44 protein-coding genes (1 of these 44 only partly in view) are annotated in these 57671 nt (G+C 42.4%); 28 read left to right on the forward strand and 16 right to left on the reverse strand.

From position 1 onward, the window contains the following. Nucleotides 1–49: 49 nt before the first annotated feature. The 5 genes from G337_RS0119755 to G337_RS0119775 all read right to left on the reverse strand — a co-directional run bounded on the left by G337_RS0119755 (nucleotide 50) and on the right by G337_RS0119775 (nucleotide 2940). Complete coding sequence (locus G337_RS0119755) at nucleotides 50–292, reverse strand: hypothetical protein (RefSeq protein WP_157619410.1); 243 nt, start codon at nucleotides 290–292, stop codon at nucleotides 50–52. 136 nt (nucleotides 293–428) lie between these two features. Further along, complete coding sequence (locus tag G337_RS0119760; protein WP_028865367.1) at nucleotides 429–713, reverse strand: hypothetical protein; 285 nt, start codon at nucleotides 711–713, stop codon at nucleotides 429–431. Nucleotides 714–813: 100 nt separating this feature from the next. Beyond that, nucleotides 814–1395: a hypothetical protein gene (locus G337_RS0119765; RefSeq protein ID WP_028865368.1), complete on the reverse strand. Its 582-nt coding sequence runs from the start codon at nucleotides 1393–1395 to the stop codon at nucleotides 814–816. 125 nt (nucleotides 1396–1520) lie between these two features. Then, nucleotides 1521–2423, reverse strand: a complete 903-nt coding sequence (locus tag G337_RS0119770; protein WP_169719647.1) for a hypothetical protein — start codon at nucleotides 2421–2423, stop codon at nucleotides 1521–1523. Further along, nucleotides 2413–2940, reverse strand: a complete 528-nt coding sequence (locus G337_RS0119775) for a TerB family tellurite resistance protein (RefSeq protein WP_028865370.1) — start codon at nucleotides 2938–2940, stop codon at nucleotides 2413–2415. Before G337_RS0119775 ends, G337_RS0119770 begins: the two co-directional genes overlap by 11 nt. Nucleotides 2941–3559: 619 nt before the next feature. Between G337_RS0119775 and G337_RS0119780 the strand changes: the two genes are divergently transcribed. The 3 genes from G337_RS0119780 to G337_RS0119790 all read left to right on the forward strand — a co-directional run bounded on the left by G337_RS0119780 (nucleotide 3560) and on the right by G337_RS0119790 (nucleotide 6765). Further along, complete coding sequence (locus tag G337_RS0119780) at nucleotides 3560–5002, forward strand: SIR2 family protein (protein ID WP_028865371.1); 1443 nt, start codon at nucleotides 3560–3562, stop codon at nucleotides 5000–5002. Between the two features lie 13 nt (nucleotides 5003–5015). Next, nucleotides 5016–5456, forward strand: coding sequence for a TIR domain-containing protein (locus G337_RS0119785; protein ID WP_028865372.1), 441 nt, complete (start codon nucleotides 5016–5018; stop codon nucleotides 5454–5456). A gap of 169 nt (nucleotides 5457–5625) precedes the next feature. Then, nucleotides 5626–6765: a TIR domain-containing protein gene (locus tag G337_RS0119790; protein WP_028865373.1), complete on the forward strand. Its 1140-nt coding sequence runs from the start codon at nucleotides 5626–5628 to the stop codon at nucleotides 6763–6765. A gap of 413 nt (nucleotides 6766–7178) precedes the next feature. Here G337_RS0119790 and yiaY read toward each other — a convergent pair whose 3' ends face one another. Then, complete coding sequence (gene yiaY / locus G337_RS0119795; protein ID WP_028865374.1) at nucleotides 7179–8327, reverse strand: L-threonine dehydrogenase; 1149 nt, start codon at nucleotides 8325–8327, stop codon at nucleotides 7179–7181. Nucleotides 8328–9715: 1388 nt separating this feature from the next. On the opposite strand from yiaY, the gene G337_RS0119805 reads away from it, so the two are divergent. The 4 genes from G337_RS0119805 (at nucleotide 9716) to G337_RS0119820 (ending at nucleotide 14720) form a co-directional block, all read left to right on the forward strand. Then, nucleotides 9716–11779: a bifunctional 2',3'-cyclic-nucleotide 2'-phosphodiesterase/3'-nucleotidase gene (locus tag G337_RS0119805; protein ID WP_028865375.1), complete on the forward strand. Its 2064-nt coding sequence runs from the start codon at nucleotides 9716–9718 to the stop codon at nucleotides 11777–11779. A 161-nt stretch (nucleotides 11780–11940) separates the two neighbouring features. After that, complete coding sequence (locus tag G337_RS0119810) at nucleotides 11941–12717, forward strand: substrate-binding periplasmic protein (protein WP_028865376.1); 777 nt, start codon at nucleotides 11941–11943, stop codon at nucleotides 12715–12717. A gap of 103 nt (nucleotides 12718–12820) precedes the next feature. Then, nucleotides 12821–13735 (forward strand): M14 family metallopeptidase, encoded by a 915-nt coding sequence (locus G337_RS0119815; RefSeq protein ID WP_028865377.1) that lies wholly within the window; start codon nucleotides 12821–12823, stop codon nucleotides 13733–13735. Nucleotides 13736–13880: 145 nt separating this feature from the next. Beyond that, a complete protein-coding gene (locus G337_RS0119820; protein ID WP_084605525.1) occupies nucleotides 13881–14720 on the forward strand; it encodes a substrate-binding periplasmic protein in 840 nt (279 codons plus the stop codon). Between the two features lie 87 nt (nucleotides 14721–14807). On the opposite strand, the gene G337_RS26910 is transcribed toward G337_RS0119820, so the two are convergent. Beyond that, the gene (locus G337_RS26910; protein ID WP_051303438.1) at nucleotides 14808–16229 is read right to left on the reverse strand and encodes a transporter substrate-binding domain-containing diguanylate cyclase; all 1422 of its coding nucleotides are present in this window, start codon (nucleotides 16227–16229) and stop codon (nucleotides 14808–14810) included. Between the two features lie 291 nt (nucleotides 16230–16520). Between G337_RS26910 and G337_RS0119830 the strand changes: the two genes are divergently transcribed. Then, nucleotides 16521–18638 (forward strand): methyl-accepting chemotaxis protein, encoded by a 2118-nt coding sequence (locus tag G337_RS0119830; protein WP_028865379.1) that lies wholly within the window; start codon nucleotides 16521–16523, stop codon nucleotides 18636–18638. Nucleotides 18639–18777: 139 nt separating this feature from the next. Next, nucleotides 18778–19377, forward strand: a complete 600-nt coding sequence (locus tag G337_RS0119835) for a protein disulfide-isomerase (RefSeq protein WP_028865380.1) — start codon at nucleotides 18778–18780, stop codon at nucleotides 19375–19377. 79 nt (nucleotides 19378–19456) lie between these two features. Here G337_RS0119835 and G337_RS0119840 read toward each other — a convergent pair whose 3' ends face one another. Further along, entirely contained in the window at nucleotides 19457–19876 is a 420-nt protein-coding gene (locus G337_RS0119840; protein ID WP_028865381.1) for a VOC family protein, read from the reverse strand. A gap of 446 nt (nucleotides 19877–20322) precedes the next feature. On the opposite strand from G337_RS0119840, the gene radD reads away from it, so the two are divergent. From radD to G337_RS0119855, 3 genes are all read left to right on the forward strand, one after another. Beyond that, nucleotides 20323–22068, forward strand: coding sequence for a DNA repair helicase RadD (radD, locus tag G337_RS0119845; protein ID WP_028865382.1), 1746 nt, complete (start codon nucleotides 20323–20325; stop codon nucleotides 22066–22068). A 188-nt stretch (nucleotides 22069–22256) separates the two neighbouring features. Then, nucleotides 22257–22808: a MarC family protein gene (locus tag G337_RS0119850; RefSeq protein WP_028865383.1), complete on the forward strand. Its 552-nt coding sequence runs from the start codon at nucleotides 22257–22259 to the stop codon at nucleotides 22806–22808. Nucleotides 22809–22894: 86 nt separating this feature from the next. Further along, a complete protein-coding gene (locus tag G337_RS0119855; RefSeq protein ID WP_028865384.1) occupies nucleotides 22895–23338 on the forward strand; it encodes a hypothetical protein in 444 nt (147 codons plus the stop codon). Here G337_RS0119855 and G337_RS28770 read toward each other — a convergent pair. Next, nucleotides 23335–23475, reverse strand: a complete 141-nt coding sequence (locus G337_RS28770; RefSeq protein ID WP_157619416.1) for a hypothetical protein — start codon at nucleotides 23473–23475, stop codon at nucleotides 23335–23337. The genes G337_RS0119855 and G337_RS28770 overlap by 4 nt on opposite strands. A 216-nt stretch (nucleotides 23476–23691) precedes the next feature. Between G337_RS28770 and G337_RS0119860 the strand changes: the two genes are divergently transcribed. The 6 genes from G337_RS0119860 to G337_RS0119885 all read left to right on the forward strand — a co-directional run bounded on the left by G337_RS0119860 (nucleotide 23692) and on the right by G337_RS0119885 (nucleotide 29208). Then, nucleotides 23692–24642 (forward strand): SphA family protein, encoded by a 951-nt coding sequence (locus G337_RS0119860; RefSeq protein ID WP_028865385.1) that lies wholly within the window; start codon nucleotides 23692–23694, stop codon nucleotides 24640–24642. A gap of 401 nt (nucleotides 24643–25043) precedes the next feature. Beyond that, a complete protein-coding gene (locus G337_RS0119865; protein ID WP_028865386.1) occupies nucleotides 25044–25388 on the forward strand; it encodes a DUF5329 family protein in 345 nt (114 codons plus the stop codon). Nucleotides 25389–25680: 292 nt separating this feature from the next. Continuing rightward, nucleotides 25681–26004: a hypothetical protein gene (locus G337_RS26915; protein WP_037028233.1), complete on the forward strand. Its 324-nt coding sequence runs from the start codon at nucleotides 25681–25683 to the stop codon at nucleotides 26002–26004. Nucleotides 26005–26008: 4 nt separating this feature from the next. Further along, complete coding sequence (locus G337_RS0119875) at nucleotides 26009–27232, forward strand: HlyD family secretion protein (protein ID WP_028865387.1); 1224 nt, start codon at nucleotides 26009–26011, stop codon at nucleotides 27230–27232. 123 nt (nucleotides 27233–27355) lie between these two features. Further along, nucleotides 27356–28390 (forward strand): AraC family transcriptional regulator, encoded by a 1035-nt coding sequence (locus G337_RS0119880; protein WP_028865388.1) that lies wholly within the window; start codon nucleotides 27356–27358, stop codon nucleotides 28388–28390. A 503-nt stretch (nucleotides 28391–28893) separates the two neighbouring features. After that, a complete protein-coding gene (locus G337_RS0119885) occupies nucleotides 28894–29208 on the forward strand; it encodes a hypothetical protein (RefSeq protein WP_028865389.1) in 315 nt (104 codons plus the stop codon). A gap of 60 nt (nucleotides 29209–29268) precedes the next feature. Here G337_RS0119885 and G337_RS26920 read toward each other — a convergent pair whose 3' ends face one another. From G337_RS26920 to G337_RS0119905, 4 genes are all read right to left on the reverse strand, one after another. After that, the gene (locus tag G337_RS26920) at nucleotides 29269–30816 is read right to left on the reverse strand and encodes a phospholipase D family protein (protein ID WP_051303440.1); all 1548 of its coding nucleotides are present in this window, start codon (nucleotides 30814–30816) and stop codon (nucleotides 29269–29271) included. Nucleotides 30817–31007: 191 nt separating this feature from the next. Next, complete coding sequence (locus tag G337_RS0119895) at nucleotides 31008–33335, reverse strand: fatty acid cis/trans isomerase (protein WP_028865390.1); 2328 nt, start codon at nucleotides 33333–33335, stop codon at nucleotides 31008–31010. 164 nt (nucleotides 33336–33499) lie between these two features. Beyond that, nucleotides 33500–34108, reverse strand: coding sequence for a LysE family translocator (locus G337_RS0119900; RefSeq protein ID WP_028865391.1), 609 nt, complete (start codon nucleotides 34106–34108; stop codon nucleotides 33500–33502). Nucleotides 34109–34188: 80 nt separating this feature from the next. Continuing rightward, entirely contained in the window at nucleotides 34189–35124 is a 936-nt protein-coding gene (locus G337_RS0119905; protein WP_028865392.1) for a LysR family transcriptional regulator, read from the reverse strand. A gap of 172 nt (nucleotides 35125–35296) precedes the next feature. Here G337_RS0119905 and G337_RS0119910 point away from each other — a divergent pair, with 172 nt between their 5' ends. The 3 genes from G337_RS0119910 (at nucleotide 35297) to G337_RS0119920 (ending at nucleotide 44522) form a co-directional block, all read left to right on the forward strand. Further along, a complete protein-coding gene (locus G337_RS0119910) occupies nucleotides 35297–35962 on the forward strand; it encodes an SDR family NAD(P)-dependent oxidoreductase (protein WP_028865393.1) in 666 nt (221 codons plus the stop codon). A gap of 283 nt (nucleotides 35963–36245) precedes the next feature. Beyond that, nucleotides 36246–43454 carry a PAS domain S-box protein gene (locus G337_RS27960; protein WP_169719648.1) on the forward strand — a complete coding sequence of 2403 codons (7209 nt, stop codon included), beginning with the start codon at nucleotides 36246–36248 and terminating at the stop codon, nucleotides 43452–43454. A 45-nt stretch (nucleotides 43455–43499) separates the two neighbouring features. Continuing rightward, nucleotides 43500–44522 (forward strand): response regulator, encoded by a 1023-nt coding sequence (locus G337_RS0119920; protein WP_028865394.1) that lies wholly within the window; start codon nucleotides 43500–43502, stop codon nucleotides 44520–44522. A 243-nt stretch (nucleotides 44523–44765) separates the two neighbouring features. Here G337_RS0119920 and glgC read toward each other — a convergent pair whose 3' ends face one another. After that, nucleotides 44766–46037 carry a glucose-1-phosphate adenylyltransferase gene (gene glgC / locus G337_RS0119925; protein ID WP_028865395.1) on the reverse strand — a complete coding sequence of 424 codons (1272 nt, stop codon included), beginning with the start codon at nucleotides 46035–46037 and terminating at the stop codon, nucleotides 44766–44768. A 538-nt stretch (nucleotides 46038–46575) separates the two neighbouring features. On the opposite strand from glgC, the gene G337_RS0119935 reads away from it, so the two are divergent. The 5 genes from G337_RS0119935 to G337_RS0119955 are packed head-to-tail and all read left to right on the forward strand — an operon-like array spanning nucleotide 46576 to nucleotide 52260. Continuing rightward, complete coding sequence (locus G337_RS0119935; RefSeq protein WP_028865396.1) at nucleotides 46576–47721, forward strand: efflux RND transporter periplasmic adaptor subunit; 1146 nt, start codon at nucleotides 46576–46578, stop codon at nucleotides 47719–47721. After that, complete coding sequence (locus G337_RS0119940; RefSeq protein WP_084605531.1) at nucleotides 47714–49024, forward strand: TolC family protein; 1311 nt, start codon at nucleotides 47714–47716, stop codon at nucleotides 49022–49024. The genes G337_RS0119935 and G337_RS0119940 overlap by 8 nt, the downstream gene beginning before the upstream one ends. 5 nt (nucleotides 49025–49029) lie before the next feature. Further along, the gene (locus tag G337_RS0119945; RefSeq protein ID WP_245597689.1) at nucleotides 49030–50238 is read left to right on the forward strand and encodes an ABC transporter permease; all 1209 of its coding nucleotides are present in this window, start codon (nucleotides 49030–49032) and stop codon (nucleotides 50236–50238) included. A 1-nt stretch (nucleotide 50239) separates the two neighbouring features. Further along, nucleotides 50240–51520 carry an ABC transporter permease gene (locus tag G337_RS0119950; RefSeq protein WP_028865399.1) on the forward strand — a complete coding sequence of 427 codons (1281 nt, stop codon included), beginning with the start codon at nucleotides 50240–50242 and terminating at the stop codon, nucleotides 51518–51520. Between the two features lie 17 nt (nucleotides 51521–51537). Further along, on the forward strand, nucleotides 51538–52260 hold the full coding sequence (locus G337_RS0119955; protein WP_425414446.1) for an ABC transporter ATP-binding protein: 723 nt from the start codon (nucleotides 51538–51540) through the stop codon (nucleotides 52258–52260). 111 nt (nucleotides 52261–52371) lie between these two features. Here the strand turns inward: G337_RS0119955 and G337_RS0119960 are convergent, their stop codons facing one another. Beyond that, a complete protein-coding gene (locus tag G337_RS0119960) occupies nucleotides 52372–52809 on the reverse strand; it encodes a universal stress protein (protein ID WP_028865401.1) in 438 nt (145 codons plus the stop codon). Nucleotides 52810–53452: 643 nt separating this feature from the next. Between G337_RS0119960 and G337_RS0119970 the strand changes: the two genes are divergently transcribed. After that, nucleotides 53453–55945, forward strand: a complete 2493-nt coding sequence (locus G337_RS0119970; protein WP_028865403.1) for an ATP-dependent Clp protease ATP-binding subunit — start codon at nucleotides 53453–53455, stop codon at nucleotides 55943–55945. 217 nt (nucleotides 55946–56162) lie between these two features. On the opposite strand, the gene G337_RS0119980 is transcribed toward G337_RS0119970, so the two are convergent. Then, nucleotides 56163–56603, reverse strand: coding sequence for a universal stress protein (locus tag G337_RS0119980; RefSeq protein WP_028865404.1), 441 nt, complete (start codon nucleotides 56601–56603; stop codon nucleotides 56163–56165). 427 nt (nucleotides 56604–57030) lie between these two features. Here G337_RS0119980 and G337_RS0119985 point away from each other — a divergent pair, with 427 nt between their 5' ends. Next, nucleotides 57031–57671: the 5' portion of a hydantoinase B/oxoprolinase family protein gene (locus tag G337_RS0119985; protein ID WP_028865405.1), read on the forward strand. The gene runs 2974 nt beyond the window's last position; 641 of the gene's 3615 nt are visible here — the first part of the coding sequence; its start codon is at nucleotides 57031–57033; its stop codon lies off the right edge, out of view.

Below are 57671 nucleotides of genomic sequence, written 5' to 3' on the forward strand. Positions count from 1 at the left end.
AACAGCCTGCTGTAATTTTTCCCGCTTAAGTGCCTTGTTGGTGCTTTTGTTAACAACCACCGCCATCACCACCACAGTCGCCGCCAGACGAACCACCACTATCTCCACCCGTACCATCAATACCACTACCTTTTGTAATACCGAGTTTTAGCAGTACCTTTACTAAAACAATTAATACTAAACCTGTGAAAAATAACGGAGCAAATAGACTTTGAAAAATACCACCAGACCTTACATCGGTAAGGCTCCACGATATAGCCATCAAGATAAGTATAGTAACCCAGGTTTTCATATTTTGTCTTAGCTCCCAAGCTGCTTTATGTGGAGTGAACCTAACCGCCATTTAAAATTGCAAATTAAAGTTGGTTATAATCACGAAGCGATAACCAGCTGTAATTTGTCTGCTTGAAAATTTTTGTTATGAGGCCTTACAAATCAATTCCAATATCACCATCAGAACCTCTAACTATTCGGCCTAATAGGCGAATCATGTAAGCCATAGTTCTAAATGGTAAATCGACTACGTATTCCAGTAAGTCATACCATACACTCTCTGACTCTTTATCCTTTGGCCAGATATAATGAATTAAAATGTAGCCAACTAAAGCAAATACTAAAACAATCCAGTCAAAGCCGTTAGCAAATAAATCGAAAACTAGATAAGTGCTAATAAAGAAAATAACTACAGCTAAAAATACTCGAAATTCATTCATCCTGAACAGCCTCGTGATACGGGAGCAAGTCTTGCGTTTTGTTTTTTAGAGCAAAAGACAAAACTTGATCCCGTAATTGTTTTAACAACTTGTTCGGAATTTAATTCAAAAATGTCTGCTGATTACTATCGTTCTTATATGCAAGTTCAACTTGAGCAATTTTCTCATCAGCTTCCTGTTGAGAAATAACATTTTGCTTGGCTAACCAATTAAATTTATGTACCTCATCTTCTAATTCGTTTTCTAAATTAATTTCGCCATACCACTTAAGTAGCTGAGCTTTTTTTCTTTCTTTAATTTCAGAAATTATTTCATCATGTTTTTTATCGTTAATTATAAAAATACGGCCTTGTTCAGTTTTATAAACTGAATACTTAACTTTAGTGAAAGCAAACCAAACTAAACAAATTAACCCAATAAATAACCAAAATGCTGTACCAGACAATGATAAGTCACTGTAGATTGCAGTCCCAATTCTATAACAGCCAAGCAAACACCATACAACCCCAACATTCCTTAGCCATTCATTTTGTTCAATAGAGATCGAAGATTTATCAGGGAAATCAGCATAATTAAGGTCGAAATCATCAGAGCCTGAGTTGTCTTTAAAGGCAAAATTGAAGTGATTATCGCTGAATGTGAAAGTATGAAGGTTTGATAGTTTTTTTTGTTTAATTTCCATAGGGTATTCCAAATTATTCCTTTAAAACTGATACCAACGCCGCATTAAGCGGACTAAAATTTGGGGTTGTAATGTGTAGCGAAACGAAACCTAACCCACTGTTTTAGTTCCGTTTAAGTGCCTTATTATATTTTATTAGTACTCTCTGAAAAACTACTAATAATTACAGCCCCTTTAGGATAAGGGGTTACAAATGCCCCCTTTTTAGTAAAGAAAGCTACATATTTTTCAGTGTGAGCGACTAAAAGCCCCTCATATATTATTGCTCCTGAATCACTTCTTAAAACTTTACAATTACTCCAAAAATCTCCTTCTTTGATATAGCAACCATGCTGAAGGAATTTAGTTCTCTTTTCTTCAGTGAGTTCAATACTTTTGTAATAAGCCGCCATTGGAAGAACTAGCCAAAAAATAGATAAAAGCATCAATATATATAGAACAGATAAAAGACCATATGAAGCTAAACCCGCAACTCCAATGGCTTTAGTAAAGTCATTGTTACTCCAATGTAGAAGTGATAATAGTTTTCTTAGTTTTACAAACCATTTTTTTATTTTAAATTTTAATGTTTTTTTTGATAATTTAATTAATGAATAAATGAGTATTACCAATACAAATAAAACAAGAGCTGTGACATAGAGATTGGGCAGATAAAACAAAAATTTAAAAAGTTCCATTATCAAAGTAGTTAAAGCCATTAGATAAAATGCAACTGCGTAGTATGCATTGATATAAGCATCTTGAGCAGGAATTGCAAAAAGATCTGCGTTTATCCCGTAAACGGATAGTTGACCTTGATAGTAGTTAACTCCCATTAAGTATGCGGCAGGAGCAATGACTCCAAGCATTGCAATTAAAGAGCCAATCCTATTAATTCCTGATGTATTCTGAATGCTACTTTTCACACTTTCCCTCAAAAATATAGCGCGCCTGTTAAGGCGCAAAATATTGTTGGCTAAACTTGAGCGCAACGAAAATAGCCAACTGTATTTTGTCGCACTTTTACGGCTTGTTCGTTTACCAACCACTACTTTTAGACTTTTGGCATGCTTTTTTTATTTTAGAAATTAATTTTTGTTGTTCAGCTGAACGGCTGCCTTCAACTTTTGCAACTTCATCAATTAAGTCGCAAATAGACTTAAGCTGCTCTGGTGAGATTTTGTCAAAGCAGCGCTCAATTACCTTGCCGGGCTTTTCAAAAACTTCGTTTGTCTGTGATAATAAATGTACACTGGACTTCAATAGATCCCGTGCATCTTGAGAAGATAAATGGAATTCACTTTCAAATAGAGAGATTATTTTATCTTTTTGTTCTTTGCTAATGTCGCCATCAACTTTTGCAATGGAAACCATATAAAGGGCGGCGGCATCCATCGGCGAATCTAATTTAAATGCGGGAGTTAAATCATGTTCATTACGGTATGTTTTTCTCCGATGCCAAGTGAAGGGGTTCAACCAGCCAATATCAATACCGTTTTCTCTTAATCGGTTTAATAAAACAAGAATTGTAACAATAGAGCCTAAAAGCCCTAATATGATATGCATAATGAATCCTTTCAAATGTAAACTAACATCTTATTTAGACGGAACAATTCCGTGCTTCCACAATAAAGACGGCCAATAAAATATTTATAAAAGAAATGGAGTTTACATTTCTTTGTTCTTTTCATCAAATACATATTTTTTAATAGGATTTATCTATTGCAGAAAGGCGGAAGAATTCCGTATTTGTGGTGAAAACACGGAACTTACAGCTGGATTGCAAATTTGTGATTTTTAAAACAGGTTATACATAAATAGCCGTTTTCTCTTATGTAAATAACGGCTTCATTTCTGAATCAGCATGAACCTCTCAAAAATAACGCTTAATCAGTCTGCAATGTATTTTCATCAGCTTAACTTGTTATCTCGCCCTTTGTTCTTTGCATCTTTATTATATTTCAATGATATATATGTAATAGGGTGTAATATTTTTTTATATATAAAGGAGTATTATCCGTACTTAATATAATGATTTAAAAGAGTATAGGGTTTGGCGTGGTGTGCTTTTGTCTCTTATAGCAAAAGGCAGGACTTGAGCCCGTAATTTTTAATGGTTTAAAAGGGGATAAGGTCTGGATGTCCGGGCTTTTTTTGCCTCGAATATAAAAATAAGGATGTTTAAGTGGCCTTCACACACGAAATTGAAATATTTATCCGTAATTATGTAAAAGATCTTAATGAAGGAACCGCTTCAATTTTTGCTGGGGCTGGATTATCTATACCCGCTGGATTTGTCAACTGGTCAGAATTGATGGAAGAAATTGCCCATGATCTAAGGTTAGCAGTTGATCGTGAGACGGATCTAGTCTCTCTTGCTCAATTTCATGTAAATGAAAATGGAACAAGATCCACAATAAATAGAAAAATTATTGAAGAGTTTACAGAAAATGCAGAAGAAACTTTGAATCATAATATTATTGCTAGGTTACCTATATCATCTGTATGGACAACTAATTATGACGGGTTAATTGAGCAAGCATTTGCGAAAGAAAATAAAGTAACAGATATAAAACATACAAATAAACAGCTACTTAGTAATAAACCTAAGAGGGATGTTGTTATTTATAAAATGCATGGTGATGCAAATCATTCATCTGATGCAATATTAACTAAAGAAGATTATGAACAATATCATCAAACACATGAGCCATTTGTAAATACATTAACAGGTGAATTGACAACTAAAACATTTCTTTTTATTGGCTTCAGTTTTACAGATCCTAATTTGGACTACGTTTTAAGCCGGCTAAATTTTAGATTTTCTGATGATAAAAAACAGCATTACTGCCTAGTAAAAAAGCATTGCTTACATGACTTACAAAACCCCGATCAGGCTACCTTAGAATATAATGAGAGAAAGCAACTACTAGTTATTAACGATTTAAAAAGGTATGGAATTAAGTCCTTAATTCTTGATGATTATAAAGATATCACAGCAATTCTCGAAGAAATTGAGAGCAGGTATAAAAAGAAAACAATATTCATTTCTGGAAGTGCAGAAACTTACGAACCGTATGACAAAAATGAAGCACTTGGATTTATACATGTGTTATCAAAGAAAATTATTGAACAAAATTTTCGTATTGTAAATGGTTTTGGGTGGGGGGTTGGTAGTTCTGTTATTAATGGTGCATTAGAAGCAATAAATGATAAGCCTTTAAAGTTTTCAGAATCACAATTAGTGCTCAAGCCATTTCCACAATTTGAATCTGGTGAGAAGAAATTGCCTGAACTATGGGAAGAGTATCGGGAAAAAATGATTTCATTAAGTGGAATATCAATATTTTTGTTTGGAAATAAACTTGTAAATAATGAAGTGGTTGATGCCATTGGACTTATCCGAGAATTTGAAATATCTAAAGCAATGGGAAACCTTTGTATTCCAATTGGCTCTACTGGCTATGCGACTAAAATAATATCTGATTTAATCCTTAATTCACCTGAAAAATATTTTGAAAATAGCAAAGTTGCAGTACCTCTCATAGAAAAATTAGCCGATTCAAATATCCCGTTACCTGAAAAGGTAGATGTAGTCATTGAGTTATTAAATAAAATAGTACAATAAAGGAGTTAAAATTATGGCAAGGCAGGTATTTTTTAGTTTTAAATATGAAGACGTTTCAAGGGCTATGATTGTAAGGAATAGCTGGGTAACTCAAGGTAAACAAGCCGCTGGATTTATAGATGCGGCTGATTTTGAAGAAGTAAAAAGAAAAGGCGATACAGCCATCAAAAACTGGATAGATAAGCAACTAGAAGGTACTTCTGTAACTGTCGTCTTAGTAGGTGAAAAAACTTGTAGTAGTCGCTGGGTAAAATATGAAATTGAAAAGAGTATAGAGCGAGGTAACGGTCTATTGGGGATTGATATAAGTAAAATTAAAGACTTTCAAGGTAAGACTGCGTCACGGTGTGGTGAAATTCCAAATGGCTATGACTTCTATCTTTGGAATAATGGGAATGGTTATAAAAATATGGGGGACTGGATTGAAAAAGCAGCAAAAGATGTTGGTAGATAGCACCAGTACATAATATATAAAACATAATAAATTGCTACACATGAATTCGATACCATCGTCTCTGATCAATACGTTATGCGCCAGTTCAGAATCACCAATTTTGTTTATTACTTTCGACTTCAAGGAAGGCTATCTCTGATTACTGAAGAAATAGCTTTTGGGGGGCTTTATGGCTGGAATGATGAAAAGAAAATTTAATAATGAAACTGGGAAGTACATGAATAATTTTACCTCTCAATTGAATAAAGTTGTAGAGGCATTACCAAGTGAGTATGACAAACAAGTATTGCTCGATTTGTATAAACAATTTTATCCTAACCAATGGAGTGAACTTATTGGGCGGTATGAATACTACAGGGCAAAAGATGAACAATTGGTTAGTGTTGGTAAAAAAAGGCGATACTATCATAAAAGCCCTATTAACTTCTTTTATAGCTTGGCTAAAGTAAAGCTAATTTGCTCAGATGGCTATAGGTTGAAGCATAAAAATAACTATATAGAAGAAAATAGGGTTCAAGCTGTAAATTATTTAAAGGCAAAGATACAAAAGCCTAAGTGTATCCCCGTGGGTCTACAATTTACAGATCCATATCACTTAGATATTTTTATATCGGCTTATAACAGGCATGGTTCCACGCAGAATGAAAAGATTGAAATAGTTAATGAATTGAAGAAATTTAAAACTAAAGAAACGATCATTTTTTTTCAGAAAATTAATGATGCAGAAAGAAACACTCAAATACGAAATATGGCATTTGAGCACTTGCAGTCCATTGGTGCTTATGTTCAAAAGAGGAGGGGCTTTAAAGGTAAAAAAAAAGATTATTATCACAGTACTGATAAGTTTATTGTAACTCCTGCAGATTTGGCTGATAGGTTAAAGTGTGGTGGAATTCAGTCTAAGAAAGAGTTTGATGTATTTATCTCTCATAGTTACAAAGATAATAAATTAGTCAATGAAGTGATGGTTGAACTTAATAAACATGGCCTAAGTATTTATTGTGATTGGACTAGTGATAACGATTTTCTAAGACGAAATTTAGCCAGTGAATATACAGAAATAGTATTAAAGGCACGGTTAAGCCAATCTAAATATGTTTTGTTTTTACAAACAGATAATTCTGTAGATTGTGGCGGAGATTTCTTATCAAAATGGGTTAAAATGGAACTAGATCATGCAATTAAAAATGGCAAGGATATTTTTTGTATCAATGTAAGTAGTCAGTTACCTTTATTTTCAGAAGTTACATCAAGCGCTGATAAATATAAACTTACAACAGATGAGGCCAACAAGCTTCGTATACAGTGAAAGTAAATATGATCAAGTTTTACATTTTAGAATAAATAAACCTTTGATTTTGTGGTAGATAAAAATAAAAGGCCTTCATCGGTTGGGCGTTATATACTGTTCTTGATACTGCTTTTCCAGCCAGTTGTTAAATCGACTTCTTTCCAGCCTGGGGTGCGTCTTCCCATTTTTATCGGTTGTGGAAATAACCCTTGATTCACCCAGCACCATACATGGTGCGTGAACGGTTTATTTTTTCACAAACATCGGTAATAGATAGGATGTTGTTACTGATTGTTTTGTACTGCTGCTACTTGTATGCGGCACCGTTTAGCAAAACGATTAGGCATGAAATAAAAAATCCGGTGCCCAGGGCGCCGGATTTTTATGATTAAAAACAGCTGTTGATTACCCGTTTAATAAACGGGTAATTTTTACATTGCCTGACGGTAAATATCAGTAATTTCAGCGTGAGTTGCTTGAATCGGGTTAGTAAATCCACAAGCATCTTTTAATGCATTTTCAGAAAGAACATCGAAATCTTCTTCTTTAACACCTAGGTCTTTAAGGCCTGCTGGAATACCAACATCAGTAGAAAGCTGTGCAATGGCAGCTAATGCCGCATCTGCGCCTTCTTCATTAGACATATTTTCTACATTTACGCCCATTGCTTTAGCAACATCTTTAAGGCGTGCTGGAGATACTTTAGCGTTGAAACGCTGTACATGTGGTAATAATACCGCATTACAAACACCGTGCGGCAGGTCGTAGAAACCGCCCAGCTGATGCGCCATTGCATGTACGTAACCTAGAGAAGCATTGTTAAATGCCATACCGGCCATGAATTGTGCGTATGCCATCTGTTCACGTGCTTCAATGTTCTGACCGTCTTTAACAGCAGTGCGCAGGCTCTGATGAATGATTTCGATTGCTTTAATTGCAACAGAATCAGTAATTGGTGTTGCCGCAACTGAAACATAAGCTTCAACCGCATGAGTTAATGCATCCATACCCGTTGCCGCTGTTAAAGAAGCAGGTTTAGCAAGCATAAGCTCAGGATCATTTACAGACATAAGCGGTGTTACGTTCTTATCAACAATTGCCATTTTGATATGACGCGCTTCGTCAGTAATAATACAAAAACGAGTCATTTCAGATGCAGTACCGGCAGTAGTATTGATTGAAATAAGCGGCAGTTGTGGTTTAGGTGACTGGTCAACACCTTCGTAATCAGCAATTTCACCACCGTTAGCCGCAACAAGTGCGATACCTTTAGCACAGTCATGTGGTGAACCGCCGCCAAGAGAGATAATGAAATCACACTGGTTTTCTTTTAAGATTTTCAGACCGGCTTCTACATTACCGATAGTTGGATTCGGCTGAGTACCGTCAAATACAACTGTTTTTACTTCACTTGCTGCTAATAAATCTGCAACTTGTTTAACCATGCCGATGCTGCTTAAAATTTTATCGGAAACAATCAGGCCTTGTTTGAAACCTTGCGATTTAATACTCGCAACAGCATCATTCAAACAACCCGCACCCATTAAATTAACAGTTGGCATAAAAAAAGCAGAACTCATAAGTAACCTCTAGATTTGTTGTAAAAAATATTTATGTATAGTTGATTAATTCGTATTATTAACGCCGCCACGATGAGCAAGAACATTCAAACATTCAGCTGACCAGATATAATTCTCAGTGATTCTGCTGAGTGCTTATATAGGGTGCAGACCGTAAATAATTAAACTTCTGTTATTATCAATAAGATTTATTCTAATCCGTTTCTAATTTACGGCTATAAAAACACTTAATTATAAGTAGTTGAAATAAAGTGTTTTTAGTTTGACTAATCTATATAGATAAGCAGTTAAATGCTGACACCTTGTGGATTAATTAATTGAAATCAGTTTATTTACTAATCCATACAAAAAGTGTGAGCTATAGCTACAGAATAAAAATAACTGCGATTTCCAAAAAAATCGTTTACAAAATCTGTTGTTTTTATGTTTTTATGACTGCTGGGAAAATCGTTGTTTTTGCTGATTAAATTTTGATTACCTGGGGGCTGTTCAGATTAAGTTTGTTAATTGTAATCCCGTTTTATAATCTGTTTTTATATTTGTCGGTGCTTAAAATTAACTGTGTCAATAAAGGCGCATAACAGATAAAGCAGTTTTGCCGTCCATTTTTCTGTCTTTAAAGTGCCGCAAATACAAATGCTTATACTTTGCTGGTGAATTTTAATCGTGTGTAGAGTTAATTTAATAGTTACTGCCGACTTGTTATAAGAGATCTGATTTAAGCTTATTTTAAAGGTCCATTTGTTGTGGTGGTGAACATTTGAATGGTGTGGTTAAATTGCGGGATTTTGATGTTGTTTATTTGATATTTCTATATTTATCTATTTGCGTAGAAAACTAAAACAACAGCAAATAAAAAAAATTATTTTCTAACTTCTGATTTTGAACTGTCTGAAAACAGGCTTCTGATCCCCTCATTTTGAGCTTTGTCACACTTTTAAGTTTTCCTTTGCCGGCAGTTTTTAAGCAGTTTTCTGTGTTTTTTAACAATCCGGTCACTTCCCATTACTCTTTGTAACAAAGTTTGTTTTTCAATTTGTTATGTTGTTGATCGGCAGGAGGGAGTAAGTCTGCCGCTGTTTCTGGACTGTCTGATGCTGCTGCTGAAGGCAGGCCCGAAAGGGCATGTTTGAAATTTTACTGTTGAATTATTAATTATCATCTGTATTGCTTGTTTGTATTTGGCTGTCGGTATTTCTCTGTGAAAAAGCTGAGTAATATTTAAATGCCAGAGTTGTAACTCTAACTTCCGTGTTATAAAAATGACAAGTCTTTGCCTTTAATTTATAAATAGTTATGAATTTATCTTTGTTAGCATGCGCTCCCTAAGTGATCAATTGAGCATCACTAGGACATATGAAAGATAATTGTTAGAAGGATTAATTGTAATGGTAAACAAGTTAACAAAAGGCTTAGTGGCGGCCGCAGTACTGGCTGCTTTAGCTGGATGCACTGCTAATGAAGATAAAGTTTCATCTGCGCAGGTGACACTTAGAATTATGGAAACCACGGATCTGCACAGCAATATTATGGATTACGACTATTACCAGTCGCGAACGGATCCGACTATCGGCCTTGCCCGAACTGCCGGCCTGATCCACAAGGCTAGACAAGAAGTAAGCAACTTTGTACTGGTAGATAACGGTGATCTGATTCAGGGTAGCCCGATGGGGGACTACATGGCAAACAAGGGGTTAGATAAAGGTGATATTCACCCTGTTTATAAGGCGATGAACCGTCTGGATTATGATGTAGCTAATATCGGTAATCATGAATTTAACTATGGTTTGGATTACTTAGAAAAAGCATTGAGCGGCGCGCAGTTCCCTTATATTAACGCCAATGTTTATTGTGCCGCTGATGACTGCTGGAATGATGTGAAAGACGGGGAAAACCTGTTCACACCGTATTTAATCAAAGACAAAGTCGTTGTTGACAGCAATGGTAAAGAGCATAGCATCAAAATTGGTTATATCGGGTTTGTCCCGCCGCGGATATTAACCTGGGATAAGCGTCATCTTGAGGGCCGGGTTACGGCTCGAGGTATTGTAGAAACCGCTGAAAAATTTATTCCTGAGATGAAAGAGCAGGGCGCTGATGTGATTATTGCTATTCCACATTCGGGGATCGGCTCTACGGAAAATCCGGGTGATCCTATGGCGCCTAATGCTACATTTGCGCTGACTAATGTTCCCGGCATTGATGCTGTTATGTTTGGTCATAGTCATTCAATCTTCCCGCATGAAAACTATGCTGACCTGCCGAATACTGATGTTGACAAAGGGCTGTTAAACGGCGTTGCAGCTGTTATGCCGGGCCGCTGGGGGGATAATTTAGGCATCGTTGATCTTAAACTTGAGCTTAAAGGAGGAACCTGGACTGTGACTGACGGGCGCAGTGAAGCCCGTCCAATTTATGACGGAGCAGCACAGCAGGAGCTGGTGAGTGCCGATTCAGGTATTCATAAGGCTGTAGAAAAAGAGCATCAAGGCACATTAGATTTTGTGGAGCAGCCTATCGGTGCGGCCGCTTCTGATATGTACAGCTTTTTAACACTTGTACAGGACGACCCTACGGTACAGATTGTTGCTGATGCACAGATTGCACATGTCAGCGCTAATTTACCGCCTGAATTAAAAGGTATTCCGGTATTGTCTGCCGCCGCACCGTTTAAAGCAGGCGGGCGTTTTTCAACCGAAGCGGACGCAACGCAGTATGTACAGGTAGATGCCGGTGAGCTGACCTTTAAAAATGCCGCGGATCTTTATTTGTATCCTAATACAATGGCGGCAGTAAAGGTTACAGGTGTGCAGGTAAAAGACTGGTTAGAGTGCAGTGCTAATCAGTTTAATCAGATCGATCCTGACTCTAGTGCACCTCAGCATTTAATTAACTGGGGCGGCCATCGAACTTATAACTTCGATGTCATTGACGGTGTGACTTATAAAATTGATGTTACCCAGCCGAGTAAATTTGACGGTGACTGTGCGCTGGTTAATGCAGATGCTTCCCGCATTGTTGACTTAACTTACACAGATACGGACGGCACGGTTGTCAGCGGTAGTGACTTAGATAAGAAAGAGTTTATTGTGGTTGCAAACAGCTATCGTGCATTTTCCGGAAAATTTGCCGGTACCGGCTCTGAATATGTTGCACTGGAGCTTCCTGATGCCAATCGCGACGCATTAGCTGCTTATATAAGTGCACAGTCTAAGCCGAATAACAGCGGCGGATATGACAGCATGGTTGATCCGCGCGCAGATTATAACTGGGACTTTAAAAATATAAATACAAAAACCAAGCTTGATGTACGTTTTGAAACTCAGAACAGTGCCAAAGCAGATCGCTTTATACAGAAAAATCAGCTGCGCAGTATGGTCAAACTTGCTGAAACAAATGATCTTGGTTTTGCTGTTTATAAAATTGATTTAACAACGCCGGCGGAGAAATAAATATACAAATGATGTTAGTCATAATGCCGTTAAGTTAAGCAAAATCCGCTGCAGAGTCAGCGGATTTTTTTATTTATATAAAACTAACTACTGTGCAGCGTAAAACAGCTGTGCTTCGGGTGTATAATTAATCTACTAGAGAAAAATATACTGGGTGTTTTATGACGTTAGCGGCAGCTTTGAAATATATACTTGTTTTAACCAGCTTACTTTTTTTCAGCGCCCTTGGTACTGCTAAAGAGATGCGGGTTGTTGTTTCTGATAACTATCTACCGTTTTCCTGGCAGGAAGATAAACAGGTTAAAGGTATATTAAAAGACTTTTTAGATGAAATTGTAGTGCAGCGTATGGGTATAAAAGTCAGTTATGAAATATGCCCCTGGGCCAGATGTCAGATTATGGTAAAAGAAGGTCAGAGAGATGCTTTTTTTACGATTTCCAGTGCCGAGAGAGACAGATACAGCATCAAAACGGAACTGCCGTTGTTTATTTCTGATTTTTATATTTATAGTGGTGCTAATAATAAAAATTTACCTTTGCTGCTGAAAGTTAAAAATTTAGATTCGCTATTAGCGTTAAAAAACTTGAGATATGTTTATCTACTCGGGGCCGGCTGGCACCGTCAGAATCTATCGACCGTGCATAATGTTACCACGGTTTTATATTCAACTAAGATCCTTGAGCTTCTTAAATTCAATCGCGCGGATGTCTACATTGAACAGGCCGCATTGATGAATTATCAGATAAAACGTTTTAACCTGGAGCAGGATATTATACAAATACCTGCGCTAATGGATCATACTAACTGGCATCTGTATATTAGCAACAAATCCGACTTTATAACCATACTGCCGCAGCTGGATCAGCTTCTTAATAAAATGCACCAGGAGGGGTCGCTGCAGAAACTGCGTCATAAAATATTTTCTAAATACCAGTAATTAAACAATTCGTTGTTCAATACATTGGGGCTTTTACAACTCATTTCCAATATACTTTTCTTTATAGATAAGTTTTTTCGAACATCTACAAATGAGGACATTCATGAATCAGCCGCAGCCAGCCTTGAAAAAATGGGCAACAGAGCAGAAAACAGCCTGGTTATCCAGACAGAAAAAACACCGTTCTTATCAGGACAATGTAGTGAACAGACTGAACTCTTTAAGCGATCGTTTTGATATTGTTCAGTACGGACAGCTTGATTATGCCCTGGATCAATATCCGCTTTATATTGTGACAACAGGATGCCGGGATAACAGCAAACCGACTGTTCTGATCACCGGAGGTGTTCATGGTTATGAAAGCAGCGGAGTTCACGGTTCTATCAGCTTTCTGGAAAACAGGGCATTAGACTATGCCGAAAAATTTAATATTATTGTGGCACCGTGTGTCAGCCCATGGGGGTACGAGACGATAAACCGCTGGAATCCGCAGGCTGTAGATCCGAACCGCTCTTTCTATGAAAGCAGTCCGTCTCAAGAGGCTGCTTGTTTGATGCATTATATTAAGTCACTTAATACCAAGATTACAGCGCATATCGATTTACATGAAACAACCGATACTGATAACACTGAATTTAGACCGGCATTAGCCGCCAGAGATGCTGTGGAGCAGAATAACTGGGATATTCCGGATGGTTTTTATCTGGTTGGTGATATAGACAATCCAGTAGAGAATTTTCAGCGCGCTGTTATCAGATCCGTAGAAAAAGTTACCCATATAGCGCCGTCAGATGATAATGGTAAGATCATTGGCGAGCCTTTAGCGCAAAACGGCGTAATCAATTATGACTGCCGCAAACTGGGGCTTTGTATTGGTTTCACTCATGGTGTTTATTCTACGACCACGGAGGTTTATCCTGACAGCCCTAAGGTTAACGATCAGGATTGTGTTGATGCGCAGGTCGCAGCCGTTAGCGGCGGGCTTGATTATATTATCTCTGAATTTAACAGTCGCTGACAGTCATTTTTTATTTAAGCTTAGGTAGAGGCTGCTCCTATTAACCCTGTCTCGAACTGCTGTTTAAGTGCTTTTTATACAGAGTATGGATAAACATATTTAGAGGGATATAAATATTATTTATTTGCTGAAAGCAGGTCGGTATATGTGTTTTAAATATGCGCTTAAGCGTCGTTTTGTATTCGTGCTTGAAGGAAGTTTAAGCGTTTTTTTCTGTTTTTTTCTGCTGTTAACCTGCAGTTTTTCTTATGCACAGGATAAGGCATTGCTTTACAGAGAGGGGACGAATACAAAAACTTTAGTGGTTGCGAGTGATGAATGGCCGCCGTTTCGTATGATTGATGCACAGGGAAATTTTTCTGGTTTTGATATAGATATACTGGCAGCGGTTGCAAAGCTCACTGCTGTTGAATTTAAGGTTAAACGCTACCCCTGGTCCCGTGCCTTAAAAACAATGCGGCTTGGCGGGGTTGATATGATGACCGGCCTGGCATATACCCAGGAGAGGGCGTTATATATCAACTATGTGGATTTTCCATATTATACCTGTTCGCCTGCTTTTTATATGCAGAAACACTTAGACAATGATATTAAAGAGTACCGGGATCTTTATCAGTATAAAGTAGGTTATGTATTAGAGTCCGCTTATTTTGAGCCGTTTAACTCTGATCCTAAAATTCTTCGTCACGGTGTGGTAACTGAAACCCAGTTGTTGAAAATGGCTTCTAGGGACAGGATGGATGTATTTATTGGTACTGACTGCCAGGTTGATTATGAAATAACCAAAAGAGGTCTATGGCCTAAGATAAAAAAAGCCAGTTTCAGACCTGCCGGCAAAGTCGAGCTTTATCTGGGAGTATCACGGCGAAACAGCTCTAAGCCGCTGCTTGAAATACTTCGCCTTGCTTTAATCGAATTACAGCAGTCTGGCCAGCTGCAGCAGATCGCCGCCAGGTATTTTACTCCTGAATCTATTCATAATTAGCTGAACTTTTATTGTGAGCAGGCGCAGATAACTGCCTGCTGCCGCTAGATATTTTACTCCTGAATCTATTCACAATTAGCTGAACTTTTATTGTAAGTAGGTACAGATCACGGCTTGATCTCGTCCGTTATTTTTTGCCTGGTAAAGCAGGGTATCTGCATGCTGCAGCAGGGACAACGGTTCCAGATCTGCGCCTGACTTAACCAGTGTACAACCGATACTAATAGTAACGGTTAATACTGCCGATTGATGTTTAATCGGGTTTTCTGCTATTTTTTTATTTATCTTGGCGCATATCTCAACTGCTTTCTGTTCACAGACTCCCTGCAGTATTAAACAGAACTCTTCTCCTCCGATGCGTGCCAGAGTATCCTGGTGACGTATGCAGGATGTGATACGTTTTGATATTATTGAAAGCACCTGATCGCCGACCAGATGACCGTAAGTATCATTAATTTTTTTAAAATAATCGATATCCAGCATTAACAGGGCAAAATCTTTTTGTTTAGACGGTTGAGTTAAGCGGGTCAGTTTGTCCATTAAAAAACGTCGGCTGTAAAGTCCGGTAAGTGTATCTGTATTTACTTGAGCTAATAATTTCTGGTTAGCTTCTGCCAGAGAACGGGTACGATTTGCGACTGTTTTACGAAGAATATATATATAGGGGAGCACCAGTAAAAAAAGTCCTAAAATTAAACTCCGATAAAACCATAGCGGTACTATTGTTTCTGTATTTATCCATTTCTGCCGGATAAGGTTGAGATCCTGTTCATTGATTTTTTTAACGTTTAAATTTAGATCCGCCAGCAGCTTCTGATTACCTTTTTTTACCGCAAATTGAATGGCTTTATCGTATAAAAAGGCATAAGGTGCATAATTGTTTGAGCCGGCGCTCTGGCCGGCCATATAAAAATTAGCAACCTGCATATCTGCAACAAAAGCAGTTATTTCACCGCCTCTAACAGCGTCAAACATCAACTGGTTATTAATATACGCCACGAGTTTAATTTTCGGGTAATTGTTTGACACAAACTCCTGTTCATAGCCGCCCTGTACAACACCAACGGCCTGCTGCAGCTTATTAAGATCCTTTTCAATTAAGCCCAGCAGACTAACTTTTATATATATTGATGTTTGTAAATTAAATATGTCTGCGCCGAAGTCAAAAAGCTCAGCGCGTTTATCTGAGTACAATAATCCTGCATGCACTGCCGCCCGGTTATCGCTGACTGCATCTAAAGAAGCCTGCCAGTCCAGCAGGACAAATTTAACTTTGCGCCCGCTGACCAGACTGTACTGCCGCCAGAAATCAATTAATAATCCTTTCGGCTGACCGTCTTCGAGATAAGAAAAAGGTTTCCAGGCTTTGGAGTTTGCAATAATAAGAGCAGGCTCTGCGGAAGTATCTGCAGCCCGCAGTTTTAAAGATACTGTGTCAGCGGTAAATAAAATCAGCGCGATACAAAGCAGCATGCTCCAGCTGCGCATAATCTTTATAAAGTTAAGCATGGTATCTAATCACATCTATGACCTTTTATCAGGAAAATTTATCAAGAAGACATCATTAGAATAAGCGCCCTCGGGTATTTCAGCAAGTGCAGCAGAACAGCTCTAATTAATAATTTTTGTAATAACAAACTTTGCTCGTGCGCATTATTTTCTGACAGACAATGCAGCTTGCAGCACGCTGTTAAATTCAAGCACTGCAGCGTGTGCTGAGGGTAATTTGCCTAAATATTAAAAGGTGCATATTCTCTTGGTAACGTGCCGGTTATTTAGAAAATGTGTCAGGAGGATACAATGAAAAGATTATCCATCAGTATTAAATTACTCTGGATCACCTCGGGCCTTTTTTTGGCGACAATCAGTATTTTATCTGTCAGTTTATGGTGGGCGCTCAGCAGTAAAAATGCTGATATAAGTACAGAGGTTGAGCAGGCTATTAATGAAGAGGCTATTGCGAAATTAGAAGCAAAAGCAGATCAATACGGGCAGATGGTTGCCGGTTTTATCAATGAAGCGTACCGCATTCCTTATTCATTTGCCGGTACCGTTGAGCAGCTCTCCGGTAGTGAGCTGTTAAGCCGTGAAACCGTAGAGGCCAGTGTCGGTGCGATTTTAAAGAAAAATAAGCAGTTATCTTCTATGTATGCACAGTTTGAAGCAGACGGCTTCGATGATGATGATGCATTGAATCTTTCAGACACTAGCCATAGTGTGCCGGGCGTTGGTACTTTAGAGCTGTATTTTCTGCGTAACAGTGACGGCACCATTGAACAGGAACAGGTTGATGATGCCGATGAAAAATACCTGGCCGGCGTTAATGAGTTCGGTATCCGTAAATCTGAATGGTATTTGTGTGCCAGAGACAACAAAATGCCGTGTTTAATGGAACCTTATCTGGATGAAGTAACGCCGGGTAACAAGGTCCTTATGACTTCATTAACTGTACCGGTAATTAAAAACGGTAAATTCTCCGGTTTGATCGGTGTGGATATTAATTTACCGATATTTCAGAAGTTAATAAAAGAGTTGTCAGATAACCTTTATCAGGGGCAGGCCAAGGTTACCCTGCTGAGCAGTAAAGGTTTAATTGTTGCAGCCAGTCATTATGACAAAATATCCCGCCCCCTTAAGGAGGCGGTCAGTGCTGAACTTGCTTCTACGCTGCTGACACTGCATAAAAATAAAGGGCATTTTGAAAATGCACAGCAGATCGCAGTATCGCACGCGATTGATATTCCCTTAGCGGGCAGCCGCTGGTCATTAGTTATTCAAATCCCTAAAGATGCGGCTTTTAAACGCTCCATAGAGGTAAATGCGGATATGTCTTCAATGGCACAGTCACTAGGCAGTCTGCAGCTTACTTTAGGTATACTGGTTTCCGTTGCTGCGGTATTCAGTATATGGATAGTTATCCGCAGCATTATCTCACCCCTGAAAATAATTCAGAGCAGGGTGGAAAACCTGGGCAGTGCCGAGGGGGATTTGACCCAGACAATTGAGGTTGAATCTCATGCCGAGCTGATTGCGCTGGGCAGTGGTTTTAACGCATTTATTTCTAAGCTTAAATTATTAATTGTGGAGCTAAAAGAGCTTGCCGGACAAACGCAGCAGGAAAGTTTATCGGTTGCACAGATCGCTGAAAATATCCGTGATAATGTTAATCATCAGTATAAAGATATTGAAAGTGTGGTTACCGCAGTCAATCAGATGAGCGCGGCAGCATTACAAGTTGCAAAAGCCTCTGAGCAGACAGCCGCTGAAACGGACTCCATGAGCCGTAATGTCAAAAACAGTGAGCAGGGTTTAGAGATGGCGATGCAGTATGTGACTACCATGTCGGAAGAGTCAATACAGGCCAAAGATGCCGTCGGCAAAGTATCTGACAGCAGTGATAATATCAGTAGTATTGTTGAGGTGATCCGCTCCATTGCCGAACAGACAAATCTACTGGCACTCAATGCCGCCATAGAGGCCGCCCGCGCCGGCGAGCAGGGAAGAGGTTTTGCAGTGGTGGCTGATGAAGTAAGATCGCTTGCTTCAAGAACTCAAAGTTCAACTGATGATATAACTAAACTTATTAATTCACTGCAGCTTGATGTCAGCAGCGCATCAGATGTTATCGAACAGGGTACTGAGAAGGCGCAGCTTGCTGTAACTAAAACTCAGGAATCGCTCGCATCACTAAATGAAATGGTTGGACAGATTGGTGAAGTTTCTGATCAGGTTACTCATATTGCAGCCGCTGCTGAACAGCAGAGTTCAGTAACCGAAGAGGTAAATAATAATATTACTGGAATTTCAGACTCGACATCTGAGCTGGCTGCGCTTTCAGATCAGGCTCTGCACAGCAGTAATACCCTGGCTGAGTTAGTTAAATCCCAGCATGAACATCTGGGCAGATTGAAAACCTAAAGCATAAGTTTTGTTCTGTTTGCTGCAGATATCTGTGCGCCTGCAGCTGCTTCTGTGAATAAGCGTAATTGTTAATTGTATATTAGGTTTAAACTATTTAAGATCGGCCTAATTTATTATATTGAAAAGGTTCTACCTAATGATTCCTGAGTTATATTTCATTTACGATTCTCATTGTCCCTGGAGCTACGCAACTTTGCCGCTGCTTAATGCGCTTGAAAAAGCATACCCGGAAATGATCATTCATGTCTGGCATTGTGCGCATTATGACGGTAGTGACAGTGCCGGTTATAAGCAGGTGGATGATGCTTCGCGCCAGAGTTCGGTGAAATTCGGTCAGGAGCATATCCGTTTTGCCGACAGCCCTAAAGACTCAACCATGACGGCTAACCTGATGGCCTGGCTGCAGAATAAACAGCCGGAGAAAAGTCTAGCAGTATTAAATGCACTGCAGAAAGAGCATTTCATTAAAGGCAATGCTTTCGGCTGCAAGCATGACTTTAATGCGCTGATCGAGCAGTTTAAACTGTCACCTCCGAATAAAATCTTCAGAGAAGAGTTAAGCGATGAAGCTTTATATACTCAGTCTGATATTCAAGAGCTTCGCGAGTTTATGGGAACAAATGCATTTCCTGCTCTATTGTTAGCCTCGGGTGATAATGCGGTACTGCTGAATCACTCAGCATATTTAGCAGATCCTGATGCCATTGTTGAAGCTGTAAAGCAGGAAATAAAATAACAGCTTTCTTTGACCGCCCTTAAGCAGATGATATAAAAATACCGCGCTTCTGACAGCGCGGTATTTTTGTATCACGGATTTAAATATTTAGATTTCTCTGCTCGGTAAGATCGCTGAAATACTGTACAAACTCTACCTCGTTACCGTCGGGATCGAGAAAATAGATATTCTGACGGAAAGGGTGTTCCGGTCCGCGTATTCTCGGCTTAAACCCTGCGTTCTGCAGACGATGGGTAAGGCCTTCAACATCACCTACTTCAAAAGCAAAGTGTGCGATACCTACCTGATGGCCGGTTAATTTTCGAGCATCCTGCTCGCCGTTATCATTTAATGTCAGGTATAAATTGTTATCCCCGAAGTGGATCCAGTTTCTCGGCTTTCCATACCATTCGGATTCACCGCCGTCACGAATTATCCATTCAGGGAAAGCCGCCTGATAAAATGCAAGGCTGATCTGGATATCTTTAACTACCAGATTGAGGTGCTCTAATCTAATCATAATTTATTCCTTTTCATTAGGGCCTGTTTATCTTTGAAAATTGCCCCTGTTGAGCCTGAAAGTTTCTCAATCAAGGCGCGAAGAATGAAGTTTAGTTGTTCTAAATGAATGATGAGCAACACAGAGTGAGGAATTTTCAGCCTCAACCCGAAGGGCTGGGGCTATTTTTACACTCAACTTCGTTATCAGTCATTAATGTAGAGTGACTACACTGTATGACTTCTGCCTTGCTGAGCATAAAAATAGCCTCCAGCAGGAACAAAGAGCAAAGATAAACAGGCCCTAACTGCTATTTTAGTGCAGATCTATTATTTAATCACTGTCCTGTCTGTGTCTGCATCGATTTTTAGTTTTCTTAATTAGTTTAAAAGTCTGTTTGATGATTCAGCTGCTGTCAGGTTAAACTGCGTTTTTCCCTATTAAGTGACTAATCAGTTTTTCTATTTATGTATACTCTTCGTCCATATCAGCAAGACAGCGTTAAAGCGACCATTCATTATTTTCGTAAAAACAGTACACCGGCTGTACTTGCGCTTTCCACCGGTGCGGGGAAAAGCCTGATAATTGCCGAGCTGGCACGTCTGGCAAAAGGCAGAGTGCTGGTTTTGGCGCATGTTAAAGAGCTGGTGGAGCAGAATCACAGCAAGTATGAAAGTTACGGTCTGCAGGCGTCAATTTTCTCTGCCGGATTGGGGCGTAAAGAAACACATCATCAGGTGGTGTTTGCATCGGTACAGTCTATCGTTAACAGTCTGGAACAGTTCAGCGAGCAGTTTTCCCTGCTGGTTATTGATGAATGCCACCGCGTGCCGCAGGACGAAAACAGCGCCTACCAAAGGGTGATTAAACATCTGCAGACAACCAATGCGCATATTAAAATACTGGGACTTACTGCTACACCATACCGTCTCGGACTCGGCTGGATTTATCAGTATCATACCCGCGGTCAGGTACGCAGCTTAGAAAAACGTTTTTTTCGCGACTGCATATTTGATCTGCCGATCCGTTTTCTGCTCGATGAAAAATATCTGACGCGCCCTAAGGTGATGGATATGGCGGTTATAGGTTATGACTTTTCCAGTATTAAGCCCTCAGCCTCCGGACATTATCAGGAAGCGCAGCTCGACAGTGTAGTTAAAAAGTCAGGGCGTGTAACCCCGATGATTATCAGGCAGGTGATAGAGACAGCGAAAGACCGCCTCGGCGTGATGATTTTTGCGTCGACGGTTAATCATGCACAGGAGATAATGGCTTATCTGAAGGGAGAAAATGCGGCACTGGTAATCGGTGATACACCGCTGGATGAACGTGACCGGATTATTAATGCGTTTAAACAGCAGAAGATAAAATACCTGGTTAATGTATCGGTTTTAACCACAGGTTTTGATGCACCGCATGTAGATCTTATTGCTATTCTGCGTCCGACTGCGTCTATTAGTTTATATCAGCAGATTGTCGGCCGCGGTTTGCGTTTGTCTGCAGGTAAGAAAGACTGCCTGGTGATGGAGTTTGCCGGTAACTGTTATGATTTATATCAGCCTGAAGTCGGAGATGCGAAACCCGATAGTGACAGTGAAATTGTTACTATTCCCTGTCCGGCATGCCGCTTTAATAATAACTTCTGGGGCAAACTGGATACTGCCGGCTTTGTACTTGAGCATTACGGCAGGCAGTGTCAGGGTTATAGTGAAAATGACAGCGGTGAGCGTAATATCTGCGGCTACCGTTTTCGCGCAAAATTTTGTGATATGTGCGGCGCTGATAATGATATTGCCGCACGGCGCTGTCATGACTGTGACCATGTGCTGGTGGATCCGGATAAAAAACTGCGTGAAGCTATGAAACTCAAAGATGCGCTTATTATGAGATGTGTTGATTTAAGATTAGAAGCAGGTAAAAACAAGTTTGGAAAACCGCAGCTTAAGGTCACTTATATCAGTGATCAGAATGCCGAAATAAACGAATTCTGGCAGCTGTCGACTAAAGCGCATAAATCTGAATTTCTTAATAGATTTATCAATGCACATCTGATTGATCGTCACCGGCCGTTTACCGATACCGCTCCTTCAAAGGTGGTTAATAATGAGCATAGGCTGCGTCCGCCGCAGGTTGTGATTGCCAGAAAGAGCGGCCGTTTCTGGGTTATTCGCGATAAGTTATTTGATCTAAACTTGTATCAAAAAAGCGAATGACTCAGTTTGAAACATTTTCCGTATAAACAAAGTTATTTACATATCTGAAATGTGATGCATTTATTTGTTTTTCTAATCAACTTTGCTGCAGGTGACTATCATTAAATAAGCTTCATTATCATATTGGTGCAAATACAAACTAATATTTAGCCATTTCTAATATGAAAATCATCTACCATGGAGAATCTATGAAAGATAACTTACAAGCTATAGTTACATTACTTGCTCTGGTTAATCCTGCTGTGTGTGCTGTTAAAACTGCTTTTGTGGTTTGTATAGTACTTGGTTTAGCTGCATTATTTGGTGCAAATATTTTAGCGTTATTTGGTGTTTCTTTAGATGCTTTTGCCATTGCCGGAGGCGGTATCTTATCATTTATCGGGATTAAGATGCTGATGCAGAGCGGCGGCTCTGCAGGAAATGCTGATCAGCTTGAACATGATAAAGATGTGAGCCTTTCACCGCTTATTTTATTTGCGGCCAGCCCGGGTACTATTACCGGGGTCATTACTATTTCATCTAGTCACAGTGATGTAGGGGTTCCAGTATCTTCTTTAGTTGCGATTGCAGTTGTGACAGTGGTCTTGCTATGTGTCCTGTTAGCTGTCTCCTATCTGCCAAAAAGATCGAGTAAAATCGGCCTGGGCCGGCAAATGATAACTAGTTACCTGGGCGTAATAGTGATTGCCATGGGGGTACAGTTTGCCTTTACTGGTATTAAGCAGTTTATGTATGGATAGTAGATGTACTGGCGCCGGGCAGCCTGCCGCAGGTATTAATATATAATTCCGATTACTCAAATGTATCTAACAGTGAGCAGCTGGCAATGAAAAAATATAGTACTGACAATGTGAGTTACAAAACATTCAGGCCTCATGGGCGAGTTGAATTCTCTGTTGTTGATGAAAATATCATTATTTATCGAGCGTGGGGCCCGTTTAATAGTGAGTTTTTTAGCGTCCTTGAAGCAATTGAACCTGATGCTTTAATAGAAGTGCAGAGTAATGTTAGGAGCTGGGGGGAGGTTGTTGTTTTTGAGGACTCCTGCATGGCTGTGGATAATTTTTTCCTTGAATTTAGTGCTTATTTGAAATCCATGAAAGCGCGTGATTTAGTACCAATAGCCAGCGCATATGTTTTTTCAAATAACATTGAGGGCGGCTTACTTATGAAAGATAAATATAAAAAATGTTACCAAGATGCTGGATTAGTATTTTCAACATTTGCTGATGAGGAAACTGCATTGTCTTGGATTAAATCCTGTTTTTAGTAAATTAATAAGTCAGTTATTTGTTTAACACGACTTAAGGCGGCTGCCGCAGGTAGAATTGAAAAAGTCTGCAGTTCTATTGACGTGGATCCGAAAAACAACTTTCTATCGCTGACCATGTAAAGATAATACTTCATACCATTCCGCCTAATTATCTGATTCATTTCTTTTTCTGTATATAGTTTTTTCTTCTAAAGGACAGCTATTGCGCTTCATTTGCTTGGCTCGTGATGGAGAAAAAGAACAATCCAGTCAAAAAACTCAGTAAAGCTGCCCTAAACGTTCCATTCACTAATATTTTTTCTCGTTATAAAAGAAACTACGCTCATCACTTAAACACACCGAGGAAAAGTATGAGCTTAATCAGTATGCCGTTTGTAGACACCGAAATTAAAGCTGGACGCGGCACTTCTCAGAAGAATAAATGGAAAATGCTGCTGGCCCTGGCTGCTGCAGGATTTGCCGGCCCCGCACTTGCAGACGGAGTCGTCGGCGCAGGTCATTATGCACCGGCAATTTCCAATATCCGTGACCTTACTGTGCCTGATCAGGCCGGTTTTGTGTATGAGCAGTATAATTTCTATTACACAAGTGACACCCTCACGACAAGCTCAGGTAAAGATATCGATGCTGAACTTAGCTCAGGCGGTATTGCACCATTGTTCTTGTGGGTGACGGACTGGGAAGTGCTGGGGGCGCGTTACAGTTTTTACTTCAACCCGGTTTACCTGTCTAACGACTTCGAGGAGGAAGAAGATCAAGGACTAGGTGATCTCTACATTCAACCGCTTTGGCTTAGCTGGCTGAATAAAAATTACGACGTTACGCTTGGTGTGGGTGTGTACGCACCGGTAGGTGATGAGGATGTTACTCTAGATATGTGGACAACTCAGTTTCAACTTGCCGGGTATTATTACATGATGGACCAGGCGACAGCCTTAATGCTTGCCGCCACCTATGAGATTCACAGCGAAGTTGACCAGAGCGGAGTGACACCGGGTGATCACCTTACTATTGAGTATGGATGGAGCCAATACTTGAGCCCGCAATTTGAAGTCGGTATCCGTGGTTACAGTCAGTGGCAAATGCACAGAGATGACCTGCCGTCCTCTCTCAACAACTTGAATCAGCGCTTAGGCTCTGATATTGGGAATAAATCAGAAGTACACGGGCTGGGTATACAGGCTGCATACTGGTTTGATAATCAATGGAACCTCGCGTTTAACTACACTAAAGAATATGGTGCAGAGTCTCGATTTGAAGGTGAAATGTTTTCTCTTAATATAACTTATATGATGAATTGAACTTAATAAAAACGGACATTCATAAGTTAGCATAACTAAAGAAGCTAAAGGGGGGAACTTCTGAATGTCCGATTTTAGGATGCTTAAGGGTATTCACAATACTAAAATAATGCACGTATGCGGCGTGTTCTTAAAACTGCTCAGCTCCTGATCTAATTCTAAGGGCATATATTCTTTTTGAAAGTGGGGGGATTATTTTGATTGTCCAGCTGTACGACTACATCAATACTTAGCTTATTGAATGTGTTGAACTTATCATGTTCATATCGCCTAAATCTTCAAAAATTTACTAATAACTGTTTGCCTAAATGCAAACTATAATTCGATTTACAGCCCGTTAAAATACGATAGTATAATGCGGCTGTTTTGTGCATTTACGCTTCTTAGGTGGAGAGCTGAAGGTGAAAAATCTATTATTAATTTTGTTATCTCTATTTTCTTTAAATGTGCTTTCTTCAACTCAAGATGAAATTGACCACCTTATACGCTTTGTGGCTGCAACTGACTGTAAATATGAGCGAAATGGTACTATACACAATGGGACTAAAGCAGCTGAACATATAAACAAGAAGTATGAGTATTTTTCGGATGATATTCAGTCAACTGAAGACTTTATAAAATATTCCGCGACTCAAAGTAAGATGTCGGGTAAATTTTATAAAGTTCACTGCGGCAATAAAGCGCCAATAAAAAGTCGGGACTGGCTCTCTGCTGAATTAAAGGCTTATAGAAAGACACAAAAGTAGTGCAGGTAAACGAATTGAATTTATAAGTCAGGAGATAAAATTGTCTTTTATACCTGCTTAATTACTGCAAACTTACAAGCAGCTAAAATTTGTCTTATTCTGCAGTACCTTCATTTTATACTTCACTCGACTTTGTGTGATTTTCCCTGTTATCTGCATCTGTCCTGGTAACGCGAAAAAGAACAATCCAATCAAAAAACACACTAAAGCAGCCTCGAATGTTCCATTTGCTAATATTTTCCCTGGTTATAGAAGAAACTACGCTCATCACTTAAACACATAGAGGAAAAGTATGAGCTTAATTAGTATGCCGTTTGTAGAAACAGGAGTCGATACAGGTCTGCACATCGCAGCAGCAGTTGTGATGGTTGGCTCTATTGTCGCCATTGCTGCTGGTTTTTGGAAAATTCATGAGCTGCCTATACATAAAGCGCATCAAACTGAGCACCAGCAAATTGGGCTTATAACTGCGCTTACCTGGATTGGTTTTGTCTGGCACTGGGTATGGGTCGTTGCGGTAATTGTCGCTTTTGTTGACGGCGAAAAAATTCTTAGAAAAATTCGTAATATTTGGCAGGAAACCGACGCCGACAACAACAATAAGATTGAGGAGTAATAAAATGCTTGAAGGTTTAGCTGTTTGGTCATTATTTATTTTCCTGCTGCGTTTAGTCGGCATGCCCTGGAACAAATTTTCTAAGATTTTTGCATATTTAGGAGGAACTCTATGGTTATTGTTTGTCTGGGTAGGACTGCTTAATTTTACGCCTATGGATATGTCCGGAGGATCTCTGGTTCAGTCTCCTCATATTCAGTTGAGGCCTGCTTCCAGCCAGGTAAAAGGCTATGTTAAGGCTATCTATATCAAACCTAATGAACGAGTGAGTAAAGGGCAGCTGGTATATGAGCTGGAAGATGAACCTTTTCAAATCGCTGTAAATCAAGCACAGGTTGATGTGGATACGAAAGAAATTGAAGTTAATGTTGCGCTGGAGGAAGTTCTTATTGCTGAGCAGAAACTTGAGAGTGCACAGGCTGATATCAGCATTAGTGAAGCTAAATTAAATGCTGCAGAACGTGATTTTGCATGGAAAAAAACAACCTTAGAGCGTTATATAACTCAAAACAACAAAGCGCCGGATACTGTAACCCGAAGCACACTGGATGAGCAGCAGACATCGGTTACAGTGGCTCAGGCAAAGGTTAATGCTTTAATAAGCGAGTTGAAAAAGTCAGAAATGACAGTCACTAAAAACCAGCTTGAAATTAAAAAATCTAAGCTCAAGGTTAAAAGTGAACAAACAGAGCTGGCTCGTGCTGTAGAAACACTGGCTCAGCAAAACTGGAACTTGGACAGCACTAAAATTTATGCACCAGACGATGGTTATGTCACTAACTTTATCATGCGGGAAGGGCAGTATATCGGTGCTATGCCTAGAATTCAGATGTATACAGACGAAAAATACGTATTGATGAGAGTTAACCATCAGGCTATCCGTAACGTCAAAGTTGGTCAAAAAGCCGAGTTTACCAGTGCGGTTTACCCGGGAAAAATCTTTAATGCTCGAGTTGAAGGTATTATTGAAGCAACAGGAGAGTCACAAGGCTCATTAGTGGCAAAAGAAACTAACGTGCGTCAGACAACGGCTCTGAATGCCAGTAATAAGCACCATTTGGTGCGCTTAAAAATTGATGAAACACAAGGCAGAGATCTTCCGGTGGGAGCTGTTGGCCTGGCCTGGATATCAGGAGAAAAGCCGATGAGCTTTCTTGATTTCCTCGACCCTGTCCGGGGAATTATTATCCGCATGAAATCGCAAATATACTTCTTCTACTCTATGTAACTCTATCCCCTTTAGTGCAGGCTAAAGGGGATTTTTTCATTTCAAAAAAATTTATGAAACTGCTGTGGTCAGTGCTAATCTTGATATAAGCCACTCTTTGAGATTTTCAGTAAAAGGATGCTTATGTCAACAGCTAATGCGACAGCGTTTGGAAGAACCGGCGTTTTTTGGCTTTTTATTAAAGCCATGGATGATTATTACGGCGGCTGCATAAAAAAAGTAAACCTTCCGGTAAGTCTTTTCAACGACCATATGCGGTTAATGCCGTTAACAGAAATGACCCGTTTTTTCGGCATTCTTGAAGAGGGCATCAGTGATGAACTTTTTATTGCTAAGGGCTGCTCAAAAATGCAGTTAAAAAACTTTGCTCCCTTAGACTCTATTGTCTGTTCCTCCCCGGTATTTTTTACCGCTCTGATGCGCTTTAACTCGTTGTTTAAATGCCTTCAGTCAGGCTGTGACGCCAGAACAGTCCGCAGCGGCGGCATATTCAAGTGGTGTTATCGAACAGAACTTACGGTTTCTGAAGAACGTTTACAGGACGGGATTGTAGGGGCCTGGACATTTATCCATTTACTGCGTTTATATCATGACCAGAGTTATGCGCCGATTGCTGTTCATCTGCCTGGCTCTTGTCTAGGAGAGCCGGGAGAAATGCAGCAGATATTGGGCTGTGATGTTATCTGGAATGCCAAGCAGACCGAAGTCTGGTTTTCGGCAGGCAGTATGAGTAAATTAGCTCCTGAAAAGACTAAATTCCGACCCAAGGTGCGCATAAATCAGATGGATATATTGAGCTATATTAACATTCCTGCGGCTGATGATTTTGTACGCTGTGTTTATGAGCTGATCAATTATGCGAGAGCTTTTGGTTATCCAAAGTTAGAGTTTATCGCTGAAATACTTATGATATCACCGCTGACTCTGCAGCGGCGTTTGCAAAAAGAGAACACCAGCTTTTCAGACTTAGTTAAATATCAACTGCTTTATAATCTGGCCCCGCAAATGCTGGCAAAAGGTGAACTATCAGAGCAGATCAGTAAAGAGTTAGGGTTTAGTAATCCGCAAAGTTTTTCTAAAGCCTTTAAAAAAGCACACGATGTTACACCTAAACAATTTGTAGAGCATACTGACATGTTTAAGGGCTTGTGTGATTAGAGTCTGTTCACCTTTGAAGTTTGCCCCTGTTGAGCAATGCAGAGTGGGCTGTTTTTAGACTTAACCCGAAAGGCTGAGACTATTTTTTTTATCAGCCATTAATGTAGAGTATCTACACTGTTTGACTTCCGCCTTGTTGTGTCTGGGAAGATTTACCTCATTTATCCCGCCTGATCTGCTATATACATTCCAATTGCTGTTTCTTTGAGGCTTCGTTGCATATATTAGTGCCGTCAAAGATTAGAGGCTTATTAATATTGCTGTTAATACTGCTCAGGCTGATAAATCCGCGGGATTTGATAGTCTATCCCAAGCGGAATTTTCTGCGGGAAGCAGTGGCTTTATTATTAGGTTCGCTAAATATTATGACGCGGGCTGATATAAAATTGTATCTGCCTGCTTAAAATAAAATGCATAGGCGGCTCAGTGACAGAGGATTATGGTTCGGCAAAACTATTCCATATTTCATTCATTTACTGGTTAAACAGACCGCTGGAGTTGTTATGAGTATTGTAAAAACGAGAGAGTTGTTTCACAGCGCACTGCATATTCTGTGCGGCAGCGGAAGCACAAAAAGCCGTATGTTAAGAGCTTATCAAATCATTGCTAATATTGTGCCCGCAAGAGATTTACCAAGAGAGTTAATAAGCGATTATTATGAGCTTCAACTGCAGCTGAATACAATAGAACCGCGTAAAGGAGAAAGTGCTGTATATGCCGGCGTAGTCAGTTTAAACCAGATGGACTGCGCAGTAATTATTGATCTTTATATAAATATTTATAAGAGGCTGGCAGTGTCTGCGTCTAAATATGCATAAATTTCGATAGGTATATCCAGAACCGCCATGTAAGCTGCAGTTTACATGGCGGTTAATAAGTTAAAGCTGTGATTCTACAGGTAACCACTGCAGGAAACCGTTCTTAAAGCGATCCCACCAGCTGCTGTAAGGATCATTGTTATAGGTTCTTATTTCGTCTCCATCCTTTTGAGTCCAGATAATCTCACCTTCTTTAAGTGATAATTTAAAAGCCCCGTCTTTAACGATACTGTCAAAATCCTTAACAATAAAAGCCCCTAATTTTTCTGATTCTGCAATCACACCTATTTCTGTATTTTCACTTCGCGAACGAGGATCAAGGTTCATTGAGCCAATAAAAGTAACCTTACGGTCAATGACAAAATACTTAGCATGTAATGTGAGTTTGGATGCGGTTGAAGAGGCAGCTTTATCGGTATATTTTTTTAATACATCTATACGGGTGCTATCGACTTCATATAATTCTACACCAAGTGCTAATAATGCTTTTCGGTACTTTGAATAACCAGAGTGTACTATGGTGACATCATTGGATTTCATCGAATTGGTTAAAATTCTAACGGTTACACCTTTTTTTACCAGATCGCCGAATAACGCAACACCTTCATCTCCTGGTACAAAGTAAGGTGAAACGATTACGAGTTCGTCTTTTGCATTATTTACGTAAGGGCGTAATTTTGGAGTCAGGTGGTATTCTGTTTTTTCACGTGAAGAGACAACTTTTAACGGGTCATCATATAAGACTTCTGCATTACCCGTATATTCGTTTACTATATCTTTTTTCACTAAACTTATTAAATCGTTTTCACGCAGTGCCTGCGCATATTGAGAATCCCGGTGTTCCTCTATGAAGGACTGTAAAGTTTGACCGACTTCCTTTAAGTCATTTTTTGACGGCTGGTAATCATTTAATAAATTGATGCCGTAGGTGATTTCACTGTTCCAATATAAGTCAAAAGAAGTCTGCACCTCTTGTACAACGCCGCCTGTAAAAGCAATATCTAAATCTCCAAAAGCAACATCTGAGTGTGCGCCGTAATATTGGTCTCCTATATTACGCCCGCCTAAAATGGATATACTGCTGTCTACCGTGAACGTTTTGTTATGCATTCGACGTGTTACTGAACCAAAACCGGTAATAAACTGTCGAGTGCGTCTTTTATCACGTAAAAACGGATTGAAAATGCGTACTTCAAAATTTGGATGAGCAGTCAGTTTAGCAATATCAATATCTTTGCCGGCTAAATCCATATCATCTACAAGCAGTCGTATGCGCACCCCTCGCTCAGCCGCCTGCCATAAAGCTGCCGTTAACAGCCCTCCACTTAAATCAGAGTGATATTGATAATACTGCAGATCTACACTCTTTTGCGCCGCATTAATCAGGGAAACTCGAGCAACAAAAGCATCAACGCCGTCTTCAAGCAGCATCATTAACGCGTCATCATTATTTAAACCGAGCAGCCTACGTTCTTCATCAAGCGCCATGGTTAACTGACTCTCTTGAGATTTACTCATTGCGTAACTTTTACTGCTGGTATTGTCCGGCAGGCCGGCACAGGAAAATAAAAAGAAAACGGCTAACAGAGGGATAATATGTTTAAGCACGATTATTTCCTTATAAATTATTGATAAATATTATTTAAGCTGCGAATGGCGGCAAAAGCAAGGTTAAAAGGAGGTTTTACTTTTGTTCGCAGGCCTGCAGTAAAAGACAAAAAACTGAATTCATAAAAGCATTCTTTCTGGCCAGAATAATACCCGTGAAACGAACTGTCAGCTGTTTCACGGGCAAAGGATTAACGGTTTTCTAAACGGTTATAATCAAACAAGCCGTAAGTGGTTGGATTTTTCTGCAGATGAGTTTGATGTAATAAATCACTGACTTTCCAAAAATCAGGATTAGTACGACGTACGCCGTAATCATCTAACAACTGATTATAACCTGCAGCATTATTAACCTGCTGTAACTGCTGCACAAAGTCTTTTTGCTGATGTTTATTTAGTTTGAAGATTATCTCCGGGTAACTGACTATCAAGCCTTTAAATACTTCTGCGCTGTCTAAATGAGGACGAGTGGTTTTCTTTTCGAACAGCAGTGTTGAAATATTACTGCGCTCGTTATGGCGGAGCAGAGTAAATAATTGCGGCATGTCATTTATATCTTCAACAATAATGAAGCTTGATTGTGCCAGCTGCTGCACAGCTGCATTCGGCAGCTTATTTAATCCCGTTAACGGCCCGTTAGTTATATCTAACCGGTATTGCTCTGCCGTTTTATAACGTTCTTTTAAATTATCAAATAACTCTTTTTTAGACTGGTCTGTCTTATATGTAACGCTGTTCTTTTGTTCGAAAAAGAAGCTGGTATCATCAATAAACTCCTCTAAATCTTCTGTTGATTCTAGATACCAGGATTCAATTTCAGACTGACGTTGTTCTTTCGGCAGCAGGGTGATAAATGCTATTTCACTTTCAATACGCAAAAGGTCCATATACAGACGAGTAACAAGTTGATGGTGGATTGATCCGTACACATCATAGCCGGCAACTAAGAGATAATGGATCCGCTCTAACACTGGATAGTCGATGATCCAGGCTGTTTTTGGTGTTTGCCCCTGTAATCCACGTACCACTACGGCACTGTCGAAGTGTCTGAAAATAGTCAGAGACGCATTATTGTTATTTTTCCATAAACTATTAAAACCTAAATATTTATCAGGATCTTTTATCTGTCTTAAAATCTCTTTCTGGGCCGCGATATAAGCTTTTTCACGTTTGGCGAATTTTTTCCATGATTTTCGCGCACGGTGATTAGCACTATAATCCGACGGCAGCGCTAAGTTGTCTGCTTGTTCATAGAAAAATTTATCGAAACCTTTACTTTTAATATTATCGGGATCGGTAAAAAACACCCAGAATTTATCCTGGATAACATTAAGTGCAGTTTGACCTCGACACACTGGACCTTTAATAAAGCCCATAATAGTGAACTCTGCTTCATCAAGCATAAACTGGTAACGTGCATCAGCTGGAATTGCAGCAAACACTTTAAAAGGGTTACTGCCGTTATCGTAATTCGGTAAAGATTCGACTGAGAAAGGGGCTTGATATAATAACTTATTCCAGCGAGTTAAACGTTGTTGATTTAATGCATAAGGCATGTGTGTTTTTGTTAATATCGTCGATGTAACTTGACGTAAACGATAATAAAACTGATCTCTATTGGGATTATCATAAGGACGGCGGCTGGCAATTTCTTTAACTGCTTCACCGGGGGGAGTCGTTGAGCGAACTAAACGGAAATACACAGGCAATTGTCCTTTTTTAACGGGCAGCTCAGAAAAGTAGAGGTGTCCAAGAAAAAGATGCTCGTATATATAACGATTAATCAGCTGGGATTTATGATCTGTGCCGTTAAATACCTGCTCCCATTGATCTACCTCTTTCTGTAATGAACTGCTCAGCGGTTTTGGTTGAGCCATGGGAGAGCCTAATTTTATCCACTCGGTTAGGGTACTAAACTCACTCGACTGTAAGTTAGGTAAACCGTACGGCATACCGGCCAACGGGAAATCTTCCTGGTATTTCTTCACTGAATGGATATCTGGACACTGCTGCTCTCGATCTAAAGAAAAATCAAAATCCTTTTCAGATAATACTTCAACGTCAGGTAACGGATAAGCCATTTTTTGTGCAAGTAACTGCAGTAACACACTTTGTTCAAGATTAATTTCAGGAGTTTGGTCGCGCTCATTTAATACTGATTTATAACCTTTATCACGCCATTCTTGTGTATGTTGAGCGTCAATAAATAAACGAGTCGGTGCTGTCTCATGAAAACGCGTTGCATAAACTAATTCCGGTGAAAAGCCGCGTTCAATCCCTTCCGGCGAAGAGAGTTTTAACTGGCAGGGGGAATCATAACATCCATGACAAACCACACAGCGTTTTTCGAGTATCGGTTTAACCTGGCTGTGGTAGTGCTGTGCAAGCGGATCCTGCTGTTCAACAATACGGTCTCGAGGTTTGGCAGGGCTGTGAACAACAGCGTCTTGTTTACCCCAGTCAGAACAAGCTGCTAAAAATAACGAAATAAATGCAAGAACAGTCAGCTGTATCTTCATTTTGATTTCCTTATCGTAATTAAGAATAGGAGCTAGATTAATTTCAGGTGAGGTTATTTACTTCTGAACATCATATAAATGTAGCACAACTCTTTTCTTGACCAGTATTATAAAGTCAGTTGAATCTAACCGTTTGTAATTAACGGTTAGATAGTTAAGCCTTTTTAAAAAGCGATGCGGGCGGCAACGGCTAATAACGCCATGCCCGTTACTTTTTCAACAATGTGCACGTTACTGCGCAGTTTAGTCAGTATCGCTGACTGAGATAAAAGAAGAGCAGTCAGGCAGTACCATAGAGTATCTATACCGCTGACGGTAGCGACTAAAATAACATTCTGCTCCCAGCCGGCCTGTGCATCAACAAACTGACTGAACAGAGCAAGAAAAAATATCGCCAGTTTGGGATTAAGGAAAGCGATCAGCAGACCTTCGCGAAAACTCTGTCTTTTTGATACTTTTGTCTCCTGTGTGATCATTTCAGCAAATGATGATTTGGATGTTAATGCTTTATAAGCCAGCCATAACAGTAAAAGCACACCTGCGTATTTAATCAGATTAAAAAGCCAGGGGGTGGATTCAATGATGACTGCCAGCCCGATTACGGTCAGTAATGCATACATAGCGACACCGATACCGTGAGCAATGCTGGTTAGAAACCCGTTAAAGCGTCCTCCGGAAACCGTGTGTTTTAATACTATAATCAGGCTCGGCCCGGGAGTCATGGCTCCCATTAAACAAATAGCAGCCAGGGAAATCCATGCGCTCAATTCCATTATATTCTCCTGTTGAATCTTTATTGTAGAGTAGTCAGGCTATATTAGCGGAATCAAAGCATGAGCAAAAATCCTTATTTCTACTTGCTGGTATGAAGTAATTTCATGCCTTGGCTGATGGTTGTTTCGAGGTGTCCTTTAAGGTGCGGATAACATAACTCTCTAAACCATTTATGTTCGGCATTATGATGATGTTTAGCGTGCCATAGCAGATAATACTGCTGTGCTTCAATGTCAATTGGTAATGCCCGGATCTGCAGATCATAACGCTGCGCAAAATCCGCAGCTATATGCAGAGGTGTTGTCAGCATAGTGTCTGTCTGCAGCAGCAGTTCGACGGCGGACTGGAAAAAAGGCACGCAGGCAAATATTTTTCTGGATCGCCCGGCCGCGGCTAATGCTTTGTCGACCGGGCTGTCTTTGTCACCGCCTCCGCTGATTAATATATGCCGGGCGTTACAGTAATTGTCGATTGAGAGCTGATCCGTGCTCAGGGGATGAGAAGAACGAAACACGGCGACCAGCTGATCTTCAGCCATCATTTTTCCGTGTATATTAGCAGGTATTGACTGGGCAATGGTTGATACCAGATCCAGATTATGCTCCGATAATTCAGCTAACTGCTCTTTCTGCCATAGCAGGTATTCAATGCCGGCATGCGGCGCTTGACGCTCAATATTGTGACAAATCGCCGGCAGAACGGCCTGTGCCACATAATCACTGGATGCAAAAGTAAATTTCCGCCGGCAGCTGCCGGGATCCATCACATTGGGTAGATAGAGGTTATCCAGCTGCAGCAGCAGTGAGGGCAGCTGCTGCATCAGCTCTTCGCCCCTGCGGGTAAGTACAAAGTGATTACCTTCGCGGATAACAATCTGATCATGAAATGCATGACGAATTTGAGTTAATGTTTTACTCATCGCCGACTGAGTTACGTTTAAATCTTTCGCACTTTGAGTAAGGTTGCGGGTCTGCAGTATTGAAATAAGTGCAGGCAGTAACTTGTAGTTATTCAATAGAAACAGGCCGAAGTAGATAAACAGACTGTTATCTTAACGTAAAGTGTTTAGATGTTAAGCCGTCAGCGCTAAATTAAACTTTTTCTGATATAAAGCGCCGGTTAGATCTCAGTGTCATCTCTGCTGAAGCAGTAAAATGTATTAAATTAAATTTTATCAAAGGAATTTTATGATTTTAATCACAGGTGCCAGCAGCGGCTTAGGTGCTGCACTGGCAAATTTGTATTATCTTGACGGCAAAGCGCTGCTGCTCAGTGGCCGTAATCAGCAGCGCCTTGAGCGGACTGCTGAAAAAATGTCTGACCGGGTGAAGGTGCATCAGGCTGATCTTTGTCAGGCGCAGGACTGTGCCTCGTTACTGGATACTCTAGATCAAGTGCCGGATACGGTAATTCACTGTGCGGGCAGCGGTTATTTCGGACCTATCGAAGAGCAGGAACCGCAGGCAGTTAATAACCTGATCCAGAATAATGTTACTTCAACTATTTTCTTATTACGCGAACTAGTCAGGCGTTATCGTGATCATAAGGTAAAAGTGGTGATTGTTATGTCGACAGCCGCCCTCGCTGGTAAAGCAGGGGAATCAACCTATTGTGCGGCCAAATGGGCTGTGCGGGGATTAGTGGAATCCGTCCGCTTAGAGCTGAAGGGCTGTCCGATGAAGCTGGTTGCGGTATATCCCGGCGGAATGGCTACCGATTTCTGGCAGAGCAGCGGCAAAGAGCTGGATACTTCTGAATTTATGAGTGCTGATGAAGCCGCCACTATGCTTAAACAGGCGCTGATTAGTACTGAGCATGGTTTTGTGTCAGATATTACCATTAACCGCGGCTAGTTCTGTTTAAGCTGCCTGCTGCTTGTCATGCGCAGTCGACTCCGGTTGTGCATGACCGCAGTATCATTTCCTTGTTCTAATAAGTTACTGATCTAAATCTACAATTGATAAAAGTTCCCGAGAGTAATAATGATCTTATTGTGACCTTCTACTATGCTCGTAGTAGCTTCTTATTCACATCGTTTTGAAGCGGGCATAGTGAATGTGTCAGGGGCTGTTTATAGTAAGTTAACCGGCTCGGCGTTAAATTATATAAGCTCAATGCAATTTATCGGGGTGAATGGTGAACAGGACTTTTCAGGATTTTAAAACCAGTATTCTACTCTTTGCTGTATTACTGCTCTGCTTTGCATCCGCCCCCGTTCCGGCTGGGGAGCCGCAGCTGCAGGCGAGCCCCCGAGAATTATTTACCTTAGAGGAGCGCCGCTGGCTGGCTGAACATCCCCAAATTCAAATTGCAGTCAATGACTCCTGGCCGCCGATGGATTATCTGGATCAAAACGGCCGGCCTCAAGGTATCGGAGTTAGATTTATCAATGCCCTTAACAAACGTCTGGATAATCGACTGCAGATTATTTCCGGACCCTGGAAGCAGCTTTATGAAGGGGTTAAGAATAAAGAGATTGATGCCTTGATGGATTTCACACCAAGGCCTGACCGCGAGCCGTATTTCAATTTTACCGAAGCCTATATAAATGTTCCTCATGCACTGTTTGCCCGCAGCGATTACCCGTATTTGAGCGCTGTTAATGAATTAAACGCTAAAAAGGTCGGAGTGGAGCGCGGTTTTCACATTGTTAAGTTTCTGCATGACAGTTATCCAGATATTGATGTGACTGAGTACCGCTCGACTAGTGATGCACTTGATGCAGTATCTAAAGGTGATGTAGATGCTTATATCGGTAATCGAGCTGTGGCTATGTATATCATCGAAAATGAACTGTTGACCAATGTTCGTCAGCACGCCAAGGCTGCCGAAACTTCATCAGTGAATGCGATTGCCGTTCGTAAAGACTGGCCTGTACTGCGCAATATTCTGAACAAGGCGCTGCAGAATATTTCTAAAAAAGAGAGAACAGAAATTCTGGATCTGAGAGGGCTTTCTGAATCTTCTTTGTCCAGTGTGATGTTAACCAATGCGGAACATAAGTGGCTTGAAGAGCACCCGGTTATTAATGTACATAATGAGAAAGACTGGGCACCGTTTAATTATTTTGATTATGACACCCCTCGTGGACTTTCTATCGATTATATGAATCTGTTAGCTGAAAAGCTCGGTATTGAGGTTAATTATCGGACCGGGCCCAGCTGGAGTGAGTTTCTGGATCTGATAAAAAACAAGAATCTTGATGTGATGCTCAATATAGTAAAAACTCAGGATCGTCAGAAGTATCTGCTGTTTACTGAGCCGTATATGAAAAACCCCAATGTTATTATCAGCCGCAGTGATAAACCCTTCGATAATATTGATGATTTATACGGACGTACTGTTGCGTTCCCTAAAGGTTTCTTCTACGAGGAGGTACTTATCCGGAATTACCCGCAGATAAACCGTCTTGCTGTAGAAGATTCTCTGGCGTCGCTTAAAGCTGTTGCTTTGGGAAATGCTGATGCAGCTTTAGGTGAAGACGCGGTGGTACGCTACCTGATGAGTAAAAACCTTCTATCTAATCTGTATATATCCGGTGAGGCGAATATTGGTAATCCGGATGTGGTTAATCTCAGGCTTGCAGTGCGTGATGACTGGCCGGTGCTTCACTCTATACTTTCTAAGGCAATGTCTCAGGTAACTCAGGAAGAGATGACCGCTATTCAGCAGCGCTGGCTGAGTGAAATGCTGACTTCAGCAAGCAAGAGCAGCGTCACACAGGAGGATTCGGGCGAGTCAGTGCAGAATCTGCTGCTGTCTGTTTTTATTATTGTTGTTGTAATGCTGGCCGCACTGGCGCTGCTCAAGCTTTCTGGGCACAGTATCAGCGACCGCATTTTTGCACGGCGTAATTTATCTATGCTGGTCGCTGTTCTGGTGACTGCATTTGTGTCGCTGGTCATTCTTGTTGCGCTTAACGCCCTGGATCGTATGGACAAACAGCTGCGGGAGGGGCTGGGGGAAACGCTGCTGACAGTTAACAACTCAGTGAAGCAGTCAATCGAGCTCTGGGTGGACAGCCGTTCCAGCGAGGCATACCGCATTGCTGATGATCCGCGTGTACTGCCGCTGCTGAAAGGACTTCTGGCGCTGCCTTTGAACACAGAGGTTTTACGACATAGTGCTGAGTTAAGAAAATTTCGCAGACTCTACGATCAGGATAATAAAAGAACAGGTGCGGTCGGTTTCTTTATTATTTCTCCCGACGGCAATAACCTGGCTTCCGAACGAGACACTAATCTCGGAGAATATAATCTGATTTTGGAGCAGCGTCCGGATCTGGCTGAACGGGTATTTAACGGCGAGAGCTTATTTATTCCTCCAGTCTTTTCCGATGTGCCTTTGAAGGATGCCACCGGGCGTATTGTTGCCGATGCACCTACCATGTTTTTTGCAACTCCGCTGCGCGGCTTATCAGGAAATGTTATTGCAGTGCTGGCATTGCGTTTTGATCCCGTTGAATATTTTTCTCATATTGCCAGTGCCGGCAGAGTAGGTGAAAGCGGCGAGACCTATGTTTTTGATCGCGAAGCCCGGCTTATCACTAAGCTGCGTTTTGCTGACCGGCTGTTGTCCATTACCGAGCTCTATCGTGAAGGTGCGCAGCTGCTGAGTTTACGTATTCGCGATCCCGGCGGCAATTTAGCTGAGGGCTACCGTCCGCAGAGCAGGCGTTCCGAGTGGCCTCTGACTCTGGCCGCTGAACAGGCGCACAGCGGCCGCCATGGCGTAAATACATCGGGTTATAATAACTACCTTGGTGAGCCCGTTATGGGGGCATGGAGCTGGTCCGAAGAGCTGGGTATCGGGCTGGTAACTGAGATTGATCTTTCCGAATCACTGCAGCCGTATCACAGCATGAAGGTTCTGGTGCTGGGGGCGCTTGGCGGCATTACGTTTATTGCACTGCTGCTGACCGCGGTAACGGTATGGCTCGGTGAAAAAGCCAGAAGCAGTCTGACAGTTCTGGTCCAGGATCGTACTGAAAAACTGCGCAAAGTGGTACAGGCAGTGGAGCAGAGCCCGCTGTGTGTGGTTATCACGGATATTAACGGAACCATCGAACATGTTAATCCTACATTCACTCGTGTTACAGAGTATGAGGCAGATGAAGTGATCGGTAAGAACCCTAGTATTCTGAAAAGCGGTGAGACGTCCTCTGAACAGTATGCAGATCTGTGGAAGACCGTTCTTGCCGGCAATGTCTGGCGCGGCGAGATCCTCAACCGCAAGAAGAACGGCGCTCTCTACTGGGGATCAACCTCCATCGCCCCGGTTACTGATGAAGCGGGAAAAGTAACTCATTTTGTGGCAATGACTGAAGATATTACCCAGGCAAAAAAAGTGAAGCTGGCCCTGAAGGAGGTTCAGGAACGTAATGAGCTGATTCTCGACTCAGCCGGTGAAGGAATTTTCGGTCTGGATACGGCCGGGCAGGTAACATTTAATAACTGTGCCGCAGCAGATATGCTGGGTTATGACCTCAAGGAGCTTATTGGCGTTTCTATGCATGAGGCTGTTCATTATGCCTACAGCGATGGAAGTTACTATGACGAAGTTGACAGCCCTATGAGTGCGGTGCTGCTTGATGGTGCTGTACATCAGATAGATAATGAAGTGTTATGGCGGAAAGACGGTTCGTTTTTCTCAGTAGAATATACTGCTACCCCGATCAGCCACGACGGGGATATTGTCGGTGCAGTGGTGGTGTTCCGCGATATCAGCGCCCGGCTGCTTGCGGAGGCACAGGTTAATGCAAGTATGGAACGTTTTCGAGTCTTGTTTGATAAAGCTGCGGATGCCTACTTTATTCTTGATGGAGAAAAATTCGTCGACTGTAACCAGGCCGCTGTTGATCTGCTGCGTTTTCGTGATAAGGAAGAGCTGCTGGGACGTACTCCTGCACAGTTTTCTCCTGAGTTTCAACCGGACGGGAGCCATTCGGAGAAGAAGCGTGCCGAGATGGTTTTTTCTGCATATGTTAACGGCGGGCATCACTTTGACTGGATCCATTGTAATAAAGAAGGTAAAGAGTTTCCGGTAGAGGTAACACTGACCCCAATTGAAGTGAATGAAAAATCAGTAATGCTGGCGGCCTGGCATGATCTTACTGAAAGGTATGAGTCAGAAGAGCAGATAAAACGCATCAATTTCCTTAGTGATCTTGCCCTTGAGCTGACTCACAGCGGCTACTGGCATATTGACTATAACGAGCCGGATTATTATTGTCAGTCAGAGCGCGCCGCCAAAATTCTCGGCGAGCCGCTTAGAGCGGACGGCCGTTATCATCTTCAGGATGAATGGTTTGCACGTATGATAGAAGCAGATGCAGAAACCGCCGCCAAGACACAGGAACGTTATCAGAGGGTGACGGAAGGTAAATACAGCAGTTTTGATTCGGTTTTTGCTTACCGGCGTCCCGTTGACGGCAATATTGTCTGGATTCATTCCGCCGGTAAGGTTGTGCATGATGAATGCGGCAATATTCGTTATATGTATGGTGCCCACCAGGATATTACCGAGCAGAAGCTGTCTCAAGCTGCGCTTGCCAGCGAGCGTGAGCAGCTTCAGGCAATTCTGGATTCCAGTCCGGTAGGTGTGAGTATCAGTATCGATTCCGTTCTTAAGCTAACTAATCCGCGTTTTTCTGAGCTTTTCTGTCTTGGTAAAGGCTCCAATATGATGGATGCTTATGTTGATCAGAAAGATAAAGAAAAGATGCTGTCTGTGATGCACAACCTGGGGACTGTTAATAATTATGAACTGCAGGCCTACGGTGCGGATCAAAAAACGCGGGATTTTATGGTTACCTATCAGCCGATTGATTATCAGGGAAAGCAGGGTTATCTGGGCTGGCAGGTTGATATTACCGATCTGAAAGCCATTCAGAATGAATTGATCCAGGCAAAAGCACTAGCTGAAGAGGCAACGAAGGCTAAATCGGACTTTCTTGCCAATATGTCCCATGAGATCCGTACACCGATGAATGCCATTATCGGCATGTCGCATTTAGCTTTGCAGACGGATCTTAATGTCAAACAGCGTAACTATGTTGAGAAGGTGCACCTTTCCGGAGAGGCACTGCTCGGTATTATCAATGACATTCTCGACTTTTCTAAGATTGAGGCCGGCAAACTGGATATAGAAAACATAAATTTCCGCCTCGAAGATGTGTTTAATAATATCGCCAGCCTGGTTGGCCTGAAGACTGAAGAGAAGGGCATAGAATTTATGTTCAGCTTATCAGCGGATGCCCCCAGTGCACTGATCGGCGATCCGCTCCGACTTGGACAGATTTTGACCAATCTAAGCAACAATGCGGTGAAGTTCACTGATTCAGGCGGGGAGATCGTGATTGCCATTGATGTAGTTGAGCAGGATGCTCAGCAGGTTAAATTACATTTTTCAGTGCATGACAGCGGTATCGGTATGACCACGGAGCAGCAGTCTAAACTCTTCCAGTCTTTTAGTCAGGCAGACAGCTCGACCACCAGAAAATACGGCGGCACGGGGCTGGGTCTGGCTATCTGTAAAAATCTAACGGAGCTTATGCTCGGAGAGATCTGGGTTGAAAGTGAGCAGGGGCTCGGCAGTACTTTTCACTTTACCGTGCAGCTGGGGAAACAGCAGGGAGTAGAGCCGGCACGCCGCTCTGTGGAGACAGAGCTGGACTCGTTGAGGGTTTTAATTGTAGATGACAATGCATCTGCCCGGGAGATTTTGAGCTCGATGCTGAGCAGTTTCAGTCTGCGTGTGGATCAGGCCGCTGACGGTGACAGGGCGGTTACTCTGCTGGAAGGTGCTGACCAAAGCGATCCTTACCAGCTGGTATTAATGGACTGGAAGATGCCGGGAATGGACGGCGTCGAAACTACCCGCGCTATTCAGTCAAATCCTAACCTGAATACAATACCTGCGGTAATTATGGTTACGGCTTATGGGCATGAAGGAGCATCCCGGGCAACGGAAGGTGTCAGTCTAGCAGGTTTCCTCAGCAAGCCGGTTACACCCTCTACTCTCTATGATGCAATTATGGTTGCGCTGGGCCGAGAGGTCAGTAGTGAGAAGCGTAGCGCTAATCGTCAGGAGAAGCAGAATAATGATATCGCCCGGCTGCGCGGTGCTAAAATACTGCTGGTGGAGGATAATGAGATCAATCAGGAGCTGGCGTTAGATTTACTCACCAGCAACGGGATTATAACGCAGGTTGCTAACAACGGGCAGGAGGCGCTTGAGATTCTGGAAAGAGAGAATTTTGACGGGGTTCTGATGGATTGTCAGATGCCGGTGATGGACGGTTATGAGGCGACCCGTAAGATCCGGCTTAAAAAATGTTTCACAGGTCTGCCGATATTAGCGATGACGGCAAATGCCATGGCTGGCGATCGGGATAAGGTGCTTGAGGCGGGCATGAACGATCATATTGCCAAGCCTATTAATGTTAATGATATGTTCCAGATAATGGCGAAATGGATCACGCCTGCAAATCCAGCTGCTGAAGCTGCGGTTAAGCAGGAGGAAGCGGTTGATATCCCCGAACTGGACGGTATTAATACCGAAGCTGGTCTGGCCCGTACTTTAAAGAACAGTAAACTTTATATCAAACTGCTGCGTAAAACTGCGTTAAACTACAACCGTTTTATGGATGAGTTTGACGAAGCTGCGGCTGCTGCTGACTGGGAGCTGGCGCAGCGCCTGGCGCACACTTTAAAAGGTGTTGCCGGCAATATCGGAGCAGAGTCACTGCAGGCTGCATGCGCTGTGCTGGAGGCTCAGGCCAAAGATAAACAGGCCGGCAGCAGTGAACGCCGGGTGATGGAAACGGAGCTGCAGCGGGTTCTTCATTCACTTGCATCTCTGCCCGTGGCCACTGATGAGAGGGCTGCACAGGAGATAGATATTGAAGCGGTTAACGAAGTGCTGACAACAATGGCAAAGCAGCTTGAAGACTACGATACCGCCGCCCAGGATACATTAGACGATAATCGTTCACTGCTCTCAGGGGGAGCTCTGGGGACTCTAGCTAAAGCTGTTGAGAAGGCTTTAGCTGATTATGACTTTGAAGAAGCACAGGCAGTGGTGGTTAAGATGCAGGAAGCTGTGTCGCAGAAAAATAGTGTTGATAAGCAGAAATTAGCCGGGGTGGTGCTGCGTTTTGCTGAGCTGCTTATGGATAACAACGCCAGTGCACTTGATGTGATTGAAAGTGAGGGCGAATTTATTGGTGCTTGTGGATACTCAGTTGAACTTAAAGAAATTAATAATGCGCTCAATGAATATGATTTTGATCTGGCGATGGTCAGCCTTAAACAAATCGCCGCTCAAGCCGGTATTGTTTTATAAGAGCAGCGGCTGTGTCTGAAGTATGGACAGGGGGAAGTAATGGATATTAATAAGCAGACCGTTCTGGTTGTGGATGACACTCCCGAGAATATCGATGTTCTGGTCGGCACTTTAAAACAGGATTATCACGTTAAGGCCGCCATTAACGGTTTAATGGCTTTGAAGATTGTTCAGGCCAGCCCTCCGGATATTATTCTGCTGGATATTATGATGCCGGGAATTGACGGCTATGAGGTCTGCCGGCGTCTTAAGGCTGATCATACCACCAGACATATACCAGTCATTTTTGTTACCGCTAAAATCGCCCTGGAGGATGAAATTATGGGGCTGGATTTAGGAGCGATAGATTACATTTCTAAACCGATAAATCCCCCGCTGGTACAGGCACGGGTGAGGACGCATCTGGCACTGTATGATCAGAACCGGGCGCTGGACAGAAAGGTTTTTGCCCAGACTTTAGAACTGCATCAGACACGGCTGCAGATTATTCAGCGATTAGGGCGTGCCGCTGAGTATAAAGACGATAATACCGGGCTGCACGTTATTCGTATGAGTGAATACTCGCGTATTCTTGGTCTGGCGGCCGGCATGAGCGAGACTGAAGCCGACATGTTAATGGATGCCGCGCCGATGCATGATATCGGCAAAATAGGTATTCCAGACAGTATTCTTAAAAAACCGGGCAAGCTGGATTATGCGGAATTTGAGATAATGAAAACCCATTGTGATATTGGTGAACAGATTATTGGAGATGATAAATCTGAGCTGCTGCAGATGGCTAAGATCCTGACTCTGACCCATCACGAAAAATGGAACGGCAGTGGCTATCCGAATCAACTTAAGGGAGAGGATATTCCGCGTATCGGGCGCATTGTGGCGATAACCGATGTCTTTGATGCGTTAACCTCCGAAAGACCCTATAAAAAAGCCTGGTCCGTTGAGGACGCCGTGGAGCAGTTACAAAAAGATGCCGGTGAACATTTTGATCCGCAGCTGGTTGCGCTGTTTATTGAGGAGCTGCCAAAGATATTAGAAATTAAAGCTAAATATGACGATAAACAACCTTAGCCTAAAACTGCATAGATTTATTTAACTATCAGTGTTCAGTATTTTCTGTTTTACTGCGCAAAGCTGTTTGTTGACATGGTGTTATACCAATTCCATTAATTAAATGAATAGAAAATTAGTGGATTTGCTATTACTACTAAGGTGAAAGTTAATTCGCTGGATGTTACTGCAGACTGTAAATTACTTTTTCAGAAAGGGCGGCCGCCGCCGCCCTTAAGCTGTTATTGGCTGTAAGCTAAATGCTTAACTTTGGCTTTTAGCTAATGCTTCCAGCATCTTGTTAGTGACCAGGGTAATTCCTTTTTCAGAAACCCGGAAGCCGTTGGCAATATCCTGCTCTTTATCATAACCGATAACTAAATTAGCCGGGATACGGCAGTTACTGTCCACAATCACGCGGCGCAGTTTACAGTATTCACCCACATGACTGCCGTGCAGCAGTACCGATTCTTCAATCAGGCTGTGAGAATGGGTATGAACACTGGAATACAGCAGGGACTTACGGATTGTTGAGCCGGAGATAATACAGCCTCCGGAGACCGTTGAATCAAGCGCAGTACCGCGGCGTTCATCATTATCAAAAATAAACTTAGCCGGTGGAAGCTGCTCCTGATAAGTCCAGATTGGCCAGGATTTATCATATAAATCCAGCTGCGGCTCCGGCTCTACCAGCTCCATATTCGCTTCCCAGAATGAATCCAGTGTACCTACATCACGCCAGTAAGGCTGATTGTTGCTGTCCGGATCTTTGAAAGCAAAAGCATAAACATTATGCTCTTTAATAATTGACGGGATGATATCGTGTCCGAAATCACGGCTGGAATCGGCATTTGCGCAGTCTTTTTCTAACTGTTCAAATAAAAAGTCGCTGCTGAAAACATAATTACCCATTGAAGCTAAACACTGGCCTGACTTGCCGGGGATTTCATTAGGTTGAGCTGGTTTTTCATCAAATGCGATAACTTTGTTATCGGTATTAACCGTCATCACACCAAAGCTGCCGGCTGCTTCTTCTGTCGGCACTTCTAGACAGCATACAGTCATATCAGCGTTATTTTCTACATGCTGAGCTAACAGTACACCATAATCCATGCGGTACACATGGTCGCCGGACAGTACCAGTATATATTTAGGACGCTCGGCTTTAATGATATCTAAATTCTGATAAACGGCATCGGCTGTGCCCACGTACCAGTCATCACCACTACGCTGTGAAGCCGGTAATACATCGACAAATTCAGAGATATCGGCTTTAAAATGCCCCCAGCCCCGGTTGATATGACGAATTAACGAGTGAGATTTGTACTGCGTGGCAATACCGACTCGGTGAATACCTGAGTTGATACAGTTTGATAAAGGAAAGTCGATAATGCGGAATTTACCGCCAAAGTATACTGCAGGTTTTGCCCGCCAGTCGGTCAGTTCAAATAAACGGCTGCCGCGGCCTCCGGCTAGAACTAATGCATAGGTATCTTTGGTAAGGTTACTGATATATCTATCTTGATTGTGCCCCATAAACGATTCTCCATGTAATTTGAAATTTTATTGCCTGCAGACGTTAGTGTAACTGCTGATATCCAGGCTGTTGAGCAGGTTCTATTTTGTAATTTATAATTTCCTGACTTTGGGTGAAACTAACGCTGTAAACGTTTTCTTTTGTATCACCGAATAAAGCCTGATTCAATGCAATCACTACATAGGATATTTTTGATGGTTTTATTTGAGAGCAGGTTCATAAATACATTATTTATTTTATTTACAGCTGTTTAATAAACAAACAGGAAAAAATTGGCGCTGTTCAATAAAGAATTTCAGCTAAAGTAAAAATGCCAACTGTCAGTGACTATTTTTTTGCTGTTGATGCTGCTTTACTCTTAGATTGCGCAAAAATACCGCTGCTGTTATTTTCAAACTATAATTGAAACATAATCCATACAATTATATACATGACAGTTATCAGTGAGCGACGTATTATCTGCTTTGCACTTAAATGGGTACAACCGGCTGAATTCAGGCCAAGATTACAGACACTCGCCTTCAAACGGATAATACTATGAAAAAACGCTGGATTGCAGCCGCTGTTATAACGGCAGTCACGCTAGGCACTGTTTATTACTTCAATACTCCTCATAAAGAGGTTTTGTCTTTACCTCTGATCACCGCTGAAACAGGCAGCATAGAAAAACAGGCTGTCGCAGTCGGGCAGATAGTGCCGGCTCATTCCGTGCAGATTAAATCGCAGATAGAAGGCATTGTCGGAGAAATTTATCACGGTGTCGGTGAGCAGGTAAAAGCCGGTACCGCTTTGATCAAAATTCGTCCTAACCCGACACCGCAGCGTTTGACGCAGGCGATCACTGAATTAATGTCGAGTCAGGCGCAGCTGCAGTCCTCTAAACAAAAACTATCTAATTTAGAGCGTCTGGTTCGGGATGATGTTATTCCTTCAAATTATGGTGAATATATTCAGGCTAAAGCAAATGTAAGTCAGAATAATGCCGATCTGCAGCAGAAACAGCAGAATTTAGATCTGATCCGCAGCGGGGAATCATCAGTGGGCTCATCCAAGCTGACATCAACCATCACCGCGCCGATAACCGGCACTGTGTTAAGTTTGAATGTAGAAGTAGGTGAACCTATTATTTCAACTGAATCAAGTCAGTCAGCAACGCAGATGATGTCACTGGCGGATATGAGCGATATGATTTTTAAAGGCAGTGTCAGTGAACACGATGCTGCTCAGCTGCAGGCGGGTATGCCGGTTACTATGACACTGGCCCCGTATCCGGAAGTTGAGATGACAGGTACATTAAGTAAAGTAGCAGTACAGTCTGAGAAGCTTAATTTACAGCAGAACTCTTCGTCATCCAGCGAACAGCGCAGTTTTGATAACGGTTTTCAGGTGGAAGTGAATAACATCCTCTTTCCTGCGGATCTGATTATTCGTTCCGGTTTTTCAGCTACTGCACAAATTACCCTGAAAAAAGCCGATCAGGTCACCACAATTCCAGAGCGTGCTCTGCAGTTTTCAGACAATAAGCCGGAAATACTGCTTCCCGATGATTCTGCGCAGGGCTTCCACGCAGTTCCAGTGGAATTAGGGCTGTCTGACGGAATAAATGTAGAAGTTATTTCAGGGCTGCAGCAGGGGCAGGAGATTGTTGACAGCAGTATGATGGGAGCGCTTCCCGATGCCTGATTTAATATTCTCACAATACTGGTTAATGGTCAGGGGCATTTCCCGCCGGGCACTTGTTTTTCTACCGGCAGCGCTGTTAAGTCTGCCGCCGCCGGGTTATGCGGTCACCATCGAGCAGGCATGGGAAGCGGCAAAAGCTTTTGATCCTGATTATCAGAAAGCACAGATTAATACGCGTATCAGTGAAACTGATATTCGTTCAAGCCGCAGTGGTTTAATGCCGGGCCTAAGTGCAGGTGCAGAGTCCAGCTGGAATGATAACGGTGACAATACGAATGGTTATTCTCTGAGTTTAAGTCAGACCATATGGGACAGCTCAAAGTGGGCGGGATTAGATGCATCACAGGCATCCTTTGTCAGTGCACAGCTGAGCGAGCAGCAGGCGCATAATGAGCTTGCCGAAAAACTGATCACTGCTTATCTTGATTTAGCTAAAGCGCATGGCGATCTGCGTCTGGCACAGCAGAAACTCGACGAAGGGCAGAAAATGCTGCGTATTACCGAGCAGCGTTATGCAGCCGGTGTACTGATGGTGACAGACGTCGAAGATATGCGCGCCAACCACGTTGATGAACAAGCGCTTATTCTGCAGAAACGCTCTGAAATTGATACCCTGCAGGCCGCTTTGACTGCTTTAATAAATCAGAAGCCTGGTTTTATTGACGAGATCAGCACAACTGCACTGCAGCAGCCGAAAATGCTGGTCAACAGCGGGGAAGAATGGCTGGCACTTGCCCGTAATAACAGCCCGCAGCTGCTGGCCGCCCAGCAGGCATTAAAAGCCAGCCAGTACCAGTATCAGCAGAGTAAAGCAGGATATTACCCTACTGTACAAGGTTCAATTAATTATAGTGATGACGACCGGCGCGCCAATGATGATTTAAGTGCCGGACTTACCCTGACCATTCCACTGGATCTAAACGGGGCAACTCGTGCTAGTGTTGACCGCTCCAGCCTGCTGGTTTTTCAGGCCAAACAGGATGTGCGTATAGTTGAAATAAATATTAAGCAGACTATCGACAGCCGCTATAATCAGGTGCTTCTAGACTGGCAGCGGGTAGAGATGGCGCTGCAGCAGGTTAAATCCCGGGAAAGGGCGTTAAAAAGTAAAAAGACGGTTTACAATGCCGGACTTGCTGATGTAACCGATATTATCACTGCTCATAACAATCTGTTCAGCAGTAAAAACAGCCTGCAGGCACTGCTTTATCAGTACTGGCAGGACAGGGTGTCGCTGCTTAAAGCCGCCGGGCAGTTAGATGACGATACCGTTAAGCAGATTTCCAGAGCACTGCAGTCATGAGACCTATGTTACAACAGATTGTGCAGATGCTTTTTGCGCATCGTCTGCGCAGCCTGCTTGCTGTTACAGCAGTTGTCTGGGGAATCGTTTCAGTATTAGTTCTGATGGCATTAGGTGAGGGTTTTTATCAGATCAATGCCAAGTCATTTTCACTGTTAATGAGTGATACCCAGCTGGCTCTGCCGGAAATGACCAGTAAACCCTGGCAGGGACTGCCTGCCCGCCGAGAGGTTTCTTTTACTGAACCTGAATTTCGTCTTTTAGAAAAACAGTCCGCGATAAAAGCGCTGTCGGTGGTATTCCAGAAGTGGGATGCCGCTGTGACGGATATTACCGGACATACGCTGCCCGGTTATATTCGCGGAGTTGATAATAATTATATCGCTATGCGCAAAATAAAACTGGCGTCCGGTTCGCGCAATATTAGTACGCGTGATATCAACAGGTACAGCCGCATTGCAGTTATCGGCTGGCAGCTGGCGCAGCAGGGCGGTTTGACTATCGGTGATAAGCTGCGGGTTAATGGTGTTCCTTTTCTTGTCGCGGGCATTACCCGGCAGAGTGAAGGCGGCATGTCTATGGGACGTGAAGATAATCAAGTTCTTATTCCCAGCAGTACATTTACGGAATTGTGGAATGACAAACCTGTGCAGATTATGGTCACACCGGCAGCGGGTATTTCAGGCGTGGTGCTGCGGAAAAATTTATTGTCATTTTTTGCCAGTCAAAAACACTTTGATCCCAGTGATAAACGTGCTGTCTGGCTGCCTGATTTTAGTCAGGATGTTAAATTTTTCACCACCTTACTGCGCGGCATACAACTGTTTCTTGGTGCTAGCGGCGCCATGACTTTAGCGGTCGGCGCATTGGGCGTTGCTAATATTATGTTTTTATCAGTTACTGAGCGAACCAGAGAAATTGGTGTGCGCCTGGCGATTGGGGCGAGTCCGAATAATATCCTGGTGCAGTTTCTTCTTGAGGGAGGAGTGCTGGTGTCGATCGGTACTGCTGTGGGGATCGCGCTCTCCTATGTTTTAATTCTACTGCTGAACCAGATGGGACTGCCTGACTGGCTGGGAAGTCCGGTTATCAGCGCTGATGCCGTGTTAATGGCGCTCTCTGTCACTGTAGTTTTAGCACTGTTAGCTTCATTTTTTCCGGCACGACGTGCATCGAATCTGATCCCCGTTATTGCATTAAGTGCGAGGGTCTAACATGATTGCATTTCGCCAGATTATACAGGAGATGGCCGCTGAAAAACTGCACCTCGGGCTGACCATTTTAGCGATTGCCTGGGCGACCGTTTCCATTGCTTCAATGCTTGCTGTTGGTGAGGGGCTGCGCCAGGGGCTTATTCGCACCACCAGTAACGGTAACGGTGATCTGATTTTACTAACGGGCGGCTTTGCCACGCTGGATTACGGTAATTTTTCTAAAGGTAAACAGTTAAATCTTAAACCTGATGATGTTGATCTGCTGCGTGCTTTACCTTCGCTGGCACAAGTTGAACCAAGTGCTGTATGGTCGGCTTCGGTAACCTATAAAGATAACGGCACCTGGCAGCAGCCTTTAGCTGTTTATCCGCAGTATAAAAATCTCACCGGACTGCAGATTGACAGCGGCGGGCGCTGGTTTAATCCTTTAGATATTAAAGAGCAGCGGAAAGTTATTGTGATCGGTAAAAGCGCCGCTGTCAGTCTGTTTAATGAAGATGATGATTTTGACTGGGAGAATATGCCGGATCTTGAATCTTCTCCCATTGGTAAACAGCTTAAAGTCGGTGAAGAAAAATTTACTGTTATCGGTGTATTAAAAAGTAATCCGTCTAATATAGAAAACGGTATACCCATTGATTATGCTGTTTTTGTCCCCTTTACCACCTGGCTGCGTTTCCATGTAAATCCTTCATTAGGCGCGATCAATATTAAACCGGCCGCCGGGGTGGACAGGGAAAAGGCGGCCGCATCGGCGCGCCAGGTTATCGCCCGGAAATACGGTGCAAGTACAGAGGATCTGCAGCTGCTACAGGCTCAGGATATGCTGCTTAGACAAAAAACCATGCGTCAGTTTCTAATTGGTCTGCAGAGCTTTCTGGGTATTATCGGTTTAGTAACCTTAGCCGTTGCCGGTATTGGTATCGCTAATGTTATGTATGCCACAGTGAAACGCGCAACGCGGGATATCGGTATTAGAATGGCCGTCGGAGCAAGGCCTGGCGCCATTAAACTGCATTATCTTATCCAGGCGTTTATCACTATTTCTATCGGCGGGGTTATCGGCCTGATCCTTACTTATGCTCTGGTCCAAGTGCTGCAGAATATTCCTATTCAGGGAAGCGGGTTTTATGATTATCTCGGGCAGCCGACACCAGAGCTGTCATTTACCATTGTCAGTCTGGTGATACTGGCACTCAGTGTTGTCGGCATTGCCGCAGCCTGGTTTCCTGCTCGTCATGCGGCCGCTATTACGCCCCTGGAAGCGCTGCAGGGTGAATAATTGTTTATTAAAGGAAGATTATGTCCCTAGTTCAGCTTAAAGATATCAGCAAGCATTACCAAAGCGGTGATGAACATGTGTACGCATTAGATGGTGTCACTCTTACCATTAAGAAGGGGGAGTTTTTATCGATTCTCGGGCCGTCGGGCTCCGGCAAATCAACCCTTATGAATGTACTAGGCTGCCTGGATAAACCGACAGCCGGTTTTTATCAGTTAGATGATCACGATGTATCGTCTTTCAGCAGTAAGGAGCTGGCTGCAGTTCGTAATAGTAAGATTGGTTTTGTTTTCCAGAGTTTTAATTTACTGGAATATGCTACTGCACTGGAAAATGTAATGCTGCCGCTGGTATATGCCGGTGTAAATCTTAGAAAGCGCCGGGCTAAAGCCGCTGAATTATTAGAGCGGGTCGGCTTAGGCGACCGCATGAGTCATAAACCTAATCAACTTTCCGGTGGTCAGAAGCAGCGTGTTGCTATTGCCCGCGCATTAGTTAATGATCCGCAGATTATTCTTGCCGATGAGCCGACCGGGGCGTTAGATTCAAAATCAGGCGCGGAGATCGAAGCCTTGTTCAGCGAACTGCATCATGAAGGACGTACATTAATTGTGGTTACTCATGATATTTCCCTGGCTCGTCGTACCAAACGTATTATTAATATTAAAGACGGAAAAGTGGTGGACGATGAAATACTGGAGCCTTCATCTACCATTTACCACAGAAGAGAAGGGGATTAAGGCATGTGCTTTATGCGGGTATTTTCAAGTTAATTAAGCAGGTTAGAGGCTGCTTAAAATAAACAGCCCCTAATTGACGGCAGATATAAAATTAGCGTCGACTACCCGGTATTATTCTTCAAGATAAACAATTAATAAGTCTGAGACTGCAGTTTTTACGAATTTACTCACTGAAGTTGTAAAATTACTCCATAGGTCATGGTGGTGTCCGCAAACTAATAGATCTACATCCTTCTCGATAATTGTTCTGTGCAGTTTATCGTTCAAATCACCCATTAAAACCCAGGTGTTTGTGACCGGGTAATCAAGTGGCTCGGCTAATTCCTGCAGCTGTTGGCGAAGCTCATCTTTCTCTTGCACATTGTCATCGTGTACTATTACCTTGCCGGTTTTCGGCTGGCGTAATGCTATGTTGCTCGCATACTTAACATCAACAAAAATAAACGAAAGCGTACAATTAGCATCTTTAGCTAATGAGACAGCTTTATCGATCACTACCTTACTGGATTTAGACAAATCAACAGCGACTAATATATGTTTATAGCTCATTGTAAATCCTCCAAACTTGATCTCTCATAGTTAATAGCAAGACATAAAACAAATAATCAATCTAACAGTTAATTCAGCTTGAGGTTGTTATCAACCTGCGTCCGGTATCTTCTTATTCACAGCCGTCTGCACTGTTTTTGTGCCTTAAAAACTCTGCAGACGATTTGTGAAATGCTTAATAAAACCTATAGTCAATTAGTATTTATTTTATGTTGTGTAAAACCACATTATTAATGTGTTTAGTCTAAGTCTAGCCGCTGTATGGTATTTTTCATTTTCTAGTGATTTTTTTTTACCTTTAATATCAATGTGTCGATATAGAAAAGGGTATATTTGACAAGTACAAAAACAAGCAGATGATTTTTGGAACTGGTTAGTGCAGCCAATGATTTGTTTCCATCTACTTTTCCTGCATCTAATAACGTTGTTTTCTGCAGCCGCTGAGCTGCGGGGCGGATCATATAAAGGTTTTACTTAAATCATTACAAAGCCAAGCTTCTCTAACTCTTAACGGGCTAAACTAACACTATAATAATGCAAGGTTTTTTTAGGGCACTACACTTAGAATATAAGTTCAGGCTCCTTTTAGGGGCTTTGATCTGAGACGTTTAGAATAGTGAACATTCTATCATTGGAGTAGGTTATGGCTGACTTGGTTACCCCGGCAGGATCGGGAGCGACGTTTCATAATTATGTGCAGAAAAGTACCCAGAGGGTTATTAACTGTCTGGAGATGGCGTTTGCTGAATTAGCCAGTCTGCAGCAGAATGTACTCACTCCAGATTTTCTGCTGGTGGCGCTGCTTTCTCAGCCGGACAGTGAGGCGCGCAAAGTGCTGGAGGATCTGCTTCCTGATACTGAGCTTGCAGTCAATCGTATTATTGACCGGGTGCGCCGGCAGTATCGCAATGTTTCAGCATCACAGGCACAGCAGATTGTCGCTTCCCGGGAAATTCCTGAAGTATTTCGTATTGCTTATGGTGAAGCGAAGAACCTTGGTGATGATTATATCGGCACCGGCACGCTGCTGATTGCTCTTTTCGATAAGGAGGCAGGGCCTGCAGCTGTTCTTCTTGAAAATGAAGGCCTCACAGCGGATCTTGCGCGTCAGACACTTAAACGCATCCGGGCTGGACGTACGCTTAGCAGCCAGGACGGGGAAAGTAAGCAGGATGTGCTGGAGATTTATACCAAAGATCTTACCGAAATGGCGCGCAACGGTGAACTGGATCCAGTTATCGGACGTGACGATGAGATTGCATTGATTATTCAGACGCTTTCCCGGCGTAAGAAAAACAATCCGGTGCTGATCGGTGAACCCGGAGTCGGCAAAACAGTTATTGTGGAAGGGCTGGCGCAGCGAATTGTGGCGGCTGATGTGCCCGATACGCAGCTCAATAAACGTCTGCTTGCTTTAGATATGGGGGAGCTGGTCGCCGGTGCCGCCATGCGCGGCGAATTTGAAGAACGTTTAAAGTCGGTACGTGATGCAGTTATTCAAGCCGGCGGCAAGGTGATTTTATTTATTGATGAACTGCATACTGTTGTTGGTGCCGGGGCAAGTTCCGGAGGACTTGATGCGCCCAGCCTGCTCAAGACCGCCTTAGCTCAGGGCAGCCTGCAGGTGATCGGGGCGGACACACTGGATGAATATCGGAAATATGTTGAGGTAGATAAAGCCCTGGAACGCCGCTTTCACCCGGTTCTGGTTAGAGAGCCGAGTATTGAAGATACAGTTGAAATATTGAAAGGTATTGCTCCCCGTTATGAAAAACATCATAACGTTCATTATTCGCCGGATGCTTTTGAAGCTGCTACGCGTCTAGCCGAACGATATATTACCGACAGACGTTTGCCTGACAAAGCAGTAGATCTGCTTGATGAAGCGGGCTCCCGCAAACACTTAAGTATTACTGCTATTCCGCAGAATCTTCGCGATTGTGAGCGCAGACATCAGGGCCTGCTGCGTGATAAAACCGACGCTTTTAATAAGCAGGATTTTGAACAGGCCGCGCAGCGCCAGATGGAGATACTTGAAGTTGAAGAGCAGCTTAAGAGTGTGCGCAGCAGCTGGCAGCTGGGACGTTCAAAAGAAGATGATATTGTAAGTGAAGATGATATTGCTGAAGTTGTAGCACGCTGGACGGGCATTCCTGTCGCCCGTATGGTGGAGTCAGAGTCAGATAAACTGGCTAGAATGGAAGAGAAGCTGCATAAACGCATTGTCGGACAGGAAGATGCGGTACGTACCGTGGCCGATGCTATCCGCAGAAACCGTTCCGGTATTACTTCAAGCCTGCGCCCTATAGGTTCATTCCTTTTCCTTGGTCCTACCGGAGTCGGAAAAACTGAGCTGGCACGTGCTTTAGCCGCTTTTCTTCTCGATGATGAATCAAGAATTGTACGTTTAGATATGTCGGAATATATGGAGCGCCATGAGGTTTCCAAGATGATCGGTGCGCCTCCAGGATATATTGGTTACGGTGAAGGCGGGCAGTTAACTGAGCGTGTCCGCCACAACCCTTATACTGTGGTACTGCTCGATGAGATGGAAAAAGCGCATCCCGATGTATTTAATATGCTCCTGCAGATTCTTGAAGACGGTCAGCTTACCGATGCTCTCGGCCGTACCGTGTCATTCCGCAATACAGTGCTGATAGGTACTTCTAATCTTGGTACCGATACGCTGCAACCTGATAAGCGGCGTATAGGTTTTGTGCACTCGGAAATGCCGAACTATAAGGAAGCGCAGCAGCTGGTGATGCACGAAGTTAAAAAGTTTTTTAAACCGGAATTTCTCAACCGGCTTGATGACATTATAGTATTTCACTATCTGGAAAAAAATCATGTACACCAGATAGCAGAGATGTTTGTCTCTGAACTGGTAGAGAGAATGCTGCTTAAGGATATACAGCTTGAGGTGGATAAAACGGTGATTAACAAGCTGTCAGAGGATGGTTTTGATCCTATTTACGGTGCCAGGCCTCTGCGCAGGGAAGTTGAACGTCAGATTGAAAACCCGCTGGCGATGAAAATAGTAAAAGGTTTGTGCCCGGATAACAGCCGGGTGCAGGTTAGGGTTAAAGATAAAGAGATTGTCTTTAAAATTAGTGCTGCTAAGGCTTCTAAGCGCTGAATTTACGCCGTCATGTGGGCTGCGTCGGCGCAGCTGATTGATTTAATATGCACTAGAAAGAAGATGCTTTTGCTGCTGCAGCTGCTGAGACGTTTTGTTGAACAATATATTATCTTTGTCTGTGCGGAGAGTTGTGAAGGGTTTTGAACGGGGCGGTAATAAACTGCAGGTTGAATCTCAAGCTGCTGTCCAAACCGCCCGTTAACCGTTGACTCTATTAGTCCTCTTTATCAAGATAAACAATCAGCAGATCGCTGACGGCTGTTTTGATAAATTTTTTCACTGAAGTTGTCATATTACTCCAGAAATCATGATGGTGTCCGCAAACCAAAAGATCAATATCCAGCTCTTTAATTGCCGCATGCAGTTTATGATTTAAATCCCCCATAACTACCACAGTATCTGCGACTGGATAATCACAGCGATCGGCCAGTGCTTGAAGCTGTATATGCAGCTCATTTTTTTCCTTTTCATTATTTATAGCCACTAACTTTTCAACTTTTGGCTGAGCCAGCGCGACACTGCTTACAAAACTGACATCAACAAAAATAAATGACAGTTTAGCATCAGAATCTCTGGCTAAGGAGACCGCTTTGTCGATCACTTTATTGCAGGATTTAGATAAATCAACAGCGACTAATATATGTTTATAGCTCATGGTATTCCTCCCGACTTTATCTCTCGTGTTAACAGCAGATACATAAAAAAATTAACCTAACGGTTGTGATTCCCGGCTTGTTCTTATTCACCACTGCTTAAGCTTCGCTGCATCAATCGATGCGATGATTTGGTGAAAACAAAAGTAACTAAAGCCCAAAACCCATTGTTTGCCAGTAATAATTTTATTTATGCACACCAGATCACATCATGAATCTGTTAAATATAAGTCTAGCACCAGTATAGGATTTTTCATTTATACATGAATTATTAATGCCTTATGTAAGAAGATATATAACCATTTAACTCGAGGATTGTCTGTTGGTGCGAATGTACAAGGCTGTGCTAGATTAAAACACATAAGTAGAGTCTGCCGCAGCCTTGACTGGCAGGTATCTGCATTATCATCTGTTATTCAGGGGAAAACGATGGCGGCAGACAGATGCACTAACGGCTGGCAGTTCTGGGTTGACCGCGGCGGCACTTTTACCGATATCGTGGCGAAAAGCCCGGACGGCCGCTTACTGACCCATAAACTGCTTTCTGAAAATCCTGAACATTATATTGATGCCGCTGTGCAGGGGATCCGGGTGATACTTGGGATTGAGTCTGGCAGAGAGATTCCTGCCGGGTTGATTGACACGGTTAGAATGGGCACTACGGTTGCAACAAATGCGCTTCTTGAACGTCGTGGTGAGCGGCTGGTGCTTGTGACTACCCGAGGATTTGCTGACGCCCTGCGAATTGGTTATCAAACCCGTCCGAAGATTTTTGCCAGGCATATCGAGCTGCCGAGCCTTTTATATGAGTCCGTTGTTGAGGTTTCTGAGCGTTACAGTGCCGATGGAGAAGAGCTGCTTGCGCTTGATATTAATGCAGTCCGGGCCGGTCTGCAGGCCGCTTATGACGATGGAATCCGCGCCGCCTCCATTGTTTTTATGCATGCATACCGCTACCCGGCACATGAGCAGAGTGCTGCTGATATTGCCCGGCAGATAGGATTTACTCAGATATCTGTATCTCATCAGGTCTGCCCGAGTATTAAATTTGTCGGCCGCGGTGATACCAC

This window comes from Psychromonas aquimarina ATCC BAA-1526 (genome assembly GCF_000428725.1).
Taxonomy (GTDB): Bacteria; Pseudomonadota; Gammaproteobacteria; order Enterobacterales; family Psychromonadaceae; genus Psychromonas; species Psychromonas aquimarina.

Coding starts and splice junctions, on each gene's coding strand:
- G337_RS0119875 (WP_028865387.1), top strand. CDS start 26,009: ATGCTTGAAGGTTTAGCTGTTTGGTCATTATTTATTTTCCTGCTGCGT.
- G337_RS26915 (WP_037028233.1), top strand. CDS start 25,681: ATGAGCTTAATTAGTATGCCGTTTGTAGAAACAGGAGTCGATACAGGT.
- G337_RS0119850 (WP_028865383.1), top strand. CDS start 22,257: ATGAAAGATAACTTACAAGCTATAGTTACATTACTTGCTCTGGTTAAT.
- G337_RS0119835 (WP_028865380.1), top strand. CDS start 18,778: ATGATTCCTGAGTTATATTTCATTTACGATTCTCATTGTCCCTGGAGC.
- G337_RS0119910 (WP_028865393.1), top strand. CDS start 35,297: ATGATTTTAATCACAGGTGCCAGCAGCGGCTTAGGTGCTGCACTGGCA.
- G337_RS0119970 (WP_028865403.1), top strand. CDS start 53,453: ATGGCTGACTTGGTTACCCCGGCAGGATCGGGAGCGACGTTTCATAAT.
- glgC (WP_028865395.1), bottom strand. CDS start 46,037: ATGGGGCACAATCAAGATAGATATATCAGTAACCTTACCAAAGATACC.
- G337_RS0119895 (WP_028865390.1), bottom strand. CDS start 33,335: ATGAAGATACAGCTGACTGTTCTTGCATTTATTTCGTTATTTTTAGCA.
- G337_RS0119855 (WP_028865384.1), top strand. CDS start 22,895: ATGAAAAAATATAGTACTGACAATGTGAGTTACAAAACATTCAGGCCT.
- G337_RS28770 (WP_157619416.1), bottom strand. CDS start 23,475: ATGAAGTATTATCTTTACATGGTCAGCGATAGAAAGTTGTTTTTCGGA.
- G337_RS0119760 (WP_028865367.1), bottom strand. CDS start 713: ATGAATGAATTTCGAGTATTTTTAGCTGTAGTTATTTTCTTTATTAGC.
- G337_RS0119885 (WP_028865389.1), top strand. CDS start 28,894: ATGAGTATTGTAAAAACGAGAGAGTTGTTTCACAGCGCACTGCATATT.
- G337_RS0119790 (WP_028865373.1), top strand. CDS start 5,626: ATGGCTGGAATGATGAAAAGAAAATTTAATAATGAAACTGGGAAGTAC.
- G337_RS0119805 (WP_028865375.1), top strand. CDS start 9,716: ATGGTAAACAAGTTAACAAAAGGCTTAGTGGCGGCCGCAGTACTGGCT.
- G337_RS0119900 (WP_028865391.1), bottom strand. CDS start 34,108: ATGGAATTGAGCGCATGGATTTCCCTGGCTGCTATTTGTTTAATGGGA.
- G337_RS0119960 (WP_028865401.1), bottom strand. CDS start 52,809: ATGAGCTATAAACATATATTAGTCGCTGTTGATTTGTCTAAATCCAGT.
- G337_RS0119950 (WP_028865399.1), top strand. CDS start 50,240: ATGATTGCATTTCGCCAGATTATACAGGAGATGGCCGCTGAAAAACTG.
- radD (WP_028865382.1), top strand. CDS start 20,323: ATGTATACTCTTCGTCCATATCAGCAAGACAGCGTTAAAGCGACCATT.
- G337_RS0119980 (WP_028865404.1), bottom strand. CDS start 56,603: ATGAGCTATAAACATATATTAGTCGCTGTTGATTTATCTAAATCCTGC.
- G337_RS0119810 (WP_028865376.1), top strand. CDS start 11,941: ATGACGTTAGCGGCAGCTTTGAAATATATACTTGTTTTAACCAGCTTA.
- G337_RS0119945 (WP_245597689.1), top strand. CDS start 49,030: ATGTTACAACAGATTGTGCAGATGCTTTTTGCGCATCGTCTGCGCAGC.
- G337_RS0119755 (WP_157619410.1), bottom strand. CDS start 292: ATGAAAACCTGGGTTACTATACTTATCTTGATGGCTATATCGTGGAGC.
- G337_RS0119820 (WP_084605525.1), top strand. CDS start 13,881: ATGTGTTTTAAATATGCGCTTAAGCGTCGTTTTGTATTCGTGCTTGAA.
- G337_RS26910 (WP_051303438.1), bottom strand. CDS start 16,229: ATGCTTAACTTTATAAAGATTATGCGCAGCTGGAGCATGCTGCTTTGT.
- G337_RS0119935 (WP_028865396.1), top strand. CDS start 46,576: ATGAAAAAACGCTGGATTGCAGCCGCTGTTATAACGGCAGTCACGCTA.
- yiaY (WP_028865374.1), bottom strand. CDS start 8,327: ATGAGTTCTGCTTTTTTTATGCCAACTGTTAATTTAATGGGTGCGGGT.
- G337_RS0119830 (WP_028865379.1), top strand. CDS start 16,521: ATGAAAAGATTATCCATCAGTATTAAATTACTCTGGATCACCTCGGGC.
- G337_RS0119940 (WP_084605531.1), top strand. CDS start 47,714: ATGCCTGATTTAATATTCTCACAATACTGGTTAATGGTCAGGGGCATT.
- G337_RS0119765 (WP_028865368.1), bottom strand. CDS start 1,395: ATGGAAATTAAACAAAAAAAACTATCAAACCTTCATACTTTCACATTC.
- G337_RS0119860 (WP_028865385.1), top strand. CDS start 23,692: ATGAGCTTAATCAGTATGCCGTTTGTAGACACCGAAATTAAAGCTGGA.
- G337_RS0119815 (WP_028865377.1), top strand. CDS start 12,821: ATGAATCAGCCGCAGCCAGCCTTGAAAAAATGGGCAACAGAGCAGAAA.
- G337_RS0119785 (WP_028865372.1), top strand. CDS start 5,016: ATGGCAAGGCAGGTATTTTTTAGTTTTAAATATGAAGACGTTTCAAGG.
- G337_RS0119775 (WP_028865370.1), bottom strand. CDS start 2,940: ATGCATATCATATTAGGGCTTTTAGGCTCTATTGTTACAATTCTTGTT.
- G337_RS0119880 (WP_028865388.1), top strand. CDS start 27,356: ATGTCAACAGCTAATGCGACAGCGTTTGGAAGAACCGGCGTTTTTTGG.
- G337_RS0119840 (WP_028865381.1), bottom strand. CDS start 19,876: ATGATTAGATTAGAGCACCTCAATCTGGTAGTTAAAGATATCCAGATC.